This window comes from Thalassotalea fusca, from assembly GCF_053485835.1.
On record NZ_JBQRUN010000010.1, the window covers coordinates 57,672 to 115,342 of the forward strand.

At 41.8% G+C, this 57,671-nt stretch carries 48 protein-coding genes (2 of these 48 cut by a window edge); 25 read left to right on the top strand and 23 right to left on the bottom strand.

Annotated features, from left to right (window positions below):
• From ACSLUK_RS13260 to ACSLUK_RS13325, 14 genes are all read right to left on the bottom strand, one after another.
• On the bottom strand, positions 1-549 hold the start of the coding sequence (locus ACSLUK_RS13260) for a complex I subunit 4 family protein (protein WP_448549147.1). It extends 888 nt beyond the left edge of the window; only the first 549 of its 1,437 coding nucleotides appear in the window; the start codon lies at positions 547-549; its stop codon lies off the left edge, out of view.
• Positions 546-2,420, bottom strand: coding sequence for an NADH-quinone oxidoreductase subunit L (nuoL, locus tag ACSLUK_RS13265; RefSeq protein ID WP_448549148.1), 1,875 nt, complete (start codon positions 2,418-2,420; stop codon positions 546-548). The genes ACSLUK_RS13260 and nuoL overlap by 4 nt, the downstream gene beginning before the upstream one ends.
• A 4-nt stretch (positions 2,421-2,424) precedes the next feature.
• Positions 2,425-2,733: an NADH-quinone oxidoreductase subunit NuoK gene (gene nuoK, locus ACSLUK_RS13270; protein ID WP_448549149.1), complete on the bottom strand. Its 309-nt coding sequence runs from the start codon at positions 2,731-2,733 to the stop codon at positions 2,425-2,427.
• Positions 2,733-3,257 (bottom strand): NADH-quinone oxidoreductase subunit J, encoded by a 525-nt coding sequence (gene nuoJ / locus ACSLUK_RS13275; RefSeq protein ID WP_448549150.1) that lies wholly within the window; start codon positions 3,255-3,257, stop codon positions 2,733-2,735. Before nuoJ ends, nuoK begins: the two co-directional genes overlap by 1 nt.
• An 89-nt stretch (positions 3,258-3,346) precedes the next feature.
• The gene (nuoI, locus tag ACSLUK_RS13280; protein ID WP_448549151.1) at positions 3,347-3,862 is read right to left on the bottom strand and encodes an NADH-quinone oxidoreductase subunit NuoI; all 516 of its coding nucleotides are present in this window, start codon (positions 3,860-3,862) and stop codon (positions 3,347-3,349) included.
• A complete protein-coding gene (gene nuoH / locus ACSLUK_RS13285) occupies positions 3,859-4,827 on the bottom strand; it encodes an NADH-quinone oxidoreductase subunit NuoH (RefSeq protein ID WP_448549152.1) in 969 nt (322 codons plus the stop codon). Before nuoH ends, nuoI begins: the two co-directional genes overlap by 4 nt.
• On the bottom strand, positions 4,817-7,660 hold the full coding sequence (gene nuoG / locus ACSLUK_RS13290; RefSeq protein ID WP_448549153.1) for an NADH-quinone oxidoreductase subunit NuoG: 2,844 nt from the start codon (positions 7,658-7,660) through the stop codon (positions 4,817-4,819). The genes nuoH and nuoG overlap by 11 nt, the downstream gene beginning before the upstream one ends.
• Entirely contained in the window at positions 7,650-9,005 is a 1,356-nt protein-coding gene (gene nuoF, locus ACSLUK_RS13295; RefSeq protein ID WP_448549154.1) for an NADH-quinone oxidoreductase subunit NuoF, read from the bottom strand. Before nuoF ends, nuoG begins: the two co-directional genes overlap by 11 nt.
• A 1-nt stretch (position 9,006) precedes the next feature.
• The gene (gene nuoE, locus ACSLUK_RS13300) at positions 9,007-9,531 is read right to left on the bottom strand and encodes an NADH-quinone oxidoreductase subunit NuoE (RefSeq protein WP_448549155.1); all 525 of its coding nucleotides are present in this window, start codon (positions 9,529-9,531) and stop codon (positions 9,007-9,009) included.
• A 2-nt stretch (positions 9,532-9,533) separates the two neighbouring features.
• The gene (gene nuoC / locus ACSLUK_RS13305) at positions 9,534-11,315 is read right to left on the bottom strand and encodes an NADH-quinone oxidoreductase subunit C/D (protein WP_448549156.1); all 1,782 of its coding nucleotides are present in this window, start codon (positions 11,313-11,315) and stop codon (positions 9,534-9,536) included.
• Positions 11,315-11,953: a NuoB/complex I 20 kDa subunit family protein gene (locus tag ACSLUK_RS13310; RefSeq protein WP_448549157.1), complete on the bottom strand. Its 639-nt coding sequence runs from the start codon at positions 11,951-11,953 to the stop codon at positions 11,315-11,317. The genes nuoC and ACSLUK_RS13310 overlap by 1 nt, the downstream gene beginning before the upstream one ends.
• Entirely contained in the window at positions 11,953-12,390 is a 438-nt protein-coding gene (locus ACSLUK_RS13315) for an NADH-quinone oxidoreductase subunit A (protein ID WP_448549158.1), read from the bottom strand. The genes ACSLUK_RS13310 and ACSLUK_RS13315 overlap by 1 nt, the downstream gene beginning before the upstream one ends.
• A gap of 508 nt (positions 12,391-12,898) precedes the next feature.
• A complete protein-coding gene (locus ACSLUK_RS13320) occupies positions 12,899-15,286 on the bottom strand; it encodes an AAA family ATPase (protein ID WP_448549159.1) in 2,388 nt (795 codons plus the stop codon).
• A gap of 128 nt (positions 15,287-15,414) precedes the next feature.
• Positions 15,415-15,897, bottom strand: coding sequence for a zinc ribbon-containing protein (locus ACSLUK_RS13325; protein WP_448549160.1), 483 nt, complete (start codon positions 15,895-15,897; stop codon positions 15,415-15,417).
• A gap of 229 nt (positions 15,898-16,126) precedes the next feature.
• On the opposite strand from ACSLUK_RS13325, the gene leuS reads away from it, so the two are divergent.
• From leuS to lipA, 13 genes are all read left to right on the top strand, one after another.
• A complete protein-coding gene (gene leuS, locus ACSLUK_RS13330) occupies positions 16,127-18,706 on the top strand; it encodes a leucine--tRNA ligase (RefSeq protein ID WP_448549161.1) in 2,580 nt (859 codons plus the stop codon).
• Between the two features lie 23 nt (positions 18,707-18,729).
• Entirely contained in the window at positions 18,730-19,248 is a 519-nt protein-coding gene (locus ACSLUK_RS13335; RefSeq protein WP_448549162.1) for an LPS-assembly lipoprotein LptE, read from the top strand.
• Between the two features lie 70 nt (positions 19,249-19,318).
• A complete protein-coding gene (gene holA, locus ACSLUK_RS13340; protein WP_448549163.1) occupies positions 19,319-20,365 on the top strand; it encodes a DNA polymerase III subunit delta in 1,047 nt (348 codons plus the stop codon).
• Positions 20,349-21,029, top strand: coding sequence for a nicotinate-nucleotide adenylyltransferase (nadD, locus tag ACSLUK_RS13345; protein WP_448549164.1), 681 nt, complete (start codon positions 20,349-20,351; stop codon positions 21,027-21,029). The genes holA and nadD overlap by 17 nt, the downstream gene beginning before the upstream one ends.
• Before the next feature lie 107 nt (positions 21,030-21,136).
• Entirely contained in the window at positions 21,137-21,454 is a 318-nt protein-coding gene (gene rsfS, locus ACSLUK_RS13350; protein ID WP_448549165.1) for a ribosome silencing factor, read from the top strand.
• A 9-nt stretch (positions 21,455-21,463) separates the two neighbouring features.
• Positions 21,464-21,934 (top strand): 23S rRNA (pseudouridine(1915)-N(3))-methyltransferase RlmH, encoded by a 471-nt coding sequence (gene rlmH, locus ACSLUK_RS13355; protein ID WP_448549166.1) that lies wholly within the window; start codon positions 21,464-21,466, stop codon positions 21,932-21,934.
• A gap of 2 nt (positions 21,935-21,936) precedes the next feature.
• Positions 21,937-23,889: a penicillin-binding protein 2 gene (gene mrdA / locus ACSLUK_RS13360; RefSeq protein ID WP_448549167.1), complete on the top strand. Its 1,953-nt coding sequence runs from the start codon at positions 21,937-21,939 to the stop codon at positions 23,887-23,889.
• Positions 23,890-23,951: 62 nt separating this feature from the next.
• Positions 23,952-25,004: a rod shape-determining protein RodA gene (gene rodA, locus ACSLUK_RS13365; protein ID WP_448549208.1), complete on the top strand. Its 1,053-nt coding sequence runs from the start codon at positions 23,952-23,954 to the stop codon at positions 25,002-25,004.
• 2 nt (positions 25,005-25,006) lie between these two features.
• Positions 25,007-25,816 carry a septal ring lytic transglycosylase RlpA family protein gene (locus ACSLUK_RS13370; protein WP_448549168.1) on the top strand — a complete coding sequence of 270 codons (810 nt, stop codon included), beginning with the start codon at positions 25,007-25,009 and terminating at the stop codon, positions 25,814-25,816.
• Positions 25,817-26,206: 390 nt separating this feature from the next.
• Complete coding sequence (locus ACSLUK_RS13375; RefSeq protein ID WP_448549169.1) at positions 26,207-27,379, top strand: serine hydrolase; 1,173 nt, start codon at positions 26,207-26,209, stop codon at positions 27,377-27,379.
• A 138-nt stretch (positions 27,380-27,517) separates the two neighbouring features.
• Positions 27,518-27,781: a DUF493 family protein YbeD gene (ybeD, locus tag ACSLUK_RS13380; RefSeq protein WP_448549170.1), complete on the top strand. Its 264-nt coding sequence runs from the start codon at positions 27,518-27,520 to the stop codon at positions 27,779-27,781.
• Positions 27,782-27,924: 143 nt separating this feature from the next.
• Positions 27,925-28,509, top strand: coding sequence for a lipoyl(octanoyl) transferase LipB (gene lipB, locus ACSLUK_RS13385; RefSeq protein ID WP_448549209.1), 585 nt, complete (start codon positions 27,925-27,927; stop codon positions 28,507-28,509).
• 1 nt (position 28,510) lies between these two features.
• Complete coding sequence (gene lipA, locus ACSLUK_RS13390; RefSeq protein ID WP_448549171.1) at positions 28,511-29,482, top strand: lipoyl synthase; 972 nt, start codon at positions 28,511-28,513, stop codon at positions 29,480-29,482.
• Positions 29,483-29,578: 96 nt separating this feature from the next.
• On the opposite strand, the gene ACSLUK_RS13395 is transcribed toward lipA, so the two are convergent.
• The 4 genes from ACSLUK_RS13395 to prmB form a co-directional block, all read right to left on the bottom strand.
• A complete protein-coding gene (locus ACSLUK_RS13395) occupies positions 29,579-30,313 on the bottom strand; it encodes a substrate-binding periplasmic protein (protein ID WP_448549172.1) in 735 nt (244 codons plus the stop codon).
• A 165-nt stretch (positions 30,314-30,478) separates the two neighbouring features.
• Positions 30,479-31,633 carry an MFS transporter gene (locus ACSLUK_RS13400; protein ID WP_448549173.1) on the bottom strand — a complete coding sequence of 385 codons (1,155 nt, stop codon included), beginning with the start codon at positions 31,631-31,633 and terminating at the stop codon, positions 30,479-30,481.
• Positions 31,634-31,639: 6 nt separating this feature from the next.
• Positions 31,640-32,731 carry a chorismate synthase gene (aroC, locus tag ACSLUK_RS13405; RefSeq protein WP_448549174.1) on the bottom strand — a complete coding sequence of 364 codons (1,092 nt, stop codon included), beginning with the start codon at positions 32,729-32,731 and terminating at the stop codon, positions 31,640-31,642.
• Positions 32,732-32,735: 4 nt separating this feature from the next.
• On the bottom strand, positions 32,736-33,674 hold the full coding sequence (gene prmB, locus ACSLUK_RS13410) for a 50S ribosomal protein L3 N(5)-glutamine methyltransferase (protein WP_448549175.1): 939 nt from the start codon (positions 33,672-33,674) through the stop codon (positions 32,736-32,738).
• Between the two features lie 87 nt (positions 33,675-33,761).
• Here prmB and smrB point away from each other — a divergent pair, with 87 nt between their 5' ends.
• The gene (smrB, locus tag ACSLUK_RS13415; RefSeq protein ID WP_448549176.1) at positions 33,762-34,304 is read left to right on the top strand and encodes an endonuclease SmrB; all 543 of its coding nucleotides are present in this window, start codon (positions 33,762-33,764) and stop codon (positions 34,302-34,304) included.
• 27 nt (positions 34,305-34,331) lie between these two features.
• Here smrB and sixA read toward each other — a convergent pair whose 3' ends face one another.
• Positions 34,332-34,820 carry a phosphohistidine phosphatase SixA gene (gene sixA / locus ACSLUK_RS13420; RefSeq protein ID WP_448549177.1) on the bottom strand — a complete coding sequence of 163 codons (489 nt, stop codon included), beginning with the start codon at positions 34,818-34,820 and terminating at the stop codon, positions 34,332-34,334.
• A 213-nt stretch (positions 34,821-35,033) separates the two neighbouring features.
• Here sixA and ACSLUK_RS13425 point away from each other — a divergent pair, with 213 nt between their 5' ends.
• The 3 genes from ACSLUK_RS13425 (at position 35,034) to ACSLUK_RS13435 (ending at position 43,064) form a co-directional block, all read left to right on the top strand.
• Positions 35,034-37,820: an insulinase family protein gene (locus ACSLUK_RS13425; RefSeq protein ID WP_448549178.1), complete on the top strand. Its 2,787-nt coding sequence runs from the start codon at positions 35,034-35,036 to the stop codon at positions 37,818-37,820.
• A gap of 170 nt (positions 37,821-37,990) precedes the next feature.
• The gene (locus ACSLUK_RS13430; protein WP_448549179.1) at positions 37,991-42,535 is read left to right on the top strand and encodes an EAL domain-containing protein; all 4,545 of its coding nucleotides are present in this window, start codon (positions 37,991-37,993) and stop codon (positions 42,533-42,535) included.
• Positions 42,536-42,665: 130 nt separating this feature from the next.
• Positions 42,666-43,064, top strand: coding sequence for a hypothetical protein (locus tag ACSLUK_RS13435; RefSeq protein WP_448549180.1), 399 nt, complete (start codon positions 42,666-42,668; stop codon positions 43,062-43,064).
• A gap of 178 nt (positions 43,065-43,242) precedes the next feature.
• Here the strand turns inward: ACSLUK_RS13435 and ACSLUK_RS13440 are convergent, their stop codons facing one another.
• The 3 genes from ACSLUK_RS13440 to fadI form a co-directional block, all read right to left on the bottom strand.
• Positions 43,243-43,443: a hypothetical protein gene (locus ACSLUK_RS13440; RefSeq protein WP_448549181.1), complete on the bottom strand. Its 201-nt coding sequence runs from the start codon at positions 43,441-43,443 to the stop codon at positions 43,243-43,245.
• Between the two features lie 222 nt (positions 43,444-43,665).
• Complete coding sequence (fadJ, locus tag ACSLUK_RS13445) at positions 43,666-45,801, bottom strand: fatty acid oxidation complex subunit alpha FadJ (protein WP_448549182.1); 2,136 nt, start codon at positions 45,799-45,801, stop codon at positions 43,666-43,668.
• Entirely contained in the window at positions 45,801-47,105 is a 1,305-nt protein-coding gene (fadI, locus tag ACSLUK_RS13450; RefSeq protein WP_448549183.1) for an acetyl-CoA C-acyltransferase FadI, read from the bottom strand. Before fadI ends, fadJ begins: the two co-directional genes overlap by 1 nt.
• Before the next feature lie 391 nt (positions 47,106-47,496).
• Between fadI and ACSLUK_RS13455 the strand changes: the two genes are divergently transcribed.
• The 8 genes from ACSLUK_RS13455 (at position 47,497) to ACSLUK_RS13490 (ending at position 56,104) form a co-directional block, all read left to right on the top strand.
• Positions 47,497-48,453 carry an AAA family ATPase gene (locus ACSLUK_RS13455; RefSeq protein ID WP_448549184.1) on the top strand — a complete coding sequence of 319 codons (957 nt, stop codon included), beginning with the start codon at positions 47,497-47,499 and terminating at the stop codon, positions 48,451-48,453.
• Between the two features lie 15 nt (positions 48,454-48,468).
• Positions 48,469-49,470, top strand: a complete 1,002-nt coding sequence (locus tag ACSLUK_RS13460) for a DUF58 domain-containing protein (RefSeq protein ID WP_448549185.1) — start codon at positions 48,469-48,471, stop codon at positions 49,468-49,470.
• Positions 49,458-49,943, top strand: coding sequence for a DUF4381 domain-containing protein (locus ACSLUK_RS13465; protein WP_448549186.1), 486 nt, complete (start codon positions 49,458-49,460; stop codon positions 49,941-49,943). Before ACSLUK_RS13460 ends, ACSLUK_RS13465 begins: the two co-directional genes overlap by 13 nt.
• On the top strand, positions 49,936-50,946 hold the full coding sequence (locus tag ACSLUK_RS13470; RefSeq protein ID WP_448549187.1) for a vWA domain-containing protein: 1,011 nt from the start codon (positions 49,936-49,938) through the stop codon (positions 50,944-50,946). Before ACSLUK_RS13465 ends, ACSLUK_RS13470 begins: the two co-directional genes overlap by 8 nt.
• Before the next feature lie 5 nt (positions 50,947-50,951).
• Positions 50,952-52,787, top strand: coding sequence for a vWA domain-containing protein (locus ACSLUK_RS13475; RefSeq protein WP_448549188.1), 1,836 nt, complete (start codon positions 50,952-50,954; stop codon positions 52,785-52,787).
• Positions 52,781-54,436, top strand: a complete 1,656-nt coding sequence (locus ACSLUK_RS13480) for a BatD family protein (protein ID WP_448549189.1) — start codon at positions 52,781-52,783, stop codon at positions 54,434-54,436. Before ACSLUK_RS13475 ends, ACSLUK_RS13480 begins: the two co-directional genes overlap by 7 nt.
• A 446-nt stretch (positions 54,437-54,882) precedes the next feature.
• Entirely contained in the window at positions 54,883-55,398 is a 516-nt protein-coding gene (locus ACSLUK_RS13485) for a sigma-70 family RNA polymerase sigma factor (protein ID WP_448549190.1), read from the top strand.
• On the top strand, positions 55,391-56,104 hold the full coding sequence (locus ACSLUK_RS13490) for a DUF3379 family protein (RefSeq protein WP_448549191.1): 714 nt from the start codon (positions 55,391-55,393) through the stop codon (positions 56,102-56,104). Before ACSLUK_RS13485 ends, ACSLUK_RS13490 begins: the two co-directional genes overlap by 8 nt.
• Positions 56,105-56,227: 123 nt before the next feature.
• Here the strand turns inward: ACSLUK_RS13490 and putP are convergent, their stop codons facing one another.
• Positions 56,228-57,671 carry the 3' portion of a sodium/proline symporter PutP gene (putP, locus tag ACSLUK_RS13495; RefSeq protein ID WP_448549192.1) on the bottom strand. It continues 38 nt past the right edge of the window, so the window shows 1,444 of its 1,482 coding nt (coding positions 39-1,482); its start codon lies beyond the right edge, outside the window; it ends in the stop codon at positions 56,228-56,230.

Below are 57,671 nucleotides of genomic sequence, written 5' to 3' on the forward strand. Positions count from 1 at the left end.
GTAAGCAAATACGATAATTGCAATGAGCATGAGCAAGCTACTGGCTTGAGTAAAAATAAAGAACTTCAGTGCAGCAAATAATCGATTTTCGTGACCCCAAATTGCGATTAGCGCTGTCATCGGAATAAGCATCACTTCCCAAAAGAAGAAAAACAGGAACATATCAAATGCGGTGAAAACCCCTACAATTCCGGCTATTGTTAGCATCAGACAAAAGTAGTAGAAACCTTGGTTATCAGTTATTTCACGCCAAGAAATGAGTATCGCAATTACGCCGAGAAAAAATGTCAATAACAGTAAGGTAAGACTTAACTGATCAACCGCCAGCAAGTAATTAATATTAAAAGCGGAAATCCATGAGTGTTCGGCGACAATCACTAGACTGGATAAGTCGGCATTTGATGTAACCCAAAGTCGCAGGAACTCCAAGGTAAGCCCCGTTGTGCTCATTAAAGCAACCCATTTCGCACTGTTTTGTCGGTAGACTTCTGCCATCCATGCTAATGCACCAAACGCAACAAAACTCAGCATCAAAAAAGTGATCGTCATAGTAACCACCCTAATATGTAAACGCTGAGCCCTAGCGCAAAAGCAGCAGCATACCAACGAATACTGCCGTTTTGTGTTGGTAAAATAGCGTCTTTCGTCCACAGTGAAAAATGCGATAACAACATCAACAGCTGATCTAAAACATCCCGCCTGTTCGCTCTCGCTATGAACACAAAAGGCTTTTGTATAAGGTGAAAATAAAGATAGTCAAATCCTAAACCAGCGCGCGCAAACCTTACCCATAAGTTTGTCGCAGACAACAACGGTTGCCTAAAATCACGTCGATATTTCGCAAACAGCACCCACGCAATTGCAATACCTGCAAATGGTGTTGCAATTGCAACGGTATGAAGCCAATGTGGTACTACAAACGCTTTGTCGACAGTCAATAACGTTTGATCTGGTACTGGCACCAATGGCACATTAAATTGCTCATGCCATATTCCCCCTACCAGTGATAATGCTGCTAACACTAGTAATGCCAGTGACGCACCTCGACTCGTTAGGCGATGTAATTCACCTTCGAAGCGACACTCTCCCAGAAACACCAGAATGAATAACCGACAACTATAAAGTGACGTGAGCAGCGCCCCTATAATGGCTAACCACCAAAATAAAGGGCCTGCTGTCGAAGATTGCCATATGTGCCCAAGAATAAATTCCTTAGAGAAAAAACCTGATGTGCCTGGCAATGCGATTAAACATATTAAACCTACTGTAAACAAACCACTTTCAAGTGGTAATTTTTTTAGCAGGCCCCCCATCTTAAAAACATCCTGCTGATGATGTAAGGCATAAATAATTGAGCCTGCACATAGAAATAATAGCGCCTTAAAGAATGCATGGGTCATTAAATGAAATACACCAGCTGACCATGCGCCAGCACCTAACGCCAGCATCATGTAGCCAATCTGACTCATCGTTGAGTATGCGAGTATTCTTTTAAGATCTGTTTGAGCTAACGCCGTAATGCCCGCCAACAGTAATGTTATCGCACCACACCAAGCAACCAAATTCATTACCTCTGGCGCTAGCATGAAAATCGATTGCGTACGGGCGATAAGGTAAACTCCCGCAGTAACCATTGTGGCTGCGTGAATGAGTGCACTTACAGGTGTTGGTCCGGCCATCGCGTCGGGTAGCCAAGTATGTAGCGGCAATTGTGCAGACTTACCTACCGCACCACCTAACAATAGGAGTGCGACCCAAAAGGCTGTGTCATTTCCAATGCTCCATTGCTGAATAACCGCACTGTCAATACGTTCGAACTGTAATTCACCGATGGACGTAAACAACAGCAACAAGCCTAACATCATTGACGTATCACCAATTCGCGTAATGATGAATGCTTTTCTTGCCGCGTCAGCGTTCTTTTTCTCCTGATACCAAAAGCCAATTAATAAGAAACTACACAGCCCCACGCCTTCCCACCCTAAGTACAACAAGACGAGATTGTCAGCTAAGACCAGCAGCAACATGGCAACAATGAACAAATTGAGGTACGCCATAAAGCGCACAAAATTCTCGTCTTCTTTCATGTAGCATGCCGCATAAAGATGAATCAAAAAGCCGACACCTGAGACAACAGAAATCATCACAGCAGCAAGTCGATCTACGACTAAAGAAAAAGTAATGGGTAACCAAGACTCGCTATTTTCGAGTTGCATCCACTGCCACAAGGTCACACGAATCGATTCGCCGTTCACGGATAGTGCTTGTTGTGCTATCAATAAACTTACAATGGCACAAAGAAATAATGCCCCTACACTAGTCAGTGATGCAATCCGCCATGACAATCTATCTTTGGCAACGATAAGTATCAGAAAACTCACCAGAGGTATAAAGGGCAAGGCAGCTAATAAGGCATTCATTGCATCACTCCTTCAACTCAGAAAGCTTATCAATATTGAGATCTTGCCAGCGCTGTTGCATTCGAATGAGTAACGCCAAACCAACAGCAACTTCCGCAGCGGCTAAGGTAAGAATGAGAATAAACATAATTTGACCGTCGGCCTGTTGCCACACATTGCCCGCACCGATAAATACGATACCAACTGCATTCAACATTATTTCCAAGCACATCAACATGAAAAGTGTGTTTTTTCGTACAACAACACCTACGAAACCAATCACAAATAGTAAACAAGCAAATATGATCACATGACTGAGCGGCACTATTTCCATTAGCGTCCACCTCCTGCAAATGACTTAGCGAAATGGTATCCAGCCACTAAACCTGCAAGCAACAGGAATGAAGCAAGCTCGACTGCCAATAAATATGGTCCATATAACATGGCTCCAACTTCTTTTGACGCGATAGTTGTTGCAGTAGCAGATAAACTCGACGCTTCTAAGGTAATAACGTAAACCATTTCTACAAATAGCACCATCACCAACAATGATGGCATCAACCAATATCGTGCCTGTCCAGTCTTAGGCGCGATCCTAGTTTCATCCTCTCTTAATCCAAACATCATGATGGCAAAAACAAAAAGCACGAGAATTGCCCCCGCATAAACTATTACTTCAAGACCCGCAGCAAACGGTGCTCCAAGTAGATAAAAACAAACGGCAACAGCTAGTAGCGACACCACTAGGTAAAGCAACGCATGAACAGTATTATTCAGCAATACCACACGTAAGCTGGCATACACTGCGACAAAAGCGGCCAAATAAAACAATGTGCTTAATGATAATAATGCCTGCATTTATTCATCACCTCGTAATCGACTATTCATATAAATTGGTATTGCTTCGCCTTTATGTCGGCTTAAATGATTGATCATTATTCACCTTGCTATGGCATTAGCCCTTTAACATCTACGGGTTTTTCTTCTTGCTCGGCCTCTCCTTTACCCTTGCCCTCTATCGCGACACCGGATTGACGATAAAAGTTATAGTCATGATATTTTCCTGGGCCATTTATTAATAAATGTTCTTTTTCATAAACTAAGTTCTTGCGTTCGTATTCAGCAAGTTCTACGTCAGGGGTTAGTTGAATGGCATACGTAGGACACGCTTCTTCACACAAGCCACACAAGATGCAACGAGAAAAATTGATGCGGAAAAACTCCGCTCTTTTTCGGCCGTCATTGTCAACGGTTTGTTGCAATGCAATGCAGTCCACAGGACATGCAACTGCACACAAATTACAGGCAACACAACGCTCTTCTCCATCAGGATCTCGCGTCAGTACAATACGACCGCGGTATCGAGGCGCTAAATAAGGCTTTTTATCGGGGTATTCCACCGTGTCGGCCTTGGTAAAAGTATGCTTTAGCACTAACCACATCGTTCTTAGTTGGCTAATCATCTTGAAAGCTCCCATAATGCGGTAACGATTAAATTGAGTAGAGATAAAGGCAGCATAACCAGCCAACCAAATTGCATAAGTTGGTCAAAGCGAGGTCGCGGTAATGACGTTCGAAGTAAAATAAAAAAAACAATCAACAGCGCCACCTTCAGAATAAACCAAGCAACCGGTGGCAATAGCCAGGCAATTGACGATGGCATTAGCCAGCCCCCAAAAAACAACACAACGGTCATCGCTGAAATCAATGTGACTCCGAGGTACTCACCTAAGAAAAATAACGCAAATTTTAAACCTGAATATTCTGTATGAAAGCCAGCCGTTAATTCTGTTTCAGCTTCTGGTAAGTCAAATGGTAAACGATGACTTTCGGCAATGCCTGCAATAAGAAAGATAAATACAGCAACAAACTGACTTTGAACAAACCAGCCCGTTGATTGCGCAAGCACAATTTCTCTCAAATTAAATGTGCCAGTAAGTAAGACAACCCCCATTACTGACAACCCCATGAATACTTCGTAGCTTATCGTCTGCGCAGCAGCACGCATTCCCCCCAACAACGCATATTTTGAATTTGAAGACCAACCAGCCAGTACTACGGAATAAACCGCAAGAGATGTCATGGCAAAGAAAAAAAGCAGCCCTATGTTGAGGTTAGATATGCCAATTTCGGGAGAGAATGGGATGACTGTGAAGCTCATTAACACACACAGTGCACCTATTATTGGCGCAAGAACAAATACCTTTTTGTCACTAAAGTCTGGCACCCAATCTTCTTTTGCCAGAATTTTCAGCAAATCCGCAAATGATTGAAGAATACCAAATGGCCCTACGCGATTTGGGCCTAATCTATCTTGCCAAATTCCAATCAGCCGCCGTTCTACCCACACTAGCATTGCCGCCATAGGAATAAGCAGCAAGATAATGACGAGTATTTCCAATAGTTTCCATAAAGCATCAGGCGTCATGTTGACCTTCCTGTGTCATGTATATTGGTATGAATTGATCATCGTTTTTGAGTTTTACCAGTAACTCTTGTTGCTGTGATTTCAAGCGCGTGATGTGCTCTGTTACCTGAGTTTGAAATACCTCTTGTTCTTCAATAGAAAGTGGAAAAAGGCTGTCTATGTTGTACCAAGTATCAGGTGCCAACCATTCTATTTGACTACAACTATGCCCATTCGGTAACCGTTTGTCAGCGCACACTTGCGCCGGAACAGCAATCAAATCTTTTTCATCATGCGTTTTCACGTTGAGCATCATCCATTGTCCGTGCTCCCATTGCTGCTGTTGAAACTCCTGTTGAGAAACATAAAGCACGAAACTTCCCGCTCTAATTGCCAAATCGATCGTCTTACTCGACTGAAGTTCCATACGTTGCCATTGCGGCATGTTATACAATCTCTTTTGTTCACTTGTTGCATCAAGTGTTTGTGTGCTTGGGATTACCGCCTCACCATGATGGCTAAAATCTAACCTATCACATGATGCCATTGCTTTAGTTCGAACAAGGTTTGCAGATTGATTGGCATTCCAACCGGGGGACCAATCAAAAGGTGAAAGGTGAGAAAGTAATTGCTTGTCTCCTTCCATTGAAGGATGAAATACATTCGCTCCGCATTGCGTTTGCGGCTCGTGTACATTGATATTTGCCTGCTTCGCTGTGCGACCACTCACACGATGCGTTTCTTGCGCGACTGCATTCGTTACCGTATCTATTTCCTGAACAAACGGCCAACCTTTGATTGAAGTTTTGGCGATTTGGTGCAACGACTTCAATGACTCTGGCGTGCCCTTTGTAGGACAACTACCACAATATTCAGCAAGTGCAGTTAACCAATACCAACTAGAATTTACGTTATTCTGTGGACTAACCGCTGCGTAGAATCGCTGTAGATCGCCACGATAATTGGCAAAATGCCCATCATATTCAGATACTGGCGACACCGGCAAAACGATATCAGCAAGCTCAGTTATTTGCGTAGGTAGATGTTCTAATACGATCAATTGACGATTATTGTGCTTAAGCTTGTTTAAGTCATTCTCAGATAACGAATCCAAGGCATTTTCCAATACAATAACCCCTTCGTAGTTATCAGCGTCTAACTGCTGTTCTATGGCTTGACTCTCATCATCAAGCAAATGCATTAATCCAACATCGTTTGTGTTTGGTGCAAGAACAATTTGATGAGCCTTTGAATCTGGCGTATTAGTGTTGATAAATGCACTGGCCGCACTATACATCTTGTTGAAAGACTGCAAGTTCCCAGCATTGCCTATCGACCAGCCACTGATAAACACAGGTCTTTTGGCCTGTAAAAAAGATACCAGTAATTCAGATAAATACTCATTCTCGCTGTCAGATAGGTCATGGCTAACCACGTATTTAGGCGCTCGCGACTGTTCTTTAAGTAACGATTCAAAATGAGCGATAACGAGCGGAATTCTATCAGGTGATACAATTAAACTGGCTTTACTGTCTTCATCTAGTTTAGTTGGTGCAAATTGAAGAGAATAAAGTGGCTTTTTGCGTTGTTGCCCTATAACGCGCACAGCCCCATCTTGCCAAGACGGCACATTGAGCTCGTCTGCCAACCGGGTTTCTTCATCGCGCAGTGCTTGCCTGACAGACAATGCCAACCTAGGGTGAGATTGTTGAATGTCCTGTCCAACAATAAATACCCAATCAGCATTTTCCACTTCGCGTAGCGTCGGAATATTTCCTTGCGACATCGCTTTTCGATGAATATGTGCTAATGCAAGTTGCTCGCTAGTCCAACCGGAATTAAAGTGTTCTTTGCCGACAATTTCTTGAAGTAAAATATTAGATTCAACACAAGCTCTACCAGAGCCAATCCCCAACCACTTTTTGTTTCGAAAATGGCTAAATACTTTCGCAAACGTTAACGTACTAATGGGGCGCTGATAGTAAGTTTTATCTACCCGAATTGTAGTTATGCGCGTTTTGTTATTAACAAATTGCAAGCCATAACGCCCGCGATCACAGAGAAAATAACCGTTTAATTGTTCGTTGTATCGATTAATCACACGACGAACAATGCCGTATCGTTCGCCAATAGTCGTATTACACCCAATACTACAAAACCCACATACTGAAGGTGAAGATTTCAGATCCCATTTACGCGCATAGTGAGCCGAAAATGGCTTATTCGTAAACACCCCTGTTGGGCACACTTCAACGAGATTGCCACTAAACTCACTTTCTAATGTTCCTTCCTGCTGTCGACCAAAATATACTTGGTTTTTTGAACCGTAGCAGCCAAAGTCTGTGCCGCCAGCATAGTCCTGATAAAATCGGACGCACCGATAACAAGTAATGCAGCGATTCATTTCATGACCAACTAATTCGCCCAAGTACTGATTTGTAAACGTTCGCTTTTTACCACTGTATTGCCGCAAAGTGTGCCCAGTCATTACCGTCATATCTTGTAAGTGACATTCACCGCCTTCTGCACAAACAGGACAGTCGTGAGGATGATTAGTCATCATGGCGGCAATGATTTGCTCGCGAAATTCAACCGATGACGGATCATCAATGGTCACACGCAAACCATCAGACACTGGCGTTGTGCATGCCATAGCAATACGACCCGTTTGATCATTTTCATCTTGATAAATCGTCACCGCACATTGGCGACAAGCGCCAACCGAGCCCATGGCTGGATGCCAGCAAAAATATGGAAGATTCAGATGATTTGCCAGTACGCCAGCAAGCAAGTTATTACCCGCATCAACTTGATACGCTTGATTATTGATAAACACTGTAACTTTATTGCCCATAACTAAGCTCCGCATGGTAAGGACAACACTTCTTATCAATGTGTGCCTGAAAATCATCAGCGAAATACTTCAACGCGCTACGCAATGGCTCTACTGCACCGGGCGCCAAAGCGCAATGTGTTTTGCCTATCCACATGAAGTCGCATAGTGATAGCAGCTGGTCGATATCTTCAAGACATCCCTTTCCATGCTCAATTTTACTTAATAATTGCACTGCCCAAGGCGTGCCATCGCGACAAGGCGTGCACCAACCACAAGATTCTTGCGCAAAAAATTCCAGTAAATTCAACACCATAGCCACAGGGCAATGTTTGCTATCTAGAACGATTAAGCCACCAGTACCTAAACGGCTCCCAGCTTTGGCAATCGAATCGTAATCCATGGGGACGTCAAGGTGTTCTGGCAAAAGGAAATCTGTAGAAGCACCACCAGGTAGTAGCCCTTTAAATTGCGTACCTGAAGGAACACCACCGGCATAATCATTCAATAACTGGCCAACCGTTATGCCCATGGGTAATTCCCATAATCCCGGTGATTGCACATTGCCACAAGCACCATATATCTTGGTACCTGCATCGCTATCAGGTGATAACCCCTGATACCAATCACTGCCATGGCGAAATATGCCAACCAAGTTACACAAGGTTTCAACATTATTAACAATCGTCGGTTGACCAAATAGTCCTGCAACTTGAGGAAATGGGGGCTTGGCTCTGGGATTCGCTCGCTTACCTTCCAATGCATTTATCAACGCGGTTTCTTCGCCGCAAATATATCGGCCCGCGCTGGTGTGCAAGTGTAGCTCAAAGGCAAAGCCACTTCCCTTGATGTTCGCGCCTAACCAGCCATTGACAATGGCTTCAGTAATAGCTTGTTGCAATCGCTTTGCTGCCAGATGATATTCACCGCGCAGAAATATAAAGCCTTTATCTGCACCAATTGCAAATGCGGCAATAATCATTGACTCAATCAACAGGTGCGGCGCGCCTTCAAGTATCCATCGATCTTTAAATGTGCCCGGCTCCATCTCATCAGCATTGCACACTAAATATCTGTGCCCTAAGGCACCTTTTGATCCACTTTTAGATTTAGTCTTAGTACTTTTTTCCGGTTTACTAGGTACGAAACTCCACTTTAATCCGGTAGGGAATCCAGCCCCACCTCGCCCTTTTAACCCTGATTGTTTAACTAATTCTAAAGCTTGCTCTGCCGTATGTTCTTTCAGCGCATTATGGGCACCCGAATACCCTCCAGCTTCATGATACGAGGCAAAGCTTAATGGACTTTCGCGATCTGCGAGGTAGGTTAATGGCTTTGTTTGGGCATTCGCTAAGTTGATACTCATGCTACGCCCCCTTCGTTGTTGCGCGTAATGACTCAAGCACATCAATTACGCTATTTGGCGATAAGTGCTCATAATGGTGTTCACCAATCATCATGACTGGCGCCTTATCACAACCACCAAGACAAGCATTGGATAACAAAGTGAACATTCCGTCTGGTGTAGTTTCACCATATTTAATACCAAGATGTGACTGAATTGCCGACAGTACTGCCTGATAATCATTCAGATGACAGGACACACTATTACATAAATGGATTACATATTTGCCCACTGGCTGGCGATAAATTAGGTTGTAAAAGGTAGCGACGCCGTCCAATTCAGCGGTCGACATACTGAGATACTGGGCAATTGCAGCTAAGCTTTCATCACTTATCCATCCTCGGCTCGCCTGCACGATTTTCAATGCTTCAATACCTGCAGCTGTACGGGATTCAAGCACGCTAATTTCGTGATCAATCTGTGCTCTTTCTGAATCACAAAGATAGGAGTGAGCATTTGGTGCTATTGTTCGAATCACTTGCATCATATTTATCGGTCCACATCAGCCATCACATAATCGATACTGCCAAGAGTCGCAATAAGGTCAGCCACCATTTGGCCTTTACTGATCACGGGTAACATTTGTAAATGCGCGAAACTTGGTGTGCGAATGCGCGTACGGTAACTCGTAGTACTGCCGTCGCTAACTAAGTGATAAGCCATTTCTCCCTTGGTCGCCTCTACGCTTATCGATACTTCACCTTTTGGAATTACCGGCCCCCAAGAGACATTGAGAAAATGCGGGATAAGCGTATCAATATCGGTCATTGTTCGTAATTTGTTGGGTGGTGTCGTTTGAGGGTGTTCGGCTTTGTAATCACCTTCTGGCATATTGTTTAGGCATTGTTCAATAATGCGAATGCTTTGGCGCATTTCCTCAATCCGTACCCGACACCTGTCGTAACAATCTCCTCTATTACCGGTAGGCACTTCGAAGTCGAACTGATCATAGCCACTGTATGGTCTTTGTTTACGCAAATCCCACGAATAACCCGTTGCACGTAGTCCTGGACCTGTCACGCCCCATTGTATGGCCTGCTCTGTTGTATAGCTGCCAACGCCCTGAGTACGCTTTTTCAAAATGCTATTTTGCATAACCATTTTTTCATACTCATCCAATCGCTTGGGGAGATAATTGACATAGTCACGCACTAGCGTATCCCAACCGTCAGGCAAATCTTGGGCAATACCGCCAATACGGAACCAGCTAGGATGCATGCGGGCTCCGGTGAAGGCCTCGATGATGCCAAACAACTTTTCGCGATCAACAAACATATAAAATATCGGCGACAAAGCTCCTACGTCTTGCGCGAATGTGCCGTAGAATAATAAATGACTTAATATTCGAAACATTTCTGACGTCATGATGCGAATCACTTTCGCTCTATCTGGTACAGTTATCCCTGCAAGTCTTTCAACAGCCATCACATAAGGGAAGTTATTCATCACGCCGCCAAGATAATCAATACGGTCGGTATATGGGATATAACTATGCCACGACTGTCGTTCTCCCATCTTTTCCGCGCCTCTATGGTGATAACCAATATCGGGCACACAATCGACAATCTCTTCCCCGTCCATTTGTAATACAATGCGAAATGCGCCATGTACACTCGGGTGGTTTGGACCAAGGTTAAGAAACATGAAATCATTATTCTTGCCCTGACGCTTCATTCCCCATTGCTCGGGATCAAACTTTAGGGCTTCCTGCTCAATGCGCTGCTGCTCTTCTGACAATGTAAAAGAAGGTAACTCGGTAGCACGTGCAGGGTGTGTTTTTAGAAGCGGGTGCCCTTGCCAGGTGGGTGGCATTAAAATTCTCGTAAGGTGTGGATGACCAACAAACGTCACGCCAAACATGTCCCAAATTTCACGTTCATACCAATTAGCATTGGGCCATATGTCCGACACACTGATTAAGACATTGCATTCGTCTACAGCAACTTTAATGCGTAAATCCTGATTTCTATCAAATGAACGTAAGTGATAACTCACCGTAATATGTGTGCTTTGTGCACATGGCGTGCGCTTTTCGCTTTCATCTATCGCGGTTAAATCGAAGCACATGGTAAACGGCTGTGCCACATCAAACCTGAGGATACGCATCAATTGACTGAGTTGTTGCTTATCAACCCAATAAGTTTCAATGGCATCGAAAATGTGACTTTGCTCAGCTTCTAAGCTTAGCGAGTGGCAAAGTGCATGAACCTCTTCCTTGACGGTGTGTTGAGCATCTGGCGACCAGTCATTTGACCGTTTCAAATCTATCATTAGACACTATCCGGCGAATCAAGAAAGGTAGTTTCAATGCGATGAGAATGTTTAATATCGCGAAGTGAAGGCTTATGCACCGTTTTGACTCCTTGTTCTCCTACTACCCAGCTTAAAGGTCGTGGTTGATGAGCGATGGCGCTTTGTAAGAGCAACAGCCCTTCAAGCAAAGCTTCTGGCCTGGGTGGACAACCTGGTACATAAACGTCAACTGGAATAAACTTATCTACCCCTTGAACGACGCTGTAGATGTCATACATACCGCCAGAATTGGCGCAAGAGCCCATAGAAATTATCCATTTAGGTTCTAAGAGTTGATCATATAAGTGTTGAATCACTGGTGCCATTTTTCTAAAACAGGTACCTGAAATTACCATTAAATCAGCCTGACGAGGTGTAGCACGAATAACTTCAGCACCAAAACGCGCTATGTCGTGTCTAGAAGTAAAACCTGTTGCCATTTCTACGTAGCAGCAACTTAAACCAAAATTGAACGGCCAGATAGAATGTTTCTGTCCCCAACGGATCATATCGTCGAGCTTGGCGACAAATAAGTGACGCTGTAGATCTTTTTCTACCGATTTTTCTGATGCTGAAAATGCTTCATCTAGCGATGCTTTAGTAAGAGACCATTCCATTAGTTGCCCTCCTGTTTGCTCGCAGGGGTGAAACTATCTTGAGTTTGCATCTGATGTGCATGTCTTCTGGTTAATTGCAGTGCCCCCACTCGCCACAAATACCAAAGAGCAGCCAACAAGATGAAAATGAAAATGCTCGCTTCAATAAAACCCGGCCAACCCACTTCTTTAAAAGCAATAACCCATGCAAATAAGAAAATAACTTCCAAATCAAAAATAACGAAAAAGATTGCGTAAAGAAAAAAGTGACTACCAAAGCGCGTTTTATTGTCATCAACACTAATGACACCTGATTCGTATGGTATATGACGTCGTACATGTTGGCGGCGACCACCAAGAAAATGCGACAGTAATAGCATGCCACCTAGCATAGTGACTAAAATCAGAAAAAATGCGGCAATAGGCCAAACATCAGCAAGTAATTGCGTGCTGTCCATCAGCTCCCCCAATGAACTTCGCACGACACTATTGTACAAAGTTCAATCAAATTTATTCTTTGATATTAAGCATATGCCAAGATATTTATTTTGCAAAAAAAGCCTATTTTTCAAGCATTTCTTTTTTATTGGGACGAAGTAAACTAACGTTCAAGCTATGCTTGAACGGGCTTAATAGGTGGCAAGTAGCGTCATTTCGGTGAAAGCAGCAGAATATCCCGATGACACATATGTCAGAACGTTAGCGTAGTCTTATTGTTATTTTACGCACTCCTTTAATTTGAATCTTGTGATCACTCGAAGAAAGATCAAGAAAATCAGTTCACTTTGATCAGTATAGAAAACAATTTAAATTTTTCGAGAATAGATAGAAATTAAATAACTTGAATTGAATAACTTGAATTAAAAAAGTTGAATTAAACAAAAAGGGTAATAACACCAAACTTGTTATTACCCTTTTTGTTGCGATTCGCAGGTAAAGAAGCTGTAACGCTTCCAGAACCCGACGTTATTCTTCGTTACCTTCCAGTAAGGCCGACAGGCTCGCTAGTTTGTTCATGACAATACCGTGAATAGACTTTCTCGGGTAACGACCCGTACTGCTAACCTTACCTGCATCAATTCCCATTAGTATTTCGAATGCCTGATCAACATTTTCTACAGCGAAAATATTAAAATTACCTTGCTCTACGGCTTCGATAACTTCGCTTGATAACATCAAATTAATAACATTGGTTTTCGGTATGATTACACCCTGTTTCCCTGTAAGGCCAGTGTCTTTACACAAACGATAGAAGCCTTCAATTTTTTCATTAACACCACCAATTGATTGTACTTCACCATGTTGGTTCATAGAGCCAGTTATCGCGATGCCTTGATCAATAGGTAACTGTGATATTGCGGAAATAAGTGCGCAAAGCTCAGCCATTGAAGCACTGTCACCATCTATATGACCATATGATTGCTCAATGGCAATATTAGCAGACATAGACACTACGAGGTCTTGACCATACTTAAGTCCAATATAGCCTGACAGTAACAAAACCCCTTTCGAGTGAATGGGTTTGCCTAAATCCACTTCCCGTTCAATATCGGTAATGCCGTTGCTGCCAGCATAAACGGTCGCAGTAATACGCGCTGGCGTACCAAAAACGCTGTCGCCAATTTCCAGCACAGTCAGACCGTTGACCTTGCCAACTTGTTTGCCTTCAGTGCTGATCAACAACTGCTCTTCCTTGATCTCGCTTAACCACGCTTCACTTATGCGTCCAGTTCTGCGCTGCTTTGCTGCCAATGCACCAAGTACAAATTCAGCCGCTAACTCGCCTTCTGCCCCCGCTTTCTTCCACAAATAAAACGCTTCATCAAGCAAGTCATTTACTTGAACAATATTGGCAGAAATCTTATGTTGGTGTTCCGCTCTTCGTAATCCATACCGCACCAGCTCTAAAATCGCTTCGGCCGATACTTTTGGATAATCATAACGATAAGCACGTTGTCTGATTATCTGTGCATATTCGGCAAGATTGGTATCATTAAATTCCAAATGACGATCGAAATCAGCAAGCACTCGAAACAGTTCAGTAAATTCTTGATCATAATCTTGTAGCATATAGTAAATATCTGAACCACCAAGCAAAATAACCTTCACCTTAAAAGGTATCTTCTCTGGCTGCAGTGTATGCGCGCTAGGCTGCGTAAATTCTGAATACGGATTTTCAATGGTAAGCTCTTGTGTTTTAAGCGCTAACTTTAGTTTTGCCCAAACAGCTGGTTGGCTCAGTAACTTTTCAGCATCTAGTAATAAATATCCACCGTTGGATTTATGCAACGCCCCAGGACGAATCAAACGATAACTTGTGTAAGTACCTCCTTGGAAAGATGCATAATCCACATGGCCAAAAAGATTCTGATACGTTGGGTTTTGTTCATACACAACGGGAGCGCCAGCTTCAGGATCTCTAGCAACCAATAAATTAGGCAGAAAACGTTCTACCATCAACTTACGGGCATCTTTATCATTAAGCTGTTCTTGACCTTCTTCCACTAAAATTTCTAGTACAGCATCAACAATATGTTCTTTTACTTTAGATAAGTACTTCAGTACCCCTAAATTACTCGAAAACTCATGCTCTAATTCTTTGATAAATGGGCGAATACTGTCTTCCGCTGTACGGTATCGTAGTTTTCGTAACTTATCAGACGAGCGTCGCTTCCATTGAGGAAGTTCAATAAGCTGTTCTGCCAATAAATCTTCCAACTTAGCCAATACATCAAAAAATGCATTGCGCTTGTCATCATCTAAATTGGCAAGTTCATTATCGCTTAGTGGTTTGCCATCAATAATTGGCGAAAAGCCGACTTCTCCACCCTCTTCAAACAACACAACATTATTCTTCAATGCGGTCTCTTCAACTATAGTTAACGCATTGTCATACAGTTGATTGAATTCACGATCGATCGCGGCTTTTTTGCGCTGATAACCTGGGTTGTCGAATATTTCAGGAAACAAATCCATAAGCTCATCAATAAAGGTATTGATGCGTGCTAGCAATTGCTTGCCATCACCTGGGCTTACATATAGCTTAAAAGGCGCGTGAAAATCGTCAAAATTATTGATGTAACACCACTCTGGTGGCGTGGTTTGCTGTACAGCACTTGCTGCTAACATTTGTTTGACCAGTGTTTGTCGACCCGTGCCGTGCTCACCCATAGCGAACACGTTAAACCCCGGCGCCTCCATTGATAACCCAAACTCTAGCGCTTCTTTCGCTCTATGATGACCGATAAAAACTCGTTGTTCACCTTCATCATATTTTTGTTCAAACAAGCCAACAGCCAATTCTGCTGTTAATTTTTCAACAGGTAATTTGAGCGTTTTTAAAGCTTCTGTCATAGAGTATCTCGCTGTTTGTGCTTAAAAAACCAGCACTTATTATCAATAATCAGGAATGTTGCCGACAGTGTACTCTGTCAAAACGTGATTTGGCAAAAGCAGATTGAATTTAATTACACCAAGCTGCGTTAAGGCTGTAATGGATTACGTTTAAAATGCCTGTGGCCACATTCGAGACACGGCAAAACCTCAGACAAATGGCTGATCAAGATAGAATGACCACACCCACGACAAGTAAGCTGGCCAAAACCTATCATATCACCCACTTGGTAATCGCCCTCTTGTTCGAAATCTTCGCAAAGTTCCGCCCATTCAACTTGTGATTTATCAGTAATGTTGGCAAGCACAGACCAAAATGACTCTTTCATTAGCCCTAAATAAATAGAATGCTTAGCTTCCTCTTGATTCTGTTCATAAAACTCTTTCAAATCGTAAGCGAAATTGTCAATAAATTGCTTCACTTTCTCTTCTGGTAAGGACTCTGCCGCCAGTAGCAGTTTTTTGGCATATTCGACAATTTCAACAATACGCGTGCCTTCATGTTCTTCTATGTCATGCAGCCATTGGGTGAGATCTTTATAAAAGCGTTCAAAAACAGACGGTTTTGGCATTTCGTTCCCCGAGATTTCAAATGACTTCTCTCTATTGGGTATAGTACAAAAAGCGCCAATTTGCTTAGCTCCATGGCACTTCGGTCAAAAATAATAAAATAACCTTTATAACCCTTGTCGGTAACCGCGTAGTTAATGTATTCTATGCCGATTAATTTAGACCATTTGATACGAGTTCTTTCGATAATCCATCGCGCTTAGTATCACACCAATATTTGAGAAGTCTTTAATGGAATCCATTTATAATCCTCAGTCGATTGAAGCTGAAGTACAATCATTTTGGCAAGAAAACCAAACATTTAAAGCTATTGAAAAGCCAGGGGAAGACAAGTTCTACTGTCTAGCAATGTTTCCTTACCCAAGTGGCCGCCTCCATATGGGGCATGTACGTAACTACAGTTTAGGGGATGTGATTTCTCGCTACCAACGCATGCAAGGAAAGAATGTTATGCAACCTATGGGTTGGGATGCATTTGGTTTGCCTGCTGAAAATGCCGCGATTAAAAATAATTCAGCACCGGCTAAATGGACTTACCAAAATATTGAATACATGCGTGAGCAATTAAAGTCATTAGGTTTTGGCTATGACTGGGATCGCGAACTCGCAACATGTAAAAAAGATTACTATCGCTGGGAACAATGGTTCTTCACGAAGCTTTATGAAAAAGGTTTGGTTTATAAGAAAAATGCCACGGTTAACTGGGATCCAGTCGATCAAACTGTACTAGCTAACGAGCAAGTTATTGATGGCCGCGGTTGGCGTTCAGGTGCGATAGTTGAACGTAAAGAAATTCCACAATGGTTTATTAAGATTACCGACTACGCTGAAGAACTGCTAAACGACTTAGACCAATTAGAAGATTGGCCTGAGCAAGTAAAAGCAATGCAGCGTAACTGGATTGGTCGTTCAGAAGGCGTGGAAATGACCTTCCAAGTGGCTGACTCAAGTGAAAGTTTTGATATTTACACCACACGTCCTGATACCTTAATGGGCGTTACCTATGTGGCATTAGCGGCACAACATCCGTTAGCACTAGAGGCTGCTAAAAATAATGCTGAGCTTGCAGCTTTCATTGAAGAATGTAAGACGCAAAAAACAACTGAAGCAGACATGGCCACCATCGAAAAGAAAGGTGTTGATACAGGCTTAAAAGCTGTTCACCCTATTACAGGTCGTTTGGTACCAGTATGGGCTGCTAACTTCGTATTGATGGATTATGGTTCAGGTGCCGTAATGTCAGTACCAGGTCATGACCAGCGTGATTGGGAATTTGCGACTAAATACGGTTTACCGATTGAACAAGTGATTGAAGGTGCTGCTGACGAAGACATTACCAAAGCCGCTATCACCGAAAAAGGTACACTGATTAATTCGGGAGAGTTCGATGGTTTGGCATTCAATGATGCCTTCAAAGCTATTTCAGACAAGTTAATCGCTGAAAACAAAGGTAAAGTTACCGTAAACTATCGTTTAAGAGACTGGGGCGTTTCACGTCAACGATACTGGGGTACGCCAATTCCAATGATTAATTTGGCTAATGGTGAATCGGTACCAGTACCTGAAGATCAACTTCCTGTTGAATTACCAGAAGATGTGGTCATGAATGGTGTAACTTCGCCAATCAAGGACGACCCTAAATGGGCAGAAACGACCTTTAACGGTGAACAAGCATTTAGAGAAACTGATACGTTCGATACGTTCATGGAATCATCTTGGTATTACGCAAGATACTGTTCGCCAAATGACGACACACAAATGTTAGATCCAGAAAAAGCTAACTACTGGTTACCTGTTGACCAGTACATAGGCGGCATCGAACATGCGATTTTACATTTATTGTACTCTCGCTTTTTCCATAAACTGTTACGTGATGTTGGCTTAGTAGAAAGTGATGAGCCGTTTAAACGCCTATTATGTCAAGGCATGGTATTGGCTGATACCTATTACCGTGAGGCTGACAACGGTGGTCAAGAGTGGATTTCTCCAACAGACGTTGAAGTAGAACGTGATGAAAAAGGTGGTGTTGTTTCTGCAGTAAGCAAAATCGACGGCGAACCAGTAATCTCGGCAGGCATGAGCAAAATGTCTAAGTCGAAAAACAATGGAATCGATCCCCAACAAGTTATTGAACAATATGGAGCAGACACAGTCCGCTTATTTATCATGTTCACGTCACCACCTGAGCAAACACTAGAGTGGTCAGATTCAGGTGTTGAAGGTGCACACCGCTTCCTTAAGCGTGTATGGAAGCTTGCCTATGACTTCCAGGAAAGTGGGGATACTGCTGCTCTTGCTGACATCAGCCTAAATAGCGCGCAAAAAACACTACGTAGAGAGCTACACAAAACGATTAAAAAAGTAACCGATGATATTGGACGTCGAAATACTTTTAACACAGCAATCGCTTCAATCATGGAATTGATGAATCATTTAACCAAAGCAAGCATGGAAACGGTTGAAGATCGCACGGTAATGCAAGAAGCTATTCAGGCAGTTACTTTGATGCTTACGCCAATCGTACCGCATTTAAGTCATAAGCTTTGGTCAATGATTGGTGATGGTACGCCAGTTGAAGATGCCTCATGGCCGACGGTAGACAACTCAGCATTAGTTGAAGATGAGAAACTCATTATCGTTCAAGTGAATGGCAAGGTTCGTGGTAAAATTACTGTCGCTGCAGATGCGAGCCAAGAGCTTGTTGAACAAACGGGTATGGCGGACGAAAACGTGGTTAAATTCGTTGACGGAAAAACAGTGCGCAAGGTTATCTACGTACCTGGTAAGCTACTGAATATCGTCGCCAACTGATAGGCCAAAACAGGAAATAATAGATGCAACGAAATCGCCGTTTTGCCTTTAATAAGCACAGCATTTTGCTGTGCCTATTAACGTTTAGCCTATTAACACTTAGTAGTTGCGGATTTCATTTACGGGGCGATTACCTCATCGCCCCTGAATTGCAAACACTTTCTATTCGTTCAACTGACAGATTTGGTGAACTAACACGTGTTGTTAAACGCCATTTAATTCAGCATAACATTAAGATCGTTGAAAATTCGCAAGAAGACATTGCTCAACTTGTTATTCTCAAAGACACCCTTGATAGAAGAACCTTGTCTGTATTTCCAAACGGCCAAGTGGCTGAATATGAATTAACGTATACCGTACACTACCAGATCAAAGTGAAAGACAAGCAACCGCAATCCTTCAAATTTGAAGTCAACCGTGACTACCAAGACGACCCTGATGCAGCATTGGCTAAAAGCCGAGAACTTTCGTTAATGTTACGAGAAATGAGGCAAGAAGCAGCTGATCGCATCTTGCGGAATATGGCGAGCATCGAAGTTTAATAACTGCTAAGCAATTAATGAACGTACTAAAAATTTAATCAACGCATTAGACCAAAGGTTGTCAGGCCATATGAAAATTTATCACAATCAATTAGCCAACACCTTACAGCAGAAGCAGCTGCCCGTATGGTTAATTTTTGGTGACGAACCATGGCAAAAAAACAACGCTGTTGCCCAAATCAAGCAACACTACGGTCAGCAGGGATTTTCTGATGTTCAACGATTTACGATTGATGATAAATTTGACTGGGAATTGCTATTAGGTGAATTTCAAGCGCTTAGCTTGTTTGCGAACCTACGTATTTTTGAACTTGATTTCATTCAATCTAAGCTCAATGAGCGAGGACAAAAAGCTTTATTGTCGCTCGCTGAACAGCTTAATGATGACACTATAGTAATTTGCTTCGGTGATAAGCTAGACGCAAATGTAGCTAAGAAAAAGTGGTTCAAAACGCTTGAAAGCAAGGGCTGCTATGTACCTGTTTACAATATAGAAGGCAAGCATCTACACCAATGGGCCGCTCAACATTGCCGCACACTGGGCTTGAACTTAGACGCAGCGGCCAGCCAATTGATAATCGACTTCTGTGAAGGTAATTTGCTTGCACTTAGTCAAGAGCTTGAAAAATTAGCCATTCTTTTTGGCACAACGCCGGTTCAAGTTGCTGATATAGACGCATTACTGATTAATCAGTCAAAATTTAATCCGTTCCAGCTAATTGATGAAGTACTTTCCGGTAACGTTAAGAAATGTTTAACGATTATTGAACAATTACAACAAGATGGCTCTGCTATCGGTCAGCTAATTTGGTTCATTCACAAAGAGCTAAACGTGTTGCTAGCATTAAAAAGCGCTGTCGCACAAGGAACACCATTAAACGAAGCGTATAGTCAGCATCGTATTTGGGATAAAAAAAAACCAGCATATAACCATGCGTTAAAAAACATTTCAGACAAAAATCTTGGGTTAGCACAGGCAAGGCTTGCGGAAGTTGATCTACTGTCAAAAAGCTCAGGAGAATTTGATCCATTTATTCCACTATTCGACGTTATTGTCACATTGTTTCATGGTGAAAAAACCAATGAGCTTAAGCTAGACTATGACAGGCAACGCTAGTATTACGCCCCAAAAAGAAGCTCAAGAATACCACTTAGGTATTTTAGGTGGCACCTTTGACCCTATTCATAACGGTCATATAGAGCCAGCACTAAGCGTTGCTCAAGAGCTTTCATTAGATGAGGTATTAGTTTTACCCGCTCATATACCACCGCATAAAGATTCAACACACGCTAGTCCTACGCAACGATTAGAGATGGTCAAACGCGCTTGTCAGTCACATCCAATTTTCACGCCCGATCAAAGAGAACTAAACCGAACATCAATTTCTTATAGTGTGGATACGTTAAAAGAAGTGAAAAATGAATATCCACACGCAACACTTTATTTTCTGATGGGAATGGACTCACTACTCAGCTTTACCAAATGGCACAAGTGGCAAGAGATACTTAATTTATGCCATTTAGTTGTCTCTACTCGGCCAGGTTACGATTCAACATTGGCCACATTAGCATCTCCTCAACTTATACAAAACGCTATAACGATATCAGCTGAGGAACTTAAATCCGCTAAAATAGGCAAGATTTTGCTTTTAACTAATAAAGTCATTGATATTTCATCTACTGAAATTCGGGACGCAATCGCGCGTAACATAGACATATCTTCATATATTTCCAGCGATGTAATGGAATATATTGAAAAGCAACGACTATACCGAGCATAACAACGGAAATTTCGACTCATTCATACATTTTTACAGACGAGAGAGTTAACGAATACGCCATTTGGTGATATTATTTCACTATTATTTACAAGCTATGAGAGATTACATTGAAAGCTGATGCTTTAACCGCTTTTGTCATTGAAAAGATTGAAGATATGAAAGGTCGTGACATTGTCACACTCAACATTGCCGAGAAATCAAATTTTGCCGACGTAATGGTCGTCGCATCTGGCAATTCTAACCGTCATGTAAAGTCCATTGCCCAATCCGTTTCATTAGAGTGCCGCAAAGAAGGTGTTGAGCCATTAGGTATTGAAGGTAACGATGTTGGCGAATGGTCATTGGTTGATTTAGGCGATGTTGTTGTGCATGTCATGACCGATGAAATTCGAGATCGCTACGCTTTAGAACAACTTTGGGAGTAATCCTCAAGTATGCGCCTCACCCTTTACGCCGTTGGTAATAAAATGCCCGCTTGGGTTACGCAAGGTTTTCTCGAATATAGCCGCAGATTTCCTCGAGATATGTCGTTTCATTTAGTCGAAATACCTCCAGGAAAACGTGGTAAAAATGCAGACATAACACGTATTCTTGAAAAAGAAGGTGAGCAATTGCTAGCTGCTATCCCTAAAGGGCATCGCATTGTCACGCTAGAAGTTGAAGGTAAGCCTTGGACAACACCACAGTTGGCTAACCAACTTGAACGTTGGCAACATGATGGCCGAGACGTCGCTTTGCTAGTAGGCGGCCCTGAAGGCTTAGCACCAGCCTGCATTAAAGCATCAGAGCAGAAATGGTCTTTATCACCATTAACCTTACCTCACCCTATGGTAAGAGTACTCGTTGCAGAGAGCCTTTATCGGGCTTGGAGTATCAATAATAATCACCCATATCACCGAGAGTAATCATGGCAGCTAAACGCGTCGCAATTAGAAATCACTCAGCAGAAGCGAACTTATTTGCTCGTCGTAGCTTTATTGCACTACTCGGTGTTGTTGTGATGTTGATCATTTTATTTAGTAACGTTTATGAATTAGAAGTCAACTCATACGAAAAGTATCAAACGCGATCCAACTCAAACCGCATCAAGCTACTCCCCGTAGCGCCAAATCGTGGTTTAATATATGACCGCAATGGCGTGTTATTAGCCGAAAATGAGCCCATCTACAGCTTAGAAATTATTCCAGAACAAGTAAAAGACTTAGAGAAGACGGTTCGTGAAGTCGCTGAATTATTGGAAATCAGCCAAGAAAAGCAAGATAAACTATTCAAGTCGTTGCGATCTAAACGACGTTTCAAACCTATTGAGCTGCATTCTAGACTTAGCGATCAACAAGTCGCATTATTTTCTGTCAACCAACACAAATTCCCAGGGGTATTTATTGATGCCCGCCTAAAGCGTTCTTATCCGTTTGCTGATCTAACTACGCACAGTTTAGGTTATGTGGGTCGTATCAACCGTCGTGATTCGATAAAACTCGAAGAGCAAGGGTTAAGTGACAATTATGCAGCCACCCGCAATATCGGTAAATTTGGATTAGAAAAATACTATGAAAAAGAGCTTCACGGCACAATTGGTCATCAAGAAGTTGAGATCAACAACCAAGGGCGCATTATTCGCACCTTAGACTATACGCCACCCGTCCCAGGTAAAGATCTTACCTTGACCTTAGATATAGAATTGCAAATGATTGCCAAGCGGGCTTTGTCAGGTAAGCGCGGTGCAATCGTTGCCATTGATCCTCGGGACGGTGGCATTCTCGCCATGTATTCAAATCCAAGCTACGATGGCAATTTATTCGTTCATGGCATCAGTACAAAAGACTACAGCAAGCTACTTAACTCCAAAGACAAACCCCTCATCAACCGTACGGTTCAAGGCTACCCGCCTGCCTCGACAGTTAAACCGTTTCTGGCGTTACTCGGCTTAGAAGAAGAAATTATCACCCCCGAAACTGAAGTTTGGGATCCGGGTTGGTACCAGTTAAAAGGCGTGAATAATAGGCGACGTGACTGGAAAAAATGGGGTCACGGAAAAGTGAACTTAACTAAATCACTAGAGCAATCGTGCAACGTATATTACTACGACTTGTCATACAAGCTAGGTATTACAAAAATAGCGCGTATGATGGAAAAGTTTGGTTTTGGTGATTACACAGGAGTTGACCTACATGAAGAAAATCGCGCGGTAATGCCAAGTGTAGAATGGAAACGTGCTCGCTATAACCAATCATGGTATACAGGAGAAACGCTGTCAGTAGGTATTGGCCAAAGTTTCTGGACAGTAACACCGCTACAATTGGCGCAAGCAGTTTCTATACTTGTAAATAAAGGTGAGATCAAAGTTCCTCACTTATTAAGAGCCAGCCATCAAACTATTGTCAAAGATGGCACAAATGAAGTAATTGAATTCCCTCAACAGTTTGACGAAAAACGTCCGATAGTGTTGAAAAATGCACAGCATTGGGATGTCGTACTTGATGCCATGCATAATACAGTGCAGAAGCTGGGCGCTACTGGATACAATGCCTTTAAAGGCAGTAAATATGACGCAGCGGGTAAGACAGGCTCCGCTCAAACCGCAAGCATTGGTCAAGATGAAGAATATAACGCTGAAGAAGTAGCCGAAAATCAGCGGGACAATGCAATGTTTATCGCATTTGCTCCCTATGAGAAGCCCGAAATAGTCGTTGCTGTCGCAATAGAAAATGTCGGCGGCGGTGCAACCAATGCAGCCCCTGTCGCGAGACAAATGATGGATCAGTACTTTGGTGACCGTGTTATTGTCAGTAAAACCAAGCACTTTCACCATGCAAATACATACGGTGAGAAGCATTTAACCAACGCAGGGAGTCATTAGTGCGTTCAGTAGGAACCGACCAAGCACGCGTGCGTACCATTTGGCAAAAACTGCATATTGATATGCCGTTATTATTCTGTTTACTCTGCCTAATGACCTTAGGATTATTCGTTGTCTACAGCGCTGGTGGACAGGATATGGCGATCGTATATCGTCAGCTAATTCGAATTGGCGTCGCAATGACAGCGATGTTTATTATTGCTCAAATTCCTCCTATGTTTTGGCGAAAATGGGCCGTGCCAATGTTTTTAGCTGGACTCGCAATGCTAGTCGCCGTACTGTTTTTTGGTCAAATGGGCGGTGGTGCCAAACGCTGGCTGAATATAGGTATAACCAGTTTTCAGCCGTCAGAAATAATGAAGATTGTCGTGCCAATTACCATTGCTTGGTACATTAGCCAAGACAATTTACCCGCAAAGGTCGAAAATATTGTAATCGCGTTTATTCTGGTTCTGGTTCCGACATTACTCATCGCTAAGCAACCAGATTTAGGCACATCAATTCTTATTGCTAGCTCAGGTATTTTTGTTATTTTCTTGGCAGGGGCAAGTTGGAAACTTATCATGGCCTGCGTTGGGTTGGCCTCGGCGTTTACGCCAATTCTATGGATGTTTTTGATGAAGCCCTATCAAAAGCAACGGGTGTTGACCTTTTTAAACCCTGAACAGGATCCTCTAGGTTCAGGCTATCATATTATTCAATCCAAAATTGCGATTGGTTCTGGTGGCATTCACGGTAAAGGCTGGCTTCAGGGGACACAGTCACAGCTGGAATTTTTACCCGAAAGACATACTGACTTCATATTTGCAGTATTTAGCGAAGAATTTGGCCTTATTGGGGTCGCGGCATTGCTGCTTGTATATCTGGCCGTTGTATTGAGGGGGCTATGGATCGCAGCAAATGCTCAACAAGCTTTTACTAAACTTTTAGCTGGTAGTTTAACGTTAACCTTTTTTGTCTATGTATTTGTCAACATAGGCATGGTATCGGGACTCTTACCTGTGGTCGGTGTACCACTTCCACTTGTAAGTTATGGTGGTACTTCAATGGTGACATTGATGGCTGGATTTGGCATTCTAATGGCCATTAGTACTCACAGACGATTCAATGCCTAAGAATGAACAACGCTACCATTAACGGATTAAGAGCACTCACCACTAGTGCATTGATATTGCTTACCGCGTGCAGTACGCAAACTGGCCGATATCAACAGCGCCACGACAGCACGCCTACCCGCCTGCCATCAACTGCTGAGCTTGTTGATGCAATACCAAGAGCAGAAGCTAAAAGTAAAGGCGGAAATCGAAACTACACCGTGTTAGGCAAATCGTACAAAGTGTTGCAAAGTGCCGACAACTTTGTCGAGCACGGGGTAGCATCTTGGTATGGTAAGAAATTTCATGGCCACCTCACGTCAAATGGTGAAATTTACAACATGTATGCAATGAGTGCTGCACATAAGAACTTGCCTTTGCCGAGCTATGTGAAAGTCACCAATTTAGACAACAATAAAACGGTTATTGTCAGAGTGAATGACCGTGGCCCTTTTCACGATGGGCGCGTTATCGACTTATCATACAGCGCTGCATACAAACTCGACATGCTTAAAACAGGAACTGCTAACGTAAAGCTTGAGGCCATTACATCATTTGACCTAGCTAGCACTAAAAAAGTCCCATTGGTGAAAAAAAGCAACGCCACACAGCAATTCATCCAAGTATTTGCAACACGTAATCTTGACGTTGCTCGTAAAACAGGGGAAGCATTAACTGCGTTGTATCAAATACCAAGCGTGTGGCCCAAAAGCAGTGGGGTATACCGTGTACAACTTGGGCCGTTAAATAATAATGACAAAGTAAACGAACTACTCAACACACTTAAATCTAATGGTTATCCGAAAGCTTTTATCAAAACTATCGGTGGTTAGTAAGAACGAAACAAGCCTATACCTCGCAATACTCGTTAACAAATTGCCATTATTGAGCCATAGTATTCGTGTTTAAAAATGTTATACTGCCGAAAATGTGTATCGAATGTATACCAATTGAATTAAATATTTAATCATTCAGCGAGAATTAAAAGGCTTAGAGGCAAGGCATTGATTGTAGGTAATGGTTATTCTCGGCAACTGCGTCCTGCGTTGCCCTAATAACCTACATCCATGTAGGAACCTTGTTAAAATCAATAACGCTGCATATAAGCCTTTTAAACTCGCCCTTGGGAGCTTGTCAAATATTTATTTCACTTGGTATTGATGCGGTACATAGTAAATTTCCTAAGTTTTAAACCGATTGCCGACAAAAATATGGCGAATAATATGACCTTAAAAAAAAATAAACTAATTACATTCATCGGCGCAGTTGCCTTCACCTTTTCTTCAATGGCCTCTGCCATAAACATTATCCCATCGCCACCTGAAATTAACGCTAAAGGCCATATATTAATTGACTACGCTACTGGTAAAGTCATTGCAGAAGGTAACCCTGATGCCCTGCTTGCGCCCGCTAGTCTGACAAAAATGATGACCAGTTACATCATTGGGCTTGAGTTGAAGTCAGGCAATATAAAGAATTCCGATAAAGTAAAAATCAGTGAAAACGCTTGGGCGACAGGAAACCCAGTATTAAATGGTTCGTCCTTGATGTTTCTTGAGGTAGGCAAAGAAGTTGAAGTAGATTTGCTAAACCAAGGCATCATTGTCGCTTCAGGAAACGATGCTTGTATTGCTATGGCAGAACATATTGCCGGAAGCGAAGACGCTTTTGCTGATATGATGAATGCGTATGCCGAACAGTTAGGCATGAGTAGCTCGTATTTTGAAAACAGCCACGGTTTAGATAGCCAAGAACACAAGACCACCGCTAGAGATATGGCTACCCTAGCGATGGCACTTATTAGAGATGTGCCTAGCGAGTATGAGCTATACAAACAAAAATCTTTCACCTTCAACGATATAAAACAATATAACCGTAACAGCTTGCTATGGGACAAAAGCATGAATGTCGATGGTCTAAAAACAGGCCATACGTCGCAAGCGGGATATAGCTTAGTTTCATCGGCTACCAAAGGCGATATGCGCTTAGTTGCCGTAGTAATGGGTACGGAAAGTGAACGAGCTAGAAAAGTTGAAAGTAAAAAACTATTGAACTATGGATTCCGCTTCTTTGAAACATATACACCGTATAAAGCGGGTGAAAAATTCGTCTCAAGCCGCGTATGGATGGGAGCAAATAAAGAAGTAGATTTGGGTATATTAGAAAATACACCGATTACTATTCCGCGTGGCCAACGTAAAAATTTAAAAGCCGATTTTGAGTTAAGTCAGGAACTAGTAGCGCCGTTAGCGAAAGGCCAAGTAGTAGGTAAAGTGTTCTTATCACTTGAAGGTGAAGATATTGCTGAATACCCACTCGTAACCTTACAAGAAGTTACAGAAGGCGGTTTATTCAACCGATTAGTTGACTACATCAAAATGCAATTCGTAAAATAATCCACTGATTTCATAAGAAAAAGCTCGGCATATGTCGAGCTTTTTTGTTTTTGATTGACTTCACGCAAACATATGACGTTTTGCATTCTCAGAAATAATGTTAAAATGCCGCGGTAAATTGTGTATTAGAGAGCAACCATGAAAACCAAATTTGACGAATTATTAGAATTTCCTACCGTGCTGAACTTTAAAGTGATGGGTGTAGCATGTGATGAACTGCCTGATTTGGTCGTAGCTGAATTACAAAAACACACGCCTGGTGACTACTCACCAAAAATCAAACCGAGCAGTAAAGGTAACTACCACTCTGTTTCTGTCGCTGTAACCGTTACCAGCAAAGAGCATATTGAACTCATTTATAAAACGCTTACCGCGATTGAACAAGTTCGTTACGTACTATAGCCAATTAATATTATCAGGCACTATATTTCCCGCCTAATATTTGGATATAATCCACCAGACCGAATTACAAGAGAAATAACTTGAATAACTCGCTTATTATTCGACAGCTTGACAACAGTGACTATGTAGATGTTTGGCAGGCTATGCAGTCTTTTACTGACGAAAGAGACGAAGATACATTAGATGAACTCTGGTTAGTTGAGCATCCAGCAGTTTTTACGCAGGGACAAGCAGGCAAGGAAGAACATTTATTAATGCCAGGCGACATTCCTGTAGTTAAAGTCGATAGAGGTGGGCAAGTTACTTACCACGGACCCGGTCAGCAAGTTATTTATTTTATGATCAATCTTCGTCGAAGAAAAATGGGTGTACGTCAACTTGTCACTTTGATCGAAGATGCGATTGTGGCGACGTTAAAGCAGTATGAAATTGAAGCATATGCTAAACCCGATGCGCCTGGGGTATATGTTGATGAAAAGAAAATTGCCTCGCTTGGATTAAGAGTGAGAAAAGGTTGTTCTTTTCATGGATTAGCGCTGAATGTTGACATGGATCTGTCACCATTTTTACGAATCAATCCTTGCGGTTATGCGGGATTAGAAATGGTTCAAACAAAAGATTTGTCGGGTCCTCAAACAGTAACAGAAGCTGGCGACGCTTTAGTTAAGCAGCTTGTCTTGAAGTTTGAAGCAACAGATTTACGTTATAAAACGGGGTTAGACTTTTAACATGACAGTTACCAAATCATCGCGCATTGCGCCAGGCACTAAGTTACGTGACGCTGACAAAATGGCGCATATTCCAATCAAAGTTATGCCTTCAGAAAGAGAACAAATGTTGCGCAAGCCTGAGTGGCTAAGGATCAAGCTACCCAGAACTACTGAGCGTATTGATAACATTAAAGCAGCGTTACGCAAGCATAATTTGCATTCGGTTTGTGAAGAAGCCTCTTGCCCTAACCTGTCTGAGTGCTTTAACCACGGTACTGCGACCTTCATGATTTTAGGTGATATCTGTACTAGACGTTGCCCGTTTTGTGATGTAGGTCATGGCCGCCCACTCGCCCCTGACAGTGAAGAGCCGAAGAAACTGGCACTTACACTGAAAGATATGGCATTAAAGTACGTGGTAATTACGTCAGTAGACCGTGATGACCTACGCGACGGTGGTGCACAACAATTTGCTGAGTGTATCAAAGAAATTGAACAGCATGCGCCAAATACCAAGGTAGAAATACTGGTTCCTGATTTTCGTGGCCGCATGGACAAAGCATTAGAAATATTGAATGCACATCCGCCACACGTATTTAATCATAATATGGAAACGGCACCTCGCTTATATACCAAAGCACGTCCAGGCGCTAACTACCAATGGTCGTTAGATTTGTTGAAGCGTTTTGGTGAAGCTAACCCTAATGTACCAACAAAGTCAGGTTTAATGGTTGGTTTAGGTGAGACTAACGAAGAAATTCTTGAGGTTATGAGAGATTTACGTGCTCACGGCGTTACAATGCTTACCATTGGCCAGTATTTACAACCAAGCAAGCACCACTTACCTGTTGAACGATATGTTCACCCCGATGAATTCGATATGTTCCATCGTGAAGCGATGAAAATGGGCTTTGAACATGCTGCTTGCGGACCACTTGTCCGTTCAAGTTATCATGCCGATAAGCAAGCAGCTGGTGAAGAAGTAAAGTAAATAAAAGCTACAGGTATAAATAAGTACTAAAGAGGGAAATATCTAGTTTGGATGTTTCCTTTTTTTGTCGCTGCTAATTGTCTAGCTTCTTGTTGGCTACTCAATCGGTACAATACCGCTCTCGGGGAGCGCTAATAAATTCAAATAACCTGAAAATATTTTCTCTCGATCAAGTTTGGCAATATAGTACTCTAATTTCTGACGTAATTTATCTCCCTTTTCACTTCTCGCAACAGCAATACTGGCCGGTATGACACCGATACTCTTGTAAAGTACACCTTTTACCTGTTTTTCCTTTAAATTAGTCATCACAGAAACACGTTCAAACAACAATACGTCTATGCGTCGTTTCAGTAACATGTCAACGAGCTGGGGTAAAGTTGACACTTCAATAAATCGGCTTTCATCTATTCCTAACTGCTCGGCAAAAAATGCCGCATTTCCGATTGGCGTACCAATTCGTTTCCTCCCTACGGCGTTAATGTTGAAGTGCTTAGGGTCAAAGGTAAACAAATCAGATCTAGTATCAATTTGCCAATTCAGCTCTTGCGCATATTGATAAAAACTTTGGGTTTCTAGGTTTTTTGGGGTGTGACCTGCGATATCAAGGCGTCCATTTTTCAGTTCACTTTTTGCTCTACCGTACGTCATTACCCGCACATCAAACTTAAGGTCTGAAAGTAGTTCAATTTCTCGCAACATATCCACCGTTAACCCCGTTCCATCTTCATTAAGAAACGGCGGAAATATCTCTAGTCCTACAGAAACTTGTTGAGCCTTGCAGTGCAAGGGAATAATAAGAAAAACAAATATGGTAATAAATCGCGCCATTACATCTAAACGCCCTAGAATTATATTAACTTCACTATAGTCAAATCTATCGAACTCAATGTGTCTCTTTTGATATTTATTAATTAAACTGATTTCATTTAACGTGATTTCGCTAATGAGGTCAATCTTATCTCAACATCACCTATTTGTGTCTAAAAACCTATTTTAATAAGATGTACTAGGCGGTTTTAAAAACATTGCGATAAAAGCCGCAATAAGTGAAGCGATTGCCGCTAACTGAAATGACCATTGAGCACCAGCACCATCCAGCCATAAGAGACCCGCCAGATAAGCGCCTAGTGAGCCACCTATCCCATAAACACCGGCAATGTAAACAGCTTGCCCCCTATTTTGCTGTGCTTTGCTAAAATGCTGCTGCAAAAATTGAAGTGAAGCACTGTGATATAAACCAAAGCTAGTCGCATGCAGTACCTGTACTAATGCAAGCATCCACCAGACATCACCATATTCGCCTGTGAGCCACCACCGTATCGCGGTCGCAAATAAGCTAAAGACGATTAACCATTTCGTACCAAATGCCTGATATAGCTTTCCTGCAACAATAAAAATCCCAATCTCCGCAACAACTCCAATCGACATATACAAGCCAACAGACCATTGTGGATAAGCTAAATCTCTCAAGAATAATGCGAAGAAACTGTAAAATGGCCCTAAGCTAACTTGTAATAGCAGACCAGCACAGAAAAACAGTAAAAAATTGATATGAAAAATCTTATGAAGTAAAGCGCCTGATTGAACATTTGCTTTTCGACACCTGCCACGTTCTTTAATCGTTAATGTAGATAAGTACAAACAGCCTACAGTAACCATACCTAGTGTGATAAATGTATCGCTTCCCCAAGTGCCAATCACTTCTCCTGCAACCACCGCCAGCACAACGAACCCAATACTCCCCCAAAGTCGAATTCTCGCGTAGATTTTTGCGCTATATCTTACCGAGCCAAGCGTTAGTACTTCCAACTGTGGTAAAACTGCGTTCCAAAACAAACTAAAGACTGCCAATATACCCGCTATTAGCCAATAGCTTTCGACCACATAAAGCAAAGCAAATGACAGTGTTGCCAATAACGTACCTTGCTGAATGATAGGCAATAATTTAGGCGCTTTATCAGCCATGTTAGCCCATATGGGCGGCCCCAATATTTTGGTAGCGGCAACTATCGCAAGAATCTCACCTATTTCGCGAGAATTAAAACCCCGACCATCAAGAAATACAGACAAAAATGGGACGATAAGTCCCAAAATTGCAAAATACCAAAAGTAGCTAGAAGATAGCTTTATAAAATTTTGTGACCCCATCCTAGCCTATTTACAAATATCTGGGGTTGAACACTGCACATCGGCATTTTGGCCACGATGACGAAGATAATGATCTACTAACGTTAACGCTAGCATTGCTTCTGCAATTGGTACTGCACGAATCCCTACGCAAGGATCATGACGCCCTTTAGTAATGATGTCAGTCGGCTTGCCTTCAAGATCTACTGTTTTACCACTGACACCTATACTCGATGTCGGTTTAAGCGCAAGTTTGGCAACAATAGGTTGTCCTGAGGATATCCCTCCCAAAACTCCACCAGCATGGTTAGAAGTAAAGCCATCAGGCGTTAACTCATCTCTATGCTCTGAACCTTTTTGATTGACAACATCAAAGCCATCGCCAACTTCAACGCCTTTAACGGCATTAATCCCCATCAGGGCATGAGCTATATCGGCATCAAGACGATCGAAAATTGGCTCACCTAAACCTACAGGCACGTTTTCGGCAACAACCATTACCTTCGCGCCAATAGAGTCCTTCTGACGAATTATACCGCGTAACAGTTCATCCAGTGCTTCCAGCTTACTGGTATCTGGAAAAAAGAATGGGTTATGTTCAACAGCTTGCCAATCAAATGTTTCAGCACATACGTCGCCAATTTGCTCAACACAACCTTTAATAGTAATACCAAATTTTTCATTCAAGAACTTCTTGGCGACAGCGCCAGCAGCAACTCTCATTGCAGTTTCTCGCGCTGAAGAGCGCCCACCGCCACGGTAGTCACGAATACCGTATTTTTGCCAATAGGTATAATCAGCATGCCCTGGGCGAAAACTCTGAGCAATGTTGCCGTAATCTTTAGAACGCTGATCTGTATTTTCAATCAGCAAGCCGATTGGCGTTCCAGTCGTTTTTCCTTCAAAAACACCTGACATAATCTTTACTTGATCGGCTTCTCTTCTCGCTGTTGTATAACGAGATGTGCCCGGCTTACGGCGATCAAGATCATGCTGCAGATCTTCTTCGGTTAAAGGAATGCCCGGTGGACAGCCGTCAATAATTGCACCTAAGCCTAGTCCATGACTTTCGCCAAAAGTTGTTACCGTAAATAATTTTCCAAAAGTATTACCTGACATTTTACTATTTCGCCCGTTCAGTAAATATTTGAGAGTAAGATTCTAGTTGTTCACGTGTTAAAACAAATACACCATGGCCACCGCGTTCAAACGTTAACCACGTAAATGGAATTTCGGGGTACGTGGCTTCTACGTGCATTTGTGAATTCCCTACCTCACAAACAAGAACGCCATTTTCAGTTAAATGACTGGCCGCTTCAGCGAGAATTTTTCTGACAATATCTAAGCCATCGTGCCCACAACCTAGCCCCATTTCCGGTTCATGATGAAACTCGGCAGGCATAGAAGCGATATCATCTACATCTACGTAAGGTGGATTAGTTACTATTAAATCATAGACTTCGTTCGCAACCCCAGCAAAAACGTCAGACTGAATTGGAATAACTTGTTCTGATACGCCATGATTTTCGATATTGATTTGTGCGACATTCAATGCATCAACAGACAAATCCACTGCGTCGATCTCAGCTTCTGGAAAGTAAGCAGCACAAGCAATCGCAATACAGCCACTTCCAGTACAGAGATCCAAAATTCTATGCACTTGTCGTTCTTGCGGAATAAATGGGGCGAATCGTTGCTCGATATACTCAGCAATTGGAGAACGCGGCACTAATACTCTGTCGTCAACATAAAATGGTAGGCCTGCAAAATATGCCTGATTGGTAATATAAGCCAGAGGCACTTCTTCTGTAATGCGGCGCTCAATTAATGCTAAAACATTTTCTTTTTCTTGTTGAGTCAGTCGACAGCCTTGCGCAACCGATACATTGTCGGTAGGCAGGTGTAATGCATACATAACCAATACAACCGCTTCATCCCAGGCGTTGTCAGTACCATGTCCAAAAAAAACATCCGCTTGGTTAAATTGGCTTGCAGCAAACCGAATAAAATCGTTAACGGTTATTAAGTCATCGTATAAACCAGCTTGGTTACTGAGATTCATGGGAGTTGAAGTTCCTCTATAAAATTTAAGATTATATTAGCGCGTATTTGTCTTGTTATTTTTGACAGATATTCTTAGACTTCAGCCATGAAACGCAAAGACACTATCTCTGAACAAGAAAAACAGCTATTTAAAGACGCTATAGGCAAGGTCAAGCCGTTAGTGCAGGACACAATACACCCTGTCAAAAAATCCATCAAGCAGAAAACCGCTTATGGCCAGCAAAAACAAGCAAAACAGCATGCTAGCTTTCATTTTTCTGATGAATTTGAACCAAATTTAAACGCGCAAGGGCCAACTAAGTATGTGCGCGAAGGAGCTGACAGCTTTGAAGCAAAAAACCTGCGCCGCGGTGTATATGCACCTGATCTTATTTTAGACCTACATGGCTTAGATCAACATCAAGCCAAGCAAGAAATTGCTGCGCTACTTTATGCCTGTCAAAAAGAGCATGCTCAATGTGTTTGTATTGTACATGGCTTAGGTGCTCGTATTCTAAAGAACAAAGTTCCCCACTGGCTTGTACAGCACCCTGATGTCATCGCCTTTCATCAAGCGCCTTTAGAATGGGGCGGTGATGGTGCATTACTGGTATTAGTTGAATTACACGATAAATATCGTCGTGATTAACCATCCCCCAACAAACTATGATTCGATTTATTGCGTAAAATTGGATAAATCAGCGGGTGAAACTAGCCCGATTAATTCTCCCTTCATTTTTTTAATATCATAGTTTATTTCTGCGATTGCCCCCGTTTGAAATATAGGCGTTTGCCCCTCAAAAGTGAGCTCTCCTACTAAATAACTTACCAAAGGCATGTGCGAAACAATTAACACAGAGGAGTATTTTTCAGCACCTACGACACCGTCAATGTAATCATGAACATCTATAGCGCTCCCAGATGGTGTGACAAACGCTACGGTTTCTGGTTTTACCGAAATATCAGCAGATTGACAAAATGTCGCTGCCGTTTGTTGGGCTCGTACATACGGACTAACAAGCACCAAATCAACATCATGCTTATTTTGGCGAAACCACTGTGCCATCGCAGATACTTCTTCTATGCCGTGCGCAGTTAGCGCTCTTTGGGCGTCATCTTTAACAAAGCCTTCTGCCTGACCGTGACGCATTATATAAACTTGCATAATTAACCTGTGATGAATGAAATAGTAAGAGATATTCAAAAAACGCGGCTATAGTATAGGAATATAAGCAATTGTTATAACATCAGTTAAGAATAAAATGGACTCAGCTTATTCCTTAGGGTAATTTAGGAATAATCAAAAATAATATAACGAATAAATAAACGCCCAACTTAGTCAATCTAAGTGCCGTTGAGTGTTTTATGGGAGCGACAATTGATTCAAAGCCCAAATGACCTCAAGCAATATCAAGCGCGCACATTAAGTAATGGCCTTAGGGTTTTACTTGTCCATAATGAAAATACACAAAAATCCGCCGCGGCACTTGCCGTAAATGTAGGTCATTTTTCCGATCCTTGTGACCGCCAAGGCATGGCACATTTTCTTGAGCACATGCTATTTTTAGGCACAAAAGATTACCCTGATGGCAGCGAATACCAAAAATTTATCAGTAAATTTGCAGGCACGCACAATGCCTGGACAGCCACTGAGCACACGTGCTTTTTCTTCGATATTAGCCACTTACACTTTGAACCCGCATTAGAGCGTTTCAGTCAATTTTTTATTGCACCATTGTTATCAGAAGAATTCGTTAACAAAGAGCGCAAAAACATTGATGCTGAATTTAAGTTGAAACTTAAAGACGGTATTCGTCGGCTGTACGATGTACACAAGGAAACAATCAATCCCGCCCACCCATTTTCAAAGTTTTCAGTAGGCAATACTAGTACCCTAGACGATCGACCAAATCGTTCCCTTCATATGGAAGTAAGGGAGTTTTACGAGCGTCATTATCGCGCATCGTCAATGACGCTTGTACTCGAAGGGCCTCAATCTTTAGCCGAATTGGAACATTTAGCTGAAACACTATTTAAAGATATTCCAAACGGTAAAGCACCAGAACAGGATATTGATACGCCATTATATCTGCCTGAACATCAACAAATATTCATTAAAGTCAAACCTATAAAAAACGACAGGCAGCTTATAATTAACTTTGCTTTGCCCGGCATTGATTATATGTATCGCACCAAGCCAGAAACCGTACTCTCTTATATCATTGGATATGAAGGACCTGGCAGCATCCTATCATTACTGAAACAAAAAGAGTGGGGCCTAAGGTTAACCGCTGGCTCTGGTATTAACGGTTTCAACTTTAAGGACTTCAATATTAGTATTTCTTTGACGGAACAAGGAGAGTCACATGTTGATGAAATTGTCAGTATCGTCATTGATTATATACAACAACTTAATGAAGACACGCTACGCCCCTTTTACTACCTAGAAAAAAAAGCGATTGCAGCACTATCGTTTCACTATCAGGAAAAGCTCAAACCATTAGACTCTGTATGTCAACTCGTCATTAATATGCAGCACTATCCTGAAGATGATTATCTCTATGGCGACTATGCAATGGAAGGAAATAATTGCAGCGATGTTATTCCACTACTAGCGTATTTCAACGTTGAAAATATGCGTGTGACTCAAGTCACTAAGCAAGGTGACTTTACCAACACCAGTCAATGGTATTCAGTGCCTTATGAAGTATCTCCTTTTAGTAGCAAACAGCAAGAGCTATGGGCGTCAAAACGACACTACCCTGAAATTACGCTGCCCCCAAAAAATGATTTTATAGTAGAAACGCCAAAAGTTTTAGCGCCAGAGTTACCTGACGAGCAGCAACTCCTCGTGCCGCAAAAAATTATCGACGACGATGGCTTTACCATGTGGTTTAAGCAAGATGTAACATTTAACGTACCAAAGGGGTATTTATATATTGGCATAGATGCACCAACAACATACGCATCACATGCAAATATCGCTATGACACGCCTTTTTGCTGACTTGTATAGCGATTCTGTTATAGAAGCACACTACGACGCGGAATTAGCAGGGATACATTACCATTTGTACGCTCACCAAGGTGGGATGACCTTACAAATATCAGGGCTTTCAGAAAAACAACCAATTCTACTGCAGAGCTTACTCGATGAATTAAAGTCGTTCGAATATACCCCTGCACGGTTTAATTTGTTCAAACAACAACTCATAACACACTGGAAAAATACGGATACCAGTAAATCCATTTCTCAACTTTTTTCCACATTAAGTTCTTTCATGCAGCCAATAAATCCCACAGCAGAAGAACTCATTGCCGCTTTATCAGGTGTCACCTACAAGCAGTTCATTTCTTTCACACAGTCTCTGTTTAATGAAATAGCCATGACCGTTTTTATGCATGGCAACTGGCACCAGAAAGATGCGCTTGAAGTACATGTCATAATCAAGTCTTCGTTCGCTGAACGTTATAGTCATGAACATTGCGCCAAGATTCCGTCGCTGGATATTAGTGGCCGAGGCAACCTGAAATTGCCACTGCATTTACCTGAGCACGATCATGCTAACGTCATCTATTTTCCAATGCGAGAAAAAGACTTACACACTGCCGCACTTACTATGATTACTAGTCAGTTGTTCTCTCCCCCGTTTTTTCAACAAATGCGAACTGAAAAGCAATTTGGCTATTTAGTTGGTGTTGGCTTTGTGCCAATTAATCGCTATCCGGGTTTAGCATTTTATATTCAATCTCCCAAAGTTGATGCATTTTCTCTAAGTGATGCAATTGAGAACTTTATTTCGGACAGTGTAACCATCATACAAGACGTTTCCGAAGAAGACTGGTTACATTTAAAACATGGATTAGCGGGACAGCTACAAGAAAAAGATACAAGCATGCGTATTAGAAGCCAACGCTTTTGGGCTGCCATTTGCAATGAAGAAGCCTCTTTTAGCCAGAAAAAAGAACTCATTGGCATCATTCTCAGTTTAACACTTGATGATATTACGTCGTTTGTACACGAAAAATTGACATCGTACAGTGACTCGGTAGACTACATCACGCTTTTATCGTTCAAAGAAAAAGCGCACTATCAAAAAATTACCGATGTGAATCTCGCTATCTATTTAGAAAATTTAACAAAAAATTGCTTAACTAAATTCTAGCCCTGCCGAAACAGTATTTAGATTTGACATAACCCTACGCTTCCTTTGTAATGGGAGGGTTTAGGGACATATAACATAATAATAACACCTCCTAACAAATATCATTTTGAATGAAAAAAGCTATTTGTTGCATTTAATAGGAGGACACTATTCCTATAAAGGCTGTTTTTGTGCGTTTAAAAAAATATCAACATTGCTTGAAACAAATTAACCTGTGCCTTGTATTCATATTATCTTGTATTTGTATACAAGCGAGCGCATTAACGTTAAATACTAACGATGCACTCAAATTCAAACACCTTTCTGTTGAACACGGTCTTTCACAAAACAACGTTTTTAGTGTTACTCAAGACCATAAAGGCTTTATTTGGATTGGTACTGAAAATGGCCTAAATCGCTACGATGGTTACGCCTTTAAACAGTACCGAAAAAATATCTCTCTACCTAATTCGCTAGCCGATAATTTAGTGCGAAAAGTATTTGTCGATTCAAAAGGCACACTTTGGGTGGGTACAAATGAAGGCTTAAGTCGTTATAACGAAGCGACTGATGATTTTACAAATTATTTCCATTCTTCAGCTAATAAGGCAAGCTTAGTTGATAATGAAATTTGGGATATTTACGAAGCAAACGATGATAAAAAGACGCTTTGGGTGTCAACGCGCGAAGGTATCCATACATTTGATCGAAAAGAAGGGACTTTTGTTAGAAAAAAACTCAGAGGATTTGAAGATAATTTTAAAGAGATCAAAACCATATTTCAGGATGAAAGCAAGAATTATTGGTTAGGTTCTTATGCGAATGGTATTACGGTTGTAAATGAAAACTTTAGCTTTGCATCAACGTTACGTGGTAATAACCGATGGCAGCTAAACCTAGACGTTAGTGCTTTGTACGATATGGTGCAAATAGGCAAAGAGTATTGGCTTGCTACCGATAATGGTCTGTATGTGCTCAATAAGCAACTCGAATTGATACAACACTATAACGTAAACAATACTGAGCTCTCATTGTTAAGCAACACCATCAGAGGCATAACGCTGGTAGATAAAGTTTATGTGTGGGTGGCAACAAAAAATGGCTTGAACATTATCAATACTTTTGACGGCACCGTACAGAGTATCAAGAGCCAAACTAATACCAAGAGTATTTCGGAAGACTATATCGTTGATATCTTTCAAGATAACACAAGTAAAATATGGCTTGGTACATGGGGCAAAGGCTTAAGCGTATTTTCACCTAAAGCCAATCTTTTCCAACACAGAAATTTCAGTAATGATCTGTATACCGTAGACTTTTTCGATCAGGACAACGCAGGAAATATCTGGTTTATTTCACAACAATCTGAATTGAATATATTTGATGAAACGTCCTTAACAGCGACCCCAGTAATCAAAATTAACGATGAAATTTTTCAATTCAAGATTAACAGCGATAACATAGTGTGGATATATGCCGTAACCGGTAATTTACACCGCTATGATATAGAAAATAACTCGCTCGACACGATCGAAAACTGGTATGAGCACACAAATTATAATGATCTATACCCATTCGTCGCTTCAGGCGACTACCTCTGGTTTATCAATAATGACCATCAACTTGTTCAATTCGACGTAAATAACAAATCGAGTAACACATTCCCTGAAACAAACAATTTAAAAGCCAGAAACTTATATCATGATAAAGAAAACAATGAATTATGGATCGTTACTGATAATAATCGACTTGTTTCGATCGATCTAACAACGTTAACACAAGAAGTCCATGAATATTCAATTCCTGAGAGTTATGCTTTTACAAGTGTTACCAGTTTAAATGTCAGTGACAATAATATCTGGTTAGGCTCTGAGCAAGGTGTGTTACTCATTGAGCGCGTCAACAAGCAAGTGACGCTCTTTAATAATTCAGATGTTGTTACCAGTAAGAATATTTCCTCTATCTTAGTCGACGAAAGCAAAGCAGCGTGGATAGCAGCAAATAACAAGGTTGTTCATATCTCGCCCAAAGACAAACGTGTCGTTACTTACGGACAGTCTTTTAATTTGTTCGATAATGAGTTTATCAGTAAATCTGCACTTATTAGTATTAACAACAATATCTATCTTGGCGGGATGAATGGCTTCCATTATTTTGATCCAGCAGAAGTATCAAAAATCTCCCAAACGATTAACCCTCCAATAATTGACAAACTCTTTATTGCCAACAAGGAAGTCCCTCTGGTTCATTATAAAGATGCTGAGCCTATGACGGCGAACAAATTCAGTTTACCAGTTCAGCTCTCATATATAGGAAACTTAGCGTTAAAACACGAGCAATCGCCCTTCAGTATTGAGTTTGTGTCGCCAAATCCAGAATTCTTAGAGCAAGTTGGCTATCGATACAAGCTAGCTGGGCTGGAAAGCAGCTGGATTGAGTCAGGCGACGAAAACTACCGCGCTCACTATACTGGGCTGAGTGCCGGCCACTATACTTTCTATGTGCAGGCGTTTGATAAATTCGATCCTAGCCAGTTTGTTGAACAATCGTTAGAGATACAAATTTTGCCACCATGGTGGTTATCAAACAGCGCGATTCTTATCTACACGTTAACTGTATTGCTTATCTTAGCTTACTTTTTACAGCAAATGCGTCACAAACGCTTATACCATTTACAAATTAAGTTAAGTGAGGAGCGTTTGAAACTTTCTTTATGGGGAAGTGGCGACGAAATGTGGGATTGGAACATTAAAAAGTCCAAGATTTATCGTTCTAACATCTGGGGCATTCTGGAATTTCCACAAGACGGTAAGCGCAACGTTGGTAGTGGTGAAGAGACCAATGTTCATGAAAACGATTTACCACGAATCAAACAAGCACTTGAAGCGCATATTGACAATGAAACTGAGCATTTTGAGGCGACTTACCGGGTACGCGATAAAAACAATAATTGGATTTGGGTACTCGATCGCGGAAAAATTGTAGAAAGAGACGATAAAGATCTGCCTGCCCGTATGACGGGCACGCTAAAAGATATCAGTCAAATCAAAAAGGCGGATGAACGACTCAAATTATTTGCCAAATGTATCGAAAATATTTCAGATGCGGTGGTGATTTATGATCGTCAATTCAATATCGTCGACGTAAACAAAGCATTTCAACGTATTACCGGAAAGCCTAAACGTCAAATGGTTGGCACGCAGCTTAAATTCAGTCGCTATCCCGAACAATTCACATTAAATGTAAAAAAACATTTGATTCAACAAGGTGGCTGGCATGGTGAAATTGAAAGCCAGCGAGATAATGGCGAACTGTACCTCACAGATCTCAATATCGATATTATTAAAGATGAAAGCGGCAATATTTCGCACTTTGTTGGTGTTTTTTCTGACATTACTAAACGCAAAGAAACAGAAGCTGAATTAAGAAAATTAGCGAATAGCGATACCTTAACTGGCCTTCCTAACCGCTCCTATTTCCAGGCAAACCAGTTCAAACTAGTTAAAAACAAAACGCCACACGCATTATTAGTATTCGATCTCGACAACTTTAAAAAGGTTAACGACTCAATGGGTCACGAAGTGGGCGATGTGCTGCTATGTAAGGTTGCAGAGCGGATCCGCTCCATAGGCCGTAAGCAAGACACTGTTTATCGTTTAGGAGGAGATGAATTTAGTATTATTATTGAGGATACTAATGATATTCACACGATTACCTCTATCGCCAAGAGCATATTACGCTCGATTGCACAGCCGTTAAAATTGAAGAATCAAGAAATCGTTCTGTACTCTAGTATTGGTATCGTACTGTACCCCGAAGACGGTGCGACCCCACAAGAATTGTTAAAGAACGCTGACACCGCGATGTATCATGCAAAACGTTCTGGTGGTAATAAATATCAGTTCTTTAGCGATTCTATGAATAAACAAGCGGTAAAGCGTCTTCAAATTGAAAACCTAATTCGTCACGGACTAAAAGAAGATTTCTTTTCCGTTTTTTATCAACCTAAAATTGAGATCTCTACGGGTAAAATTGCTGGTATGGAGGCGCTCGTTCGGTTTGAAACGCCGACTAAGGGCATTATCAGTCCGGGCGTATTTATCCCAGTTTCTGAAGAAACCGGACAAATTATTGACATCGGTGAAGTGGTGTTAAGAAAGGCGTGTTTCGCGACAAAAGAATGGATATCGAAAGGGTTATTCGATGGTCGTATCGCCGTTAACTTATCTGCCGTGCAGTTCACACAACCAAACTTGGTGGATATGATTTCAGATATACTGAAAGAAAGCCAACTGCCCGCTAAGCACCTTGAATTGGAGATAACTGAAGGCACGGTAATGGATTCACCACAAAAAGCTATTGATACCATGCTACAAATTCGCGCGATGGGCATTCATTTGTCTTTAGATGATTTTGGTACAGGCTACTCATCACTCGCCTATTTAAAACGCTTCCCGCTCAACACACTTAAAATTGACAAGGCATTCGTTGACGATATTGAGACCTCAGAACAAGGCCGTAATATGGTGGCCACCATTGTCACTATTGCCCATAACTTAAGCCTACAAGTTGTTGCTGAAGGGGTAGAAACAAATAACCAGTTAAATTTCCTCGCAGGTTTACGCTGTGAACAACTTCAAGGTTATCTATATAGCAAACCGCTTTCGCAACCTCATTTTGAAAGTTATTTAGTGTCACACGACATTACCGACAAATCTACGGCGTTTGGCTCTTAGAGCCAACGTCAACTTTCTGACTCACAGTTTTTCTTCGGCTAAACCCCTCTAAATTACTGACCTTGCACACTTGGCACGTTATTAGCTTGACAAACTACGATTTTAATCTAGTAAAACAGGAATAATAATAATGCTAACTTCACTAATCCTTTCTTTAACAATGAACATGTCTCCTGCTGAACCTGTTGAGAATAACCTAGCTATTGAACAAGCGGGTCGTTCTCGTGGCGCTATTCGCATTAACAATGAACAGCTAGATATTGACGAAGCGGGTCGTTCTCGTGGTGCTATTCGCATTAACAATGAACAGCTAGATATTGACGAAGCGGGTCGTTCTCGTGGTGCTATTCGCATTAACAATGAACAGCTAAGTATTGACGAAGCGGGTCGTTCTCGTGGAGCTATTCGCATCAGCGAGCAGGGTTTAAATGTTGAAGAAGCAGGACGCTCACGTGGTGCTATTCGAATTAGCGAGCAAGGACTTAAGATTGAAGAAGCAGGACGTTCTCGCGGTGCTATCCGCATTTAAGGAGTGTTGAAAATGATTAAACTAATTAAAGCACTTTTCGTTATTGAACCAAAAGCTAATCCAATTGCTTCTAGCATTCAAATAAAAGAAGTTAACTAACTTCTGACATTAAAGAATATATAACGCTACAAGGATGTTAGCGCATATTTTTTCCACCATACACCACAAGCTATTTGCCTTACGCTCGCCACAACAAGTAATCAAAACCAAACAAACGATTTATTTTCATTCTGCGTTGCATACAAAACATCGGCCAAACTACAGGCCCAAAAACAAGACCAGCAGCCGCCCAACGCTTTCTACCTAAGCCATTAGATAAGGCCTGACAATAAAAGAATACCGCACAACATATCGATAATAAGGCTACCGCAAATAACATAGTCTAAGCTCTCAAAAAATGGCAGAAGAATAAAGCGGCGGCAATATATCAAAATTAGAGTTTTTGTTCAAATAAAAAACAAACTGTGTGCAAAAATTAACGTGTGGTCAGATGATAACGACAAACTCATGTCAAAATAAAAGGGGCAGTTATTTGCCCCTTTCTTGCGTTAGAATCTGCCTATTGGCGGTAGTAGTTGCCGCTTCTCACAAGCGGCACTATTTAACCTTCTGAATAAAATTTCTGATTATTTTCAGCCATTTCAACAAGTTTATGACAAGGCGCAAAACGTTCACCATATTGCGCTTTGAATTGATTCAAACGTGTCACAATATCAGTGATACCTACACTGTCCATATATTGGAATGGTCCACCTAAAAATGGCGGGAAGCCTATACCAAAAATAGCACCAATATCACCATCTCTTGCGTTACGAATAATCCCTTCATCTAAACAACGAGCGGCTTCATTCAGCATCATATAAACAGCGCGATCTGCGATGTCATCTTCTGAAAGTTTTTCGTTCTTAGCAATGTTTAACAAGCTATAGATTGATTCATCCACTTGTTTCTTCTTACTCTTATAGTCGTAAAAACCTTTCTTAACCTTTTTACCTAATCTTCCATCACTAATAAGTTTGTCAAAAGCCGCAGGCGGCGCAAACCGTTCACCTAGCTCTTTTTGCAGGATTGGCCCAATCTTAGAACCTACATCAATGCCCACTTCATCAAGAAGTTGCATTGGGCCAACTGGGAAACCAAACTTAACCATAGTGCGATCAAGCTTTTCAACAGATTCACCCGCTAAAAGCATAATCGCTGCTTCGTTCATGTACGGCGCCAAAATACGATTAACATAAAAGCCCGCTTTGTCTTTAACCACAATAGGCGTTTTACCTTGTTTCTTGGCAAGCGCTACTGTGGTTGAAATGGTTTCGTCTGACGTTTTTTCATGCGCAATAATTTCTGCTAATGGCATTTTATCGACAGGAGAGAAATAATGCAGTCCAATCACATTCTCTGGTCGCTTTGCATTAGCAGCAATTTGTCCAATGGGCAAGCTTGAGGTATTACTGGCAAAAATCGTATTCTCATGACAATGGGTTTCGATGTCGTTCACCATGCTTTGTTTGAGGGAAAGATCTTCAAACACCGCTTCAATGACTAAATCAACAGATTTAAACCCGGTGTAATCCGTAGTACCGGTAATCATCGCCATTTGCTTTTGCATTTCACTGCGCTTGATAAAGCGACGTTTAACTTTCTTGTTCAGAATATCGAAGCTATATTTCAGCGCATTTTGAATACCTTGCCCTGCAATATCTTTTAATCTAACCGGTAAACCGGCTTTAGTAGCTGTGACAAAAGCAATGCCCCCTCCCATAAGGCCTCCGCCAAGGACCGCTACTTTGTTCACTTGTGCTGCATCTACGCCTTCTACACCCTGCTCTTTCTTCATTTCGGTAGTAGCAAAGAAGATCTGTCTAAGTTGAGCAGAAACAGGTGTCATTACCAACTCACCAAAATGATTAGCTTCAACTTGATAACCTTGAGCGGGCGAGCTTTCAACCCCCGTACGCACACAATCGATGATCTTAAGCGGTGCAGGATAGTTGCCTTTGGTTTTACTCAGTACAGTTTTCGTTGCCTGAGTAAATACAATTTTTCTGCCGACAGGTGTTTTCTCTAAGAATTTATCGACGAGCGACTTCGCCGATTTTGCTTTTTTTGTACCTAGCTTTACTTTTCCTGACAGAGCCAATTTTTCGGCAACTTCAATTAACACGCTATTCGGTACAACATCATCTACAAGCCCAGCTTTTAGCGCTTGTTTTGCTCGTAACTGTTTACCTGTAAGCATCATGTCTAATGACTTTTGGATGCCTACCAATTTTGGTAAACGTTGGGTACCACCACTACCAGGTAACAGGCCTAGTTGTACTTCTGGCAAGCCAAGTGCAGTTTTATCGTTGTCACTACACACACGTGCATGACAAGCCATTGCTAACTCTAGGCCACCACCTAAACAAGCACCATTGATTGCGGCAACCACTGGAATAGTAAGGCCTTCTATTTGATCGAAAATCATTTGCCCTTGTCGCGATAATGCAGTTGCTTCAGCTGATGTCTGGCAGCTCGCTAACATATTAATGTCAGCACCCGCCACAAACGAATCATCTTTACCGCTGCAAAGAATAATACCTTTAAGCGCAGCATCAGACTTAATCTCTTTCAGCATGTCAGACACTTCGTCTGCAAATTCTGCTTTTAAGGTATTCATGGTTTCATTAGGAACATCCATGATTAAGTGTGCCAAGCCATTGTCTTGGCGAACCAAACTAAACGTTTTATTACTCATTAGTTACTCTCCACTACCATAGCTGCTCCCAAACCACCAGCGGCACATGCGGTAGTCAAACCTACGCCGCCACCTCTACGCTTCAATTCATTAAGTGTTTGTACAATCAACCGAGTGCCTGTTGCCGCGAAAGGATGGCCATAAGCCAGAGAGCCCCCCATGACATTGAATTTGTCCATATCGATTTCGCCGATCGCTTTGTCACGCCCTAATTGTTCTTTAGCAAACTTATCACTACCAAACATCTTCATATTTGCTAACGCTTGTGCAGCAAACGCTTCGTGCATTTCAATCAAATCAAGGTCTTTAAGCTCTAACCCAGCTCGCTTTAAGGCGATTGGCGTTGCATAACTTGGCCCCATTAGCATGTCTTCCCATACATCTATTGCAGCGAAACCATAACTTCTAATATATCCTAAAGGTTCATAGCCTAATTCTTTAGCCCGTCCTTCTCGCATAAGTATTACAGCTGACGCACCATCAGTTAATGCTGTGCTATTAGCCGCAGTGACAGTGCCATGTTTTCTGTCAAATACCGGGCGTAATTTTGCGTAACCTTCGAGTTCAGAATTTTCTCTAAAACAATTATCTTTTTCGATAAATGATTTGTACGGCTCAGAAAATGCTTTCATTACTTCGCCATCTAGTTTCCCTTCCGCCCAACTCTTCGTTGCTAATACATGTGAACGATGGGCAAGTTCATCTTGCGCCTGACGAGAAATGCCATGCGTTTTTGCCATTTGTTCAGCCGTTTGTCCCATTGACAGCCCGGTCGAGTATTCTGCAACGGCAGGTGGAACAGGAAGAATATCTTTAAAACCTAGCTGCCTGATAAGTTGAAACTTTTGACCAAATGTCTTTGCTTTGCTCAAATCAAGTAAAGTGCGCGCAAATTTTTTCGACACACCAATAGGAGCTACAGAAGATGAGTCCGCGCCACCAGCAATGCCCACATCGACAACACCTGCCATAATTGACTCAACAACATTGACGGTTGACTGGAAGCTTGTAGCACATGCTCGCGATACACTATATGCATCGGTATTCACGTCCATACCAGTCCCTAATACTATTTCACGCGCAATGTTTGGTGCTTCAGGCATTTGCACCACTTGACCAAATACTAATTGGTCAATGATTTTGGGATCAATGTCAGTGCGTTGAACAAGTTCATTTACAACGATTTTGCCGAGATCGACAGCTGGCACACCATGGAATGCTGTAGCTTGCTTAGCGAAAGGTGTTCTTAAGCCCGCTACAACAGCAATTCTTTCACCATTTCGAGTTTCAAGTTTTATTGTCATTTTAGTTCCTTATCAAGAGGTCTGACCTCTAGGTTGATAGCTCAATTCTAGCGAGTTAAACTTTTTTTTCAATCTCTGTTTTGATAGCTGGCGCGATATTTCCAATTTAAAGTGATATTCCTTCTATAGCCTAGTAGTAAATTGTTGAAAATACATGCTCATTTGTATCCACTCTTAATGCTATAGACAATAGCCAGATTGGCTAATAACCGTAGCCAGAATAAGGTGACGTGTGTTAATGTGATGAGTACTAGTACTGAACAACAAAAATTATATTAAAATCGCTTACAATTTTTGTCTGGCGCTTGTTTTTAAATTGTTGAACCATATATTTATCTACTAGTCGTACAGAATCATAATCACTATTAATTAGAAAAAGAATTTTACCGCTATGGCCATTGAGTTTTTTTCATCACTCCAGCAACATTTATCTGAACAAATCATCGGACAAGAGTCTTTAGTTGAAAATTTATTGATTGCTTTGTTAGCCGACGGCCACTTGATAGTTGAAGGCCCTCCAGGTTTAGCAAAAACGCGCGCGGTGAATGCCTTAGCACAGGGCATTGAAGCTGACTTTCACCGTGTTCAATTTACTCCTGACTTACTACCTGCCGATTTAACTGGTACCGACATTTACCGACCAGAAGATGGCAGTTTCGTTTTTCAGGCGGGTCCACTTTTTAGAAACTTAGTATTAGCGGATGAAATCAACCGTGCACCAGCAAAGGTTCAATCAGCGCTACTAGAGGCAATGGCCGAAGGACAAATTACTGTTGGCCGCAAAACATACCCTTTACCAAAATTGTTCTTGGTCATGGCGACACAAAACCCAATAGAACAAGAAGGTACTTATCCATTGCCAGAGGCTCAGCTTGATCGCTTTTTGATGCACCTTGAAATCGACTACCCTGACGCTGACAGTGAACTTAAAATACTGCAACTCAACCGAGGAGAAGCGCTGCAACACACAGCAAAGTCGGTAAGTGAAATATCACAAGACGATATTTTTAAGGCGCGTGATGAAGTATTGAAAATTCACATGGCGCCAGCGATTGAAAAATATATCGTTGACCTAATCATGGCGACGCGCACTCCCGAAAAGTATGACGATAAACTGGCGCAATGGTTGGCGTTTGGCGCAAGCCCACGTGCAACGATTTCACTCGACCGCTGTGCCCGTGCCCGTGCTTGGTTGCATGGCAGAGATTTTGTAGGTCCAGAAGACGTTCAGGCAGTCGTACATAACGTGCTGCGTCACCGTCTACTACTTACCTATCAAGCAGAAGCTGAGGGCATTAACACCAATCAGGTGTTAGACCACTTATTGAAACTCGTTGCTGTTGGTTAATCGTATTTAAGCATTATGTGGTTTAATCAAGTAAAAAGTGAGCGCACAGATGTATCTCATGTATTAACATCGCTGCATAGCGATGGTGTACATGTTGGTATGCCTGAGCTCATGAACTACCAAAACAAATCATCACTCATCGCCTTTCACACAACAAAAAATCTGCACGGCCGAATGTCAGGAAATTATTTGGCGCGTTCGAAAGGTCGCGGGATGGAATTTGATGAAGTGAGACATTATCAAATTGGCGACGACATTCGCGCAATCGACTGGCGAGTCACAGCCCGCACAGGTGAAACATACACTAAGCTATTTCGTGAAGAAATCGAACGCCCTGTGATCTTAGCGACAGATCTCAGTCGCAATATGCTATTTGGTAGTAAACTGTTATTTAAATCAGTTCAAGCGTCGCATATTGCGTCACTTGTAGCATGGCACGCCAAAAAATGCGGAGACCGCGTGGGTGGCGTCGTATTTAATGAAACCCAACACGCAGAATTAAAACCTCGGAGCCGACAAAAAGGCGTACTTCATTATCTGCACGCCATCGAGTTAATGCATCAACAGTCGCTCGAAGCCATGAACGACTCGCTCGATCACGCACAAGCCGAAAAAGCATTCGCAGAAAACTGCTTGCGCTTACGACAAATCGCGAAACCGGGAAGCTTAGTATATTTTATTTCTGACTGCTTTCACTTAACGCAAGAAGCGGTAAGACATTTGTCACATGTAAGCCGCCATTGTGAACTAATCGTTTGTATAGTGACAGATCCATTAGAAAGAGAATTGCCCAACACGCAAACTAAACTAAATGTCGGTATTACTGACGGCGAGAATACGCAAAGATTTACGTTAGGCGACAAAAACGTGCATCAACAATATGCACGACAGGCACAGCAGCTGATTTCTGATAAAGCGGGGGCATTGCAAACCGCAGGAGCCCGAATTTTGTCATTTTGCACAGGTGATACACTAGAGAATCAATTGAAGCATGGAGACAACACATGGATCCGTTAGCGCAATTAAAAGATGTTCATTTGCCAGAACAGATTCACAACTACCCTATTGCACCAGGTTGGTGGCTGCTTGCTATTATTATTGTCACGGTCATTTTCTGGGCTATTAAATCAGTCATAAACAGAAAGAAGTTTAATCACAAACGCAAAGTCGCAAAGAAACTATTGGATAGTGGTAATCTTTCAAATGCTGAAATCATCGTACTCTTAAAAACTGTCGCGATGCATTATGTACCAAGAGAAAATGTCGCCAGTTTGCACGGTGATACACTGGCAGATTTTTTACAAACACAGCTACCAGAAAAACATCAAGCTAATTTCAATACGTTAATCAATGGAAAATTTAGCCAACATTATTCCCCAACTCAGCAAAATGAAGTCTCATTAATTGAGGCAGCAAATTTGTGGTTAACGCGCGCGCAATTTGAACAACTCAATAAGAATCAAGCACAAGGGGTCAGCAAAGATGTTTGATCTAGCATTACCTTGGGCGCTTATTGCCCTCCCCCTTCCTTTATTGGTTTACTGGTTGCCCGCAAAGCGCAAAACACAAGCCGCACCGCTCTATATGCCAACAGTTATAGGTGGAACGCAATCGTCTATTAGCGGAACCAATAAACCAATGGTACCTAAATCACTCTTAGCCATTATTTGGGTTCTGTTAGTCATAGCAGCCAGCCAGCCTCAGTGGTTGGGTGATGCGGTGAATATCCCTTCAGAAAGCCGAGAAATGATGGTGGCTGTTGACTTATCAGGCAGTATGCAAGTTGAAGATATGAACTTGAATGGGCAAACCGTTAATCGCTTAGAAATGTTAAAGGTGTTATTAGGAGAATTCATTGAACGTCGCGTTGGCGATCGTATTGGTCTTATATTATTTGGTGACGATGCGTACATGCAAACCCCAATGACATACGATCGTGCTACCGTAAAAAAGATGCTCGACGAAACGGTATTAGGTCTGGTTGGTAAACAAACCGCCATTGGTGATGCGATCGCATTAGCCGTAAAACGCTTTAACGAAAAACAAGATTCTAACAGAGTACTGTTATTATTAACGGACGGCCAAAATACGGCGGGTAAAATTACTCCAGAACAAGCGCTTGAACTTGCAGTGGCAAAGGGAATCACTATTTACACTGTTGGCATAGGAGCTGACGTGATGGTACAAAAGTCGTTGTTTGGAGCGCGACGTATTAACCCTTCCAGCGAACTTGATGAAAAGACTTTAATGGCCATTGCTGAACAAACAAATGGTCGATATTTTCGTGCACGCAGTAGTGAAAACATGAACGAGATTTATCACTTGATTGATAAACTTGAACCGGTTGAACAAGATCAACAACAAATGCGTCCACTAACCGCCCTGTTTCATTACCCTTTGAGTTTAGCCGTCATACTAAGTGTGTTATTTATTCTATACATCAGTATGCCGTCGAGTATGTTTAGCTTACGTTTAATGAGAAAGAGCAGGTAGTTTATATGGCAGACTTTCACTTTATTCGCCCACTCTGGTTGCTTGCATTTATCGCACTTGCTTGCTGCCTTTATTTGCTAAAAAGAATACGTGTCACCAATTCGGGTTGGCAGCAAATTATCCCGAACCACCTTACTCAAGTGCTAATCAAAGGAAGTAATGAAGACACCCGCTTTAGTTTATGGCGTCCCCTATTAATTGGTTCACTAATTATATTTTCATTAGCAGGACCAACATGGCAAAAGCTTCCTCAACCGGTATATCAAGTGGCGAGAGGTTCGGTCATCATCATGGATATGTCCTATTCGATGTATGCCACAGATATCACGCCAAATAGACTTACGCGGGCAAGATTTAAAGCATTTGACTTACTTGAACATGTTAACGAAGGTGAAGTTGGGTTAATCGCCTATGCTGGCGACGCTTTTACCATTAGTCCACTCACGGAAGATACGAATAACATTAAACTACTCTTACCGTCTTTGTCACCTGAACTGATGCCTGAATTAGGGAGCTACCCGCTTGCAGCGCTGGAATTGGCGGATGCCATGTTAACGAATGCAGGGCACATAGCGGGTGATATTTATTGGTTTACTGATGGCATAGAATCAACAGACATACAGGAAATAACAGAGTGGAGTCGAGATAATCAGCATCGCCTTAACGTCTTAGCAATTGGCACAGCTACCGGAGCACCAATAAAGTTAACTAATGGTGAACTGATGAAAGATAGCAGTGGTGGAATTGTGATTCCTACGCTCAATGAAAAAAGATTGAACGGTGTGGCTAAGCGCGCCCGAGGTAACTATGCGAGTTTAACTGCCGATAGCCAAGACATCGAAGCCCTACTAGAAAGGCCGTCTACATTTGAGCAAGAAGCTGATAAAGAAAGCCAGAATGCAGGCGACCAATGGCAAGAGTTCGGCCCGTATTTACTATTACTCGTATTACCGCTTACGTTGAGCTACTTTCGACGTGGTAATTTACTTGCCCTAGTCCCTGTCACATTATTGATATATGCACCGATGGATGCCAAGGCGGACTTTTGGCAAAACTTATGGAAAACCAAAGACCAGCAGGCACAAGAACATTTTAACAACGAACAGTATTCATCTGCAGCTGCTTTGTTCGATGACCCGATGTGGCGTGCGAACGCGTTGTACAAAGCTGAAAACTACGAAGACGCACTTGCCGAGTACGAGCAATTAGACTCTATTGATGCGTTATACAACAAAGGTAACACGCTAGCCAAGTTGGGTCGATTGCAAGACGCTATCGATGCCTTTGAACAAGTACTTGCTCAAGATCCCAGCCATGAGGATGCGCAAGCCAACAAAACGCTCACAGAAAAATTGCTACAACAACAGCAAAATCAGCAACAAAACCAAAACCAAGAGCAGAATCAAGATCAGTCTTCACAGTCAGATCAAAATCAGCAACAACAACAGCAAGACAATCAACAGCAAGACAATCAACAGCAGAATCAATCTGAGCAAGGCGAACAAACGCAACAACAAAACAGCCAATCTCAAGATACAGAACAGCAGCAGAACGATGAACAGTCGCCATCAGAGCAACAAGAGTCACAGGAACAAGAATCTAAAGATGAGCAATCAAAGCAACAGGAACAAGCTCAAAATGAGACTGATGAAGAAGGTAAACTAGCCGAACAACAGGCTAGACTTGCCGAACAACAAGAGAAAGAAACCGAACAAAAACACATGCAATTATTAAATAAAGTAACAGATGATCCGTATTTGTTGCTGAGAAATAAAATGCAGCTTGAGTATCAAAAACGTCGACACAATCGAAACCAACCAGGAGCACAAAAGAAATGGTAAGGTTATTATTGATTTTACAGCTAATAACCCTAAGTTACAGCGCGCACGCGTTTATTGAAGTCACGGCAACTGTTGATAAGAACCCCGTAGTGGTCAAAGAATCATTTGTATTAACGGTTACCGCCAATGACGATATTGATACCAATGCACTGGATACATCACCTTTAATGAATGATTTCATTGTCGGCAGAACGTCGGTAAGTTCGCAAACGAGCATGGTTAACTTTAAAACTTCTCGTTCTACGCGCTGGACTACATTACTGGTTCCCAAAAGAGAGGGGAATATAACAATTCCTCCGCTTTCTATAAATGGCGCTTTGACAGCGCCTATAAAACTTGAGGTACTTTCAGCAAACGATAGTAGTATTGCTTCACAAAAAGATATTTTTATTACCTCCGAAATTTCAACCAAAGAGGCATTTGTTCAGCAACAAATTACCTTAACCGTTAAGCTTCATTTTTCTGCCGAACTCAAACGCGGCAGCCTTAGCGAACCGGAGCTTGAAGACGCCAATATTTCGCAAATTGGCAAAGATGAAGAAACCGAAACAATTATTAATGGTAGACGTTATCGCATCATTACACGAAATTACACGATTAGCCCCCAAACTAGTGGGGAATTTGTGTTGCGATCTCCAGTTTTCTCTGGCGAAATAATGTTACCTTCATCGAGAAGAGGCAGCTTCTTAAGTTTTGCCGAAACGAAGCCAGTGAGTGTGCTTGGTGACGACATTACGCTGACAATTAAACCAATACCTTCTTCGGTTGATGGCCTCTGGTTGCCAAGCGAATTACTTGCAATTCATCAAGATTGGCAACCTGCACCTGACACTTTCAAAGTGGGTGAACCTATCACACGGGTCATTACCATTACCGCCGCAGGGTTAGCAAAAGAACAGCTACCAGAGCTTATGTTAGATATGCCAGAAGGCCTCAAAGTATATCCCGATCAGCCTGAACTACACTCAGGAATAAATAATGGACGCCTTGTCAGCCAAATGGTACGTAACTACGCGCTGGTTGCAAGTAAAGCAGGTGAATATCAATTACCTGAAGTATCAATACCTTGGTGGAATACGCAAACCAATCGCTTTGAAACCGCAACGTTAGCAGCACAAACGATCAATGTATTACCTAACGAAGCATTTGAAGCAATACAACCTCAGTCACAGGTATCCCCTGCACCGCTATCGGTAGCAAACGCAGCACCAGAGAGTGTAAGTATTGTTTATCGTGACAACCCACTGCAGTGGCTATTTTTGGCGCTGTGGTTGCTAACATCTTTAGCTTGGGGTTATAGTCATTGGCGACGTCAAACTCCGTCTGAAAAAGCCATTGATAACAATACGCCCAGCAAAACCTATCTGTCGTTGCTTGCTGCCGCGAAGAAGAAAAATTACAACGAGATATTAAAGCTATTACCTGAATGGGCAAGTGATGTTCACCAAACGCCAATATTTACGCTATCTCAAGCATTAGCGACATTTGCAGATGATAAACTTAACGAAGCAGTCAGTCAGTTACAACAAGCACAATATGGCCGTAATTCTGTTGAATGGCAGCCTGATACATTGCTAGAAGCTGTGCAGCGCTTACATCGAACACCAAAAACAGCCAAACAAAACAATATGACGCTCAATCCACTTTAGCCATAAACTACTATCACTTAGCGTTACATGAGCATAATTAGGTTCAGTAACGCTAGGTGGAAACACACCTAAAATTTACTTCACTTGATATTTTACCAATAAAAATTTCACGTAAATGAAATGATTTCAATACCTCTCAGGTCTTATTCTTCAGCAAACAGCAACTAACAAAGTCGTATTGTTCTGCATATACGACTGCTTAAAACAGAAATTTCAATGCATGAAATTACATGCCGAACGAAAGTGATACCGATTTGTACATCACTTAAGTACTACTGAATATTAAGCACAATAGAAAGCGCTGGCGATGAAGCTATCAATTCAGGTGGAATGTGTTGGCAAGCGATCACCAGAAGTTAGTCACAATGGAGAAAAATTAGTATAGCCTGCGAATGTCGTTATACTCATAGCAATGAAACAGGCGAGACACTATTTGAAATATGCATATGGCAAGTAAGCAAGTTAGATATGAGGCTCTGGTTAACGCGTTACATAGTGATTTATATCGATACGCCTATTGGCTTTGCCACGAAAAACAGGTTGCCGAAGATCTCGTTCAGGAAACCTTTTTACGGGCATGGAAGTCTTTAGATTCTTTGAAAGATGAAAAGGCTGCCAAATCTTGGCTTATCACGATATTGCGACGCGAAAATGCAAGACGGTTTGAGCGAAAGCGATTTGATATGGGCGAATATGAAGAGTCGTCAATTACTGATACGGTTTCAACGAGTACAGAGCAAGAAATTGAAAATCACTGGTTAAGAGAAAAAATAGCCCAAATGCCGGAAGAATATAGAGAGCCACTGGTATTACAGGTTATCGGCGGCTTCAGTGGTGAAGAAATTGCTTCACTATTGGATCTCAATAAGAACACTGTGATGACACGCTTATTTAGAGCACGTAACCAGCTCAAAGAAGCAATTGACAACGAACCTAAGTTAAGAGGCGTTTACAATGGATGATTTGCAATTTAGACGAATTTTATATGCAGATCCCAACTCCACTGATGAAGCAGTGTTGAGTGCACAAGCAGAGGATCTTGCTAAACAAAAATTTGCGCACGAGATTGAACAACTCGATGCACAGATTAACCGCGCACTATCGGTACCAGTACCGGGAGATTTAAAAGAAAAGCTCATACTTAGACAGTCGTTAGCAAGTCATCGTCAACAAACGAAAGCGAAGCGCATCAAGTTAGCTATAGCAGCATCTGTTGCATTCGCGGTTGGCATTAGTGTGCACACCTTACAGTTTTCACATGCTTATGTGGACATTGGCGAGTACGCCATTGCGCACACTGAACACGAAGCGGATTATTTCAGTAACAACAGTGAAGCAAAGGTGTCACTCACGGCACTAAACCAAAAAATGGCATCATTCAATGGTAGCTTTGTTGACACTATGGGAGAGTTGATGATGGCGGACTATTGTCGATTTGATGGAATGAAGAGCCTACATTTGGTTTTTAAAGGAAAGTCTTCCCCTGTGAATGTGTTTATTATTCCAAATAGCGAACACCTGGCATCACAACCAGAGTTTTCAAAAGGCGGACTTCACGGTACATCAACTAGATTTAATCAAAGCAATATCATCGTTGTAGGTGCACAAGATGAACCTGTTAATGTATGGCAACAAAAGCTAAACAAAACCGTACGTTGGTCAACATAACATTATCTAAGCGTTAAACGTCACTTAGAAAAGAATATTGTCGTGTACAGCCATAAAAAACAAAAAGCTCGAACTGATACAGTTCGAGCTTTTTTATACATGAGGTTTTATGTCATTAAGTGGTTACTTAGCTGCCACCTGCTCAAACGTTTCAACCAGATCTGACGAAGGAGACTGTGTTAGTAGACTCACCACATATACAGTGAGGGTACAAACGATAAAGCCCGGTACAATTTCATATATCACACTGCTCAAGCTCTGACCACCAACTGTAATCGGTGCGTAAATCCATATGAGCACAGTGGCTGCGCCAGCAAGCATTCCCGCAATGGCTCCTTGTTTATTCATGCGCTTCCAATATAAGCTCATAATGACCACTGGTCCAAATGCAGCACCAAAGCCCGCCCATGCATTACTCACTAAACTTAAGATCGAACTGTCACGGTCATAAGCCAAATATATCGCAACCAATGCTACAACTAGTACGGAAATTCTACCAACAGTTACTAGTTGTTTTTCTGAAGCCGATTTATTCACAAAGATTTGATAGAAATCACCAGTAAGCGAACTAGAGGTTACTAATAGTTGCGAAGAAATTGTACTCATAATTGCTGCAAGAATAGCTGCCAATAAGAATCCCGCTATTAATGGATGAAAGAGTAATTGCGATAAAACAATAAAGATTGTTTCCGCGTCATTTAATGCAATGCCTGATTTCGCAACAAAAGCAATTCCTGCAAAACCAGTAGCCATCGCACCACAAATGGCTACAATCATCCATGTCATCCCTATCCTTCTGGCTGTGGGTAAATCATCGGTCGAACGAATTGCCATAAAACGAACAATTATGTGTGGTTGGCCAAAATAACCAAGGCCCCAGGCCATTGCAGAGACAACACCAATAAGCGTCACCCCACCAAACATATCGAGTAAATCAGGGTTTTTCTGTTCAATACTGTTAATTAGCACGTCAAAACCACCAACATCAGTCAGTACCACAAAAGGCACGAGCACTAATGCCAAGAACATAATGCAGCCCTGAACAAAGTCAGTAAGGCTAACCGCTAAAAAACCACCGAATAAGGTATAACAAACAACAACACCAGCCGTTACGTATAGCCCTAATTCATAGCTTAACCCAAACGAACTCTCAAAAAGTTTACCGCCTGCAACAATGCCAGATGAAGTATATAAGGTGAAGAAAACAATGATAACAATCGATGAGATAATTCGTAATGTATGAGAATGATCATTAAACCTATTTTCGAAAAAATCAGGCAATGTTATGGAATCATTTGCCACTTCGGTATAAGTTCGAAGTCTAGGAGCCACAACTAAATAGTTTAGATAGGCGCCGATGACAAGACCTACTGCAATCCACGCGCTACTTAATCCGGTAATATACATTGCTCCTGGCAGCCCCATTAGCATCCACCCGCTCATATCAGAAGCTCCAGCAGACAAGGCAGTAACAGATGGACTTAGATTTCTCCCACCTAACATATAGCCAGAGACATCGTTAGTGGATTTTCTATATGCATAAAGCCCAATGGCCAGCATAGTAATA

Excerpts from the sequence above, each read along its gene's own strand:
- nuoL (WP_448549148.1), bottom strand. The coding sequence starts at position 2,420 with ATGAATGCCTTATTAGCTGCCTTGCCCTTTATACCTCTGGTGAGTTTT.
- nuoK (WP_448549149.1), bottom strand. The coding sequence starts at position 2,733 with ATGGAAATAGTGCCGCTCAGTCATGTGATCATATTTGCTTGTTTACTA.
- nuoJ (WP_448549150.1), bottom strand. The coding sequence starts at position 3,257 with ATGCAGGCATTATTATCATTAAGCACATTGTTTTATTTGGCCGCTTTT.
- nuoI (WP_448549151.1), bottom strand. The coding sequence starts at position 3,862 with ATGATTAGCCAACTAAGAACGATGTGGTTAGTGCTAAAGCATACTTTT.
- nuoH (WP_448549152.1), bottom strand. The coding sequence starts at position 4,827 with ATGACGCCTGATGCTTTATGGAAACTATTGGAAATACTCGTCATTATC.
- nuoG (WP_448549153.1), bottom strand. The coding sequence starts at position 7,660 with ATGGGCAATAAAGTTACAGTGTTTATCAATAATCAAGCGTATCAAGTT.
- nuoF (WP_448549154.1), bottom strand. The coding sequence starts at position 9,005 with ATGAGTATCAACTTAGCGAATGCCCAAACAAAGCCATTAACCTACCTC.
- nuoE (WP_448549155.1), bottom strand. The coding sequence starts at position 9,531 with ATGATGCAAGTGATTCGAACAATAGCACCAAATGCTCACTCCTATCTT.
- nuoC (WP_448549156.1), bottom strand. The coding sequence starts at position 11,315 with ATGATAGATTTGAAACGGTCAAATGACTGGTCGCCAGATGCTCAACAC.
- ACSLUK_RS13310 (WP_448549157.1), bottom strand. The coding sequence starts at position 11,953 with ATGGAATGGTCTCTTACTAAAGCATCGCTAGATGAAGCATTTTCAGCA.
- ACSLUK_RS13315 (WP_448549158.1), bottom strand. The coding sequence starts at position 12,390 with ATGGACAGCACGCAATTACTTGCTGATGTTTGGCCTATTGCCGCATTT.
- ACSLUK_RS13320 (WP_448549159.1), bottom strand. The coding sequence starts at position 15,286 with ATGACAGAAGCTTTAAAAACGCTCAAATTACCTGTTGAAAAATTAACA.
- ACSLUK_RS13325 (WP_448549160.1), bottom strand. The coding sequence starts at position 15,897 with ATGCCAAAACCGTCTGTTTTTGAACGCTTTTATAAAGATCTCACCCAA.
- leuS (WP_448549161.1), top strand. The coding sequence starts at position 16,127 with ATGGAATCCATTTATAATCCTCAGTCGATTGAAGCTGAAGTACAATCA.
- ACSLUK_RS13335 (WP_448549162.1), top strand. The coding sequence starts at position 18,730 with ATGCAACGAAATCGCCGTTTTGCCTTTAATAAGCACAGCATTTTGCTG.
- holA (WP_448549163.1), top strand. The coding sequence starts at position 19,319 with ATGAAAATTTATCACAATCAATTAGCCAACACCTTACAGCAGAAGCAG.
- nadD (WP_448549164.1), top strand. The coding sequence starts at position 20,349 with ATGACAGGCAACGCTAGTATTACGCCCCAAAAAGAAGCTCAAGAATAC.
- rlmH (WP_448549166.1), top strand. The coding sequence starts at position 21,464 with ATGCGCCTCACCCTTTACGCCGTTGGTAATAAAATGCCCGCTTGGGTT.
- mrdA (WP_448549167.1), top strand. The coding sequence starts at position 21,937 with ATGGCAGCTAAACGCGTCGCAATTAGAAATCACTCAGCAGAAGCGAAC.
- rodA (WP_448549208.1), top strand. The coding sequence starts at position 23,952 with ATGCCGTTATTATTCTGTTTACTCTGCCTAATGACCTTAGGATTATTC.
- ACSLUK_RS13370 (WP_448549168.1), top strand. The coding sequence starts at position 25,007 with ATGAACAACGCTACCATTAACGGATTAAGAGCACTCACCACTAGTGCA.
- ACSLUK_RS13375 (WP_448549169.1), top strand. The coding sequence starts at position 26,207 with ATGACCTTAAAAAAAAATAAACTAATTACATTCATCGGCGCAGTTGCC.
- ybeD (WP_448549170.1), top strand. The coding sequence starts at position 27,518 with ATGAAAACCAAATTTGACGAATTATTAGAATTTCCTACCGTGCTGAAC.
- lipB (WP_448549209.1), top strand. The coding sequence starts at position 27,925 with ATGCAGTCTTTTACTGACGAAAGAGACGAAGATACATTAGATGAACTC.
- lipA (WP_448549171.1), top strand. The coding sequence starts at position 28,511 with ATGACAGTTACCAAATCATCGCGCATTGCGCCAGGCACTAAGTTACGT.
- ACSLUK_RS13395 (WP_448549172.1), bottom strand. The coding sequence starts at position 30,313 with ATGGCGCGATTTATTACCATATTTGTTTTTCTTATTATTCCCTTGCAC.
- ACSLUK_RS13400 (WP_448549173.1), bottom strand. The coding sequence starts at position 31,633 with ATGGGGTCACAAAATTTTATAAAGCTATCTTCTAGCTACTTTTGGTAT.
- aroC (WP_448549174.1), bottom strand. The coding sequence starts at position 32,731 with ATGTCAGGTAATACTTTTGGAAAATTATTTACGGTAACAACTTTTGGC.
- prmB (WP_448549175.1), bottom strand. The coding sequence starts at position 33,674 with ATGAATCTCAGTAACCAAGCTGGTTTATACGATGACTTAATAACCGTT.
- smrB (WP_448549176.1), top strand. The coding sequence starts at position 33,762 with ATGAAACGCAAAGACACTATCTCTGAACAAGAAAAACAGCTATTTAAA.
- sixA (WP_448549177.1), bottom strand. The coding sequence starts at position 34,820 with ATGCAAGTTTATATAATGCGTCACGGTCAGGCAGAAGGCTTTGTTAAA.
- ACSLUK_RS13435 (WP_448549180.1), top strand. The coding sequence starts at position 42,666 with ATGCTAACTTCACTAATCCTTTCTTTAACAATGAACATGTCTCCTGCT.
- ACSLUK_RS13440 (WP_448549181.1), bottom strand. The coding sequence starts at position 43,443 with ATGTTATTTGCGGTAGCCTTATTATCGATATGTTGTGCGGTATTCTTT.
- fadJ (WP_448549182.1), bottom strand. The coding sequence starts at position 45,801 with ATGAGTAATAAAACGTTTAGTTTGGTTCGCCAAGACAATGGCTTGGCA.
- fadI (WP_448549183.1), bottom strand. The coding sequence starts at position 47,105 with ATGACAATAAAACTTGAAACTCGAAATGGTGAAAGAATTGCTGTTGTA.
- ACSLUK_RS13455 (WP_448549184.1), top strand. The coding sequence starts at position 47,497 with ATGGCCATTGAGTTTTTTTCATCACTCCAGCAACATTTATCTGAACAA.
- ACSLUK_RS13460 (WP_448549185.1), top strand. The coding sequence starts at position 48,469 with ATGTGGTTTAATCAAGTAAAAAGTGAGCGCACAGATGTATCTCATGTA.
- ACSLUK_RS13465 (WP_448549186.1), top strand. The coding sequence starts at position 49,458 with ATGGATCCGTTAGCGCAATTAAAAGATGTTCATTTGCCAGAACAGATT.
- ACSLUK_RS13470 (WP_448549187.1), top strand. The coding sequence starts at position 49,936 with ATGTTTGATCTAGCATTACCTTGGGCGCTTATTGCCCTCCCCCTTCCT.
- ACSLUK_RS13475 (WP_448549188.1), top strand. The coding sequence starts at position 50,952 with ATGGCAGACTTTCACTTTATTCGCCCACTCTGGTTGCTTGCATTTATC.
- ACSLUK_RS13480 (WP_448549189.1), top strand. The coding sequence starts at position 52,781 with ATGGTAAGGTTATTATTGATTTTACAGCTAATAACCCTAAGTTACAGC.
- ACSLUK_RS13485 (WP_448549190.1), top strand. The coding sequence starts at position 54,883 with ATGGCAAGTAAGCAAGTTAGATATGAGGCTCTGGTTAACGCGTTACAT.
- ACSLUK_RS13490 (WP_448549191.1), top strand. The coding sequence starts at position 55,391 with ATGGATGATTTGCAATTTAGACGAATTTTATATGCAGATCCCAACTCC.